Genomic DNA, 56,755 nt, shown 5'->3' on the forward strand with positions numbered 1-56,755 from the left:
CGCCGTCGTTTCTGTCACGATGCCGATTGGGCGGGGCATCAGGAGCGCGCCGCCGGATCGTCACACCTCTGATCAGTGGGAGAGAGTCAGGTGTACTTCGCCGCACTGCTCGCGCGCACCGAAGACGGGTGGGAAGCGAGCGACACGGAGCTCGACGACGTGGAGACCCTGTCGGATCTGACCGAGCTGGCCCGTGAGGCCTCGGACGACGACACGGTGATCGTCTTCATCGAGCAGGAGGACGCGTGGTTCGGGATCGTACGGATCGAGGGTGAGGAAGACCCTCGCGTCTACGTCTCGGACGGCGCCGCCGCCGCCCGTTCCTCGTACGGGGAGATCCTCACCCGGGAGATCCTGGGCGACGAACTGGACGACATCGACGACGAACTGGAAGCCCTGGACCTGGACGGCACGGAGGACGGCGAACCGCTCGCCGAGTCCGACGACGACGGTCCGGCCGGCCCCGCCGAGATCGTGCCGGCCGCCCCGGTCGGCGACCGGCTGATCCTCGCGGACCTCGGAGTGTCGGCGGCCGATCTGCTGGCCCTCGACAGCGACGCCCTCGCGGAGATCGCGGAGGCGCTGGGGGCCGCCGAGGTCCTGGAGGCCGTCCGCTAGTGGCACGTGCGCGACCCCTCCCCGACACGACGGACGGCCCCGGGCCCCTGGGCGACGCCCCGGAGACCCCTTCGGGCGATCCCGTACGGGACCCCTGGCGGGCGTCCATGCGGCTCGCCCTCGCCGAGGCCGACGCGGCGGTGCCGGCCGGTGACGTACCGGTCGGCGCGGTCGTGCTCGGCCCCGACGGCGCGGTCCTCGCCCGCGCCCACAACGAGCGGGAGGCCACGGGCGACCCCACGGCGCACGCCGAGGTGCTCGCCCTGCGCCGGGCGGCCGAGGCGACCGGCGCGTGGCGGCTGACGGGCTGCACGCTGGTGGTGACCCTGGAACCGTGCGTGATGTGCGCCGGGGCGCTGGTCCAGTCCCGGGTCGAGCGGGTGGTGTTCGGCGCCGCCGACGAGAAGGCGGGCGCGGCGGGCTCGCTCTGGGACCTGGTGCGCGACCGGCGGCTCAACCATCGCCCCGAGGTGGTCCACGGGGTGCTCGGCGAGGAGTGCGCGGAGCAGCTGACGGCCTTCTTCCGGGACCGCTGACCCCGCCCCGCCCGGCACCGCGATACGGATTTCATCGCAGCCGGAAGTTCCGCTAAGCTCTCTCTCGGTAGCGTGTCCGAGCGGCCGAAGGAGCTCGCCTCGAAAGCGAGTGTGGCGCAAGTCACCGAGGGTTCAAATCCCTCCGCTACCGCTTCGACCGAAGGGCCCGGCGCATCAGCGCCGGGCCCTTCGGCGTACTCCGGGACCGGATGCGCGCCCGGACACCCGTAGGGGCTCGGACACCCGTAGGGGAAGGCACCGGCCGCCCGTACGGGAGGGGCATCGGGGGACCCGTACGGGGAAGGCCCCGGAGTCACCCCCTACGGGAGCACCCGACACCCGGGATACGGACACGGCACGGACAGGGAAGAGGCCCCGGCCGTGCGCTCAGGGGAGCACGGACGGGGCCTCGTTCTGGGGCATCCGGCGGTTCCGGGACGTCCGGGGAGCTCACGGTGTCCGGGGATCCGGAGGACTAGGACGGGGGGAGCGGCATCGGGGGGACAAGCCGCTCCCCCCGATGAGAACCGGTCCTGCAAGTCCTGCGCCGCAGTCAGGGGGGAAGCTCGCGGCGCGGACCCCGCAGTGAGGGCCGGTTCCAGGAGCCTGGAGGATTCCTGCCAGATCCGCCGGGCTCGAGATCCATCCTGCTCGCCCCCGCCCCTTCCGGGGGACGGCAAAAGACCCCGATCTCCGGGCCCTTGGTCCATAAACCCTCGGTTAGAGTGGCGCGGTCGCACGGCGGGACGCAGGCGGGGAACCAGGGGAGGGCCGGCCATGGCGCAGGTGAAGAAGGTCGCGTTGTACGCGGTGGTGGTCTTCGTGCTGTACACGATCGTCACCTCCCCTTCCAGGGCCGCCGATCTCGTGCAGGTAGGGTTCGAGGGCATTTCCAGCGCCGCCCAGGGTGTCGGCGAGTTCATGACCGAACTCATCAACTAGGAGCTCTCCGTGATCCGCCATCTGGTCCTGTTCAAGCTGAACGAGGGCGTCTCGCGCGACGAGCCGCGCGTCGCCGCCGGCGCGGAGGCGTTCCGCGCGCTCGGCGACCAGATCCCCGAGCTGCGCTTCTGGGAGTGCGCCTGGAACGTCTCGGACCGGCCGATCGCCTACGACTTCGCGATCAACTCGGCCGTCGAGGACCCGGAAGCGCTCCAGCGCTACCTGGACCACCCCGCGCACCAGGCGGGCGTCGCCCAGTGGCGCGCGTTCTCCACCTGGGTGATCGCCGACTACCCGTTCTAGAGCGGGCCCCGGAAAGCGACGCCCCGGCGGGCTTTCCGCACCCCCTCCCAGGTCATGGGCGTCCCTGACGCCGACCGGGCCCCCCGTCCGCGCGCGGGGGGCCTTTTCCGTGCGCGACCTCTATCTTTTCCGCCACTATGCCCTCAACACGTAGTAATGCGGTGCTTGCACACAGTGGACATGTCTTGTGATGCTATGACCGCTTTTGATGGATGAATCGACCGCAGTCGAGCAGTGGACCCGCAAGACCAGCCAGAGGGGTGGCGTGAACGTGCCGGCCAGTACAGCGCCTCAAGTCCCGCCCCAGCACGAGGCGGGCGGCGTGGAGACCTCCCGTCCCCGCCCCCAGAGCACCCGTGGCGCCGACACCCGCGCCCTCACCCAGGTCCTCTTCGGGCAGCTCAAGGACCTGGAACCGGGCAGCGCCGAGCACCACCGGGTGCGCGGCGCCCTCATCGAGGCCAACCTGCCGCTGGTGCGGTACGCGGCGGCCCGCTTCCGCTCCCGGAACGAGCCGATGGAGGACGTCGTCCAGGTCGGCACCATCGGTCTGATCAACGCCATCGACCGCTTCGACCCGGACCGGGGCGTGCAGTTCCCGACCTTCGCCATGCCGACCGTCGTCGGGGAGATCAAGCGGTACTTCCGCGACAACGTCCGCACCGTGCACGTACCGCGCCGTCTGCACGAGCTGTGGGTCCAGGTGAACGGCGCCACCGAGGACCTGACCACCGCCCACGGCCGCTCCCCCACGACCGCCGAGATCGCCGAACTGCTGCGGATCGGCGAGGACGAGGTGCTCGCCTGCATCGAGGCGGGACGCTCGTACCACGCCACCTCCCTGGAAGCCGCGCAGGAGGGCGACGGACTGCCCGGACTGCTCGACCGGCTCGGCTACGAGGACCCCGCGCTCGCCGGGGTGGAGCACCGCGACCTCGTCCGGCACCTGCTCGTCCAGCTGCCCGAGCGGGAGCAGCGCATCCTGATGCTGCGCTACTACAGCAATCTGACCCAGTCCCAGATCAGCCAGGAGCTCGGGGTCTCCCAGATGCACGTGTCAAGGCTCCTCGCCCGGAGCTTCGCCCGGTTGAGATCCGCAAACAGGATCGAGGCGTAACCGGAACGGGTAGACCGGTTCGGAGCAGTTCTCCCGCGCCCCAAATGCCGCACACCCCTTGTTTCCTGCGGATATACGCCCTCGGCTTGTCGACAAGTCACTACAGCGCGTTGCCGACATGTGACATTCTGCTGGAACCGAGTTTGCCGCAGCTCCGCCGCCGGTATTCAGGTGGAAGCTGCGTTCCTCAGATGGTCGCGGCCACCGCGACCGTCCGCGACCTCAAGGGGGTGGCATGTCCACAGAACTGGGCAGCTCGAAGGTGCTCACGCTCACGCCCGTCACCGTGCCCGCGCAGCCGACGGCGCCCGACGGCACGACCACCGGCGGCGCGGAGACCTCGCCGCCGCCGGTGGTCGTGCCGTCGGGCGCCCTCGACACCCGCACCCTCTCGCGCTCCCTGTTCCTGCGGCTGCACGCCCTCGACATCGCGGGGATCGCCAAGGACAGCCCCGAGCGGACCTACGTCCGCGACACCCTCATCGAGCTGAACCTGCCGCTCGTGCGGTACGCGGCGGCCCGCTTCCGCTCCCGGAACGAGCCGATGGAGGACATCGTCCAGGTCGGCACCATCGGCCTGATCAAGGCGATCGACCGCTTCGACTGCGAACGGGGCGTGGAGTTCCCGACGTTCGCGATGCCGACCGTCGTCGGGGAGATCAAGCGCTTCTTCCGCGACACCTCGTGGTCGGTGCGCGTCCCGCGCCGCCTCCAGGAGCTGCGCCTGGCCCTCACCAAGGCCAGCGACGAGCTGGCGCAGAAGCTCGACCGCTCCCCCACCGTGCCCGAACTCGCCGCCGTGCTGGGGGTGTCGGAGGAGGACGTCGTCGACGGTCTCGCCGTGGGCAACGCGTACACCGCCTCCTCACTCGACTCCCCCTCGCCCGAGGACGACGGCGGCGAGGGTTCGCTCGCCGACCGCCTGGGCTACGAGGACACCGCCCTCGAAGGCGTCGAGTACCGCGAGTCGCTCAAGCCGCTGCTGGCCAAACTCCCGCCCAGGGAACGGCAGATCATCATGCTCCGCTTCTTCGCGAACATGACGCAGTCGCAGATCGGCGAGGAGGTCGGCATCTCCCAGATGCACGTCTCCCGGCTGCTCACCCGCACGCTCGCCCAACTGCGCGACGGACTCATCGCGGACTGAGATCGGACCGAGTCCCGGACTGAGTTCCGGGCCGAGTCCCGGGTCGAGTTCCGGGCCGAGTTCCGCGAAGGACTCCCTTCCTGACGGAGCGTCAGTCAGACTGGCGGTCATGGGGCGAAGGAAGCCGGTACTCGTGACGGTGGCGCTCTGCCTCGGCGGAGCGCTGACCGCCTGCGGCGGCGGAGACGGCGAGGGGTACGCGGCGGTGGGCGCGGGCCCCTCCCCCCGAGGAGCGGTCACCCCGTCCGGCGCGGTCACCCTGGTGCCCCTGGACGGCCCCGCGCCGAGCGGGGACACCTCCAGCACCTCGTCCCCCTCACCGTCCCCACACGCCCCGGGCGACCCTTCGGGTACGGGAGTGAGTATGGGCCCGGCCACCGCCCCGGGCGCGGGACCGGGCACGCGTACGGAAGCCGGTACGGGCGCCCCCACGGGCCCCGGCGGTGGTACGCGGCCGGGCGCGGGCCCCGGCACCTCCCCGGCGTCCGTGCCCGGCGGCCCCGGCACGGCACCCGGCCACGGGACCGGCGCCCCTCCTCCCCGCACCCCCTCCGCGCCGCCCCCGAGGCCCACGCCCGGCACCGGGGCGCCCACGGCACCGACGCCCGCTCCCGGGCCCGCCCTGCTGACCGTCTCCGCGCCCGTTCTCGCCGACGGGGACCGGCGCTGGTGCGAGCGGGTGACCGTCACCTTCCGGAACGGCGGGGGCACGGCGGCCCGTTCGGGCACGGTCACCTTCGCCACCCATGTCATCGGCGTCCTCGGGACCGACTGGGCCACGCTCACCTCCACCCGGCCGCTGCCCGCCCCGATCGCCGCCGGGACCGCCCGGACGGAGACGTACGACGTGTGCGTGGACGCCTGGCGGGTGCCGCTCGGGATGCGGATCGACACCCGGGAGGTCACCGCCGTCTGGCGGTGAGCGACGCCACCGCGAGGAGCCCGGGGCCGGGGACCTGGGCGCCGGGGCCCGGCCCGACCTGACCCGACCCGGCCCGACCTGACCCGGCCCGGCCCCCGGACTGGCCCTCCCGGACCATCGGGGCGAGCCCCGGGAGGCTCCCCTCCACAGGAGCACGCCCTCCCCTATAGAGGGGAGCGGCTCCACGAGACACCGGGAGCGGACGTGAGAGGTGGGCCGGGCCGCTCCGCGCGGCACCGGCCCACCTCGGGGTTCGGAAGGGACGGGCGGGTCAGCCCAGGGCCAGCCAGGCGACGGCCGCCAGGACGACGATCACCGCGACCACGCCCACGATCAGACCGACCTTCGGGCCGCTCGACGCGGCGGCCACGGCCTGCGGCTGCTGTCGCTGCGGGGTGCCCTCGTCGACGAAGGCGCGGAACATCTGGGTGCTGCCGGCGGGGTCGTAGGAGCCCTCGGGGCCCTGACCCTGGCCCTGGCCGTACGGTGCTTGGGGGTTGTGTGCCATGGCCAGGACCCTAGCGAAGGACCGGTGGCGGGCCCAAGCCCCATCCCCCCGCACCGGCCGGGCGGGGGGACGGGAGCACCCGCCCGACCCCGGTCCCCCGGGTGCGCGAGGCGCCCGGACCCCGCCTTTGCCCATTCTTTAGCGCCGTTTGACCGATTTAGTTTGCCTGAAGCAACCATCGATCTCTATCGTTGCCCTAAGCAACAACATCACGATGGGGTGCCCGATGGACAGAGGCAATCTGTACGAGAACCTCGCCCGCCAGGTGAGCGCCATCGGTGCCGTGAAACGCGGACTCGCGCGGACCCTGCCCGCCGAGTGCCCCGGCGGATCCGCGATCGTCCTCGCCCTGCTGCACCACCACGGCGACATGCGGATCAGCCGGGTGTCCGAACTGATGGCCGTCGACATGTCGGTCAGCAGCAGGCACGTGGCCCACACCGTGGACCGGGGCTGGGTGGAGCGCCTGCCCGATCCTGCCGACAAGCGCTCCCGCATCCTCCATCTGACCCCCGAGGGCACCGAGACGCTCGCCACCCTCGACCGACGGCTGACCGACATGCTCGCCCGCACCCTCGCGGAGTGGTCCGACGAAGACGTCGAGCTGCTCACCGTCCTGCTCGCCCGCCTCCGCGACGCCTTCGGAGACTGTCGGGCCCACCACGCTTGAGAACGAAGGAAGTTGATGGCTACCACCACACCTGACACCGGTGTGCGCGGCGGGAGCGCCCAGGAAGGGGGCTCCGTCACCGGCGGCGCCCCGATGACGCACAAGCAGATCATGGAGGCGCTGTCCGGGCTGCTGCTCGGCATGTTCGTCGCCATCCTGTCCTCGACGATCGTCTCCAACGCCCTTCCGCAGATCATCACCGATCTGGGTGGTGGCCAGTCCGCCTACACCTGGGTCGTCACCGCGGCCCTCCTGGCGATGACCGCGACCACCCCGCTCTGGGGCAAGCTCTCGGACCTCTTCTCCAAGAAGCTGCTCGTCCAGATAGCCCTGCTCATCTACGTCGCAGGCTCGGTCGTCGCGGGTCTCTCGCAGAGCACCGGGATGCTCATCGCCTGCCGTGTCGTCCAGGGCATCGGCGTCGGCGGTCTGACCGCCCTCTCCCAGATCATCCTGGCCGCGATGATCGCCCCGCGCGAGCGCGGCCGGTACAGCGGCTACCTCGGCGCGACCTTCGCCGTGGCGACCGTCGGCGGTCCGCTGCTCGGCGGCGTGATCACCGACACCGACTGGCTCGGCTGGCGCTGGTGCTTCTACGTCGGCGTGCCCTTCGCGCTCATCGCCCTGTTCGTCCTGCAGAAGACCCTGAAGCTGCCGGTCGTGAAGCGTCAGGTCAAGGTCGACTGGGCCGGTGCGTTCTTCATCAGCGCCGCCGTGTCGCTCCTCCTCGTCTGGGTCACCTTCGCCGGTGACAAGTACGACTGGATGTCCTGGCAGACGGCCGTCATGGTGCTCGGCGCGGTCGCGCTCGGCGCGGTCTTCGTGTTCGTCGAGTCCCGGGCGAGCGAGCCGATCATCCCGCTGCGCCTCTTCCGCAACCGCACCATCACCCTCGCCTCGCTGGCCTCGCTCTTCGTGGGCGTCGCGATGTTCGCGGGCACGGTCTTCTTCAGCCAGTACTTCCAGCTCGCCCGGAACGAGTCGCCGACGATGTCCGGCGTCCTCACCATCCCGATGATCGCGGGCCTGTTCGTCTCCTCCACGGTCTCCGGTCTGGTCATCACCAGGACCGGCCGGTGGAAGGCGTGGCTGGTCAGCGGCGGCGCCCTCGCGACCGGCGGTCTGGGCCTGCTCGGCACGATCCGCTACGACACGGCGTACTGGCACATCGCGGTCTTCATGGCGGTGCTCGGCCTGGGCATCGGCATGATGATGCAGAACCTGGTGCTCTGCACCCAGAACCAGGTGGCCCCCGCCGACCTCGGCGTCGCCTCCTCCGTCGTCACCTTCTTCCGCTCCCTCGGCGGTGCGGTCGGCGTCTCGGCGCTGGGCGCGGTCATGGCCCACCGGGTCACGGACTACGTCAAGGAGGGCCTGGCCGAGCTGGGTCCGAAGGCGGCCGGAGCGATGGGCCAGGGCGGCGGCGGCATCCCCGACATGGACAAGCTGCCGCCCCCGGTCCGCACGGTCATGGAGAGCGCGTACGGGCACGGCGTCGCGGACGTCTTCCTCTACTCCGCGCCGTTCGCGCTGCTGGCCTTCGTGGTGACGCTGTTCATCAAGGAGGTCGCGCTGAAGAGCAACAGCACGGTGAAGGCCGCCGAGGAGGCCTGACAGAAGCTCCCGGCCGCGCTCCGAGCGGAGGCACGGCCGGGTCGGGTACGGAGCGGCGGGCAGGGGACGGCCCGCCGCTCCGTCACGTTCTCCGGGGTCTCCCGGAGGGGGCCCGGCCGGTCACCCCGCCGGTCACCCCGCCGGTCGCCCGGCCGGTCGCCCGGCCGATCGCCCCGTCGGTCGCCCTCCGGGGACTCCCGTACGGGAACTCCCGTAGGGGCCGGTCCCGCCACCCGTACGGGGTCCCCGTACGGCTCCGGCCCGCCCGTCCGGGCGCCCGCCCGTCACTCCCCCGAGGCGTCCTCGGTCCCGAGCCCCTCGGAGGCGTCCTCCGTACGGCTCCGCTCGACCATGACCTCGATGCCCGCGATCAGCACGTCCAGGGCGTAGTCGAAGTCGCGGTCCCAGATGGCGGTCACGCTCCCGTGCGAGGCGCGCTCGTCGAGGATGTCCGCCATCGGGGCGAGCGCCTCGACGAACGACGGGTCGTCCCGGAACGCCCGGACCGACTCCCCGTAGAAGTCGTCCTGGGACATCCCCGCCTCCGCCGCCCGGCGCTCGAACTGGGACTCGATGGTCCCGTAGCCGTAGACGAACTGGAAGACCGCCGACATCGCGCTCGGCTGGCGGCCCAGCGGCAGCCCCGTGTCCCCGACCGTCTCCTGGATCTTGGAGCCGACGTCGATCGCGCGGGGGCCGATGTTCAGGTACTGGCCCGCGCACGGGGACATCCACGGGTGGCGGACCAGCATCCTCCGGTACTCCATGGCCAGGACCTGGAGCCGCTCGCGCCAGCCCCCGGCCGCGTCGACCGCGGCCAGGTCGATCTCCCCGTAGGCCGTGTCGACCGCGAACTCGATGATGTCGTCCTTGGTGTCCACGTACCAGTAGAGCGACATCGCGGTGACGCCCAGCTCGGCCGCGAGCCTGCGCATCGACAGCTTGGCCAGGCCCTCCTCGTCGAGCATCCGCACCGCCGCACCGACGATCCGGTCGCGGTCGAGCCCGGCCGGGCCCCCGCCGGTGCGGGGTGCCCGGTTCTCCAGCCAGACGCTGGAACGCGCCGGGTTCCTGGCCCGGTCCGCTGCCTTGACCATCGCGTTCCTCCGTCTGTCAACGATCGGTCACCATGCTATGCAGCGACCGCCGGGCGCTCCGCCCTCGCCTCGTTCCGTTCGGCGCGCCGGAGCAGCGCCGCCGAGACCAGACCGCCCGCGAGGACGGCGACGGCGCCGACCAGTTGGCTGGTCTGGAGACCGGAGGCGAAGGCGTCGGAGATCTGCCGCCGCTCGGCCTCGGACCCGGCGGCGGCCAGCGCGGCCGGGAGGGAGGCGGCGGTGACCGCGACGAGGGCGGCGAAGCGGGCGTTCAGGACCGCGCCGAGGACGGCGACGCCGAGACCGTTGCCGAACTCGGCCAGCGTGCCGTTGATCCCGGCGCCCACGCCCGCCTTCTCCGGCGGGATCGAGCTCATGATCGCGTTGGCCATGGCCGGGGACGAGACGGCGATGCCGCCGCCCATCAGGACCAGACCGAGCAGCATCCCCGCGTAACCGCCGTCGGTGCCGCCGCCGAGCAGGGCGATCGAGGCGAGACCACCGGCCACCAGGGTCATGCCGAGGACCACGGTGGGCGGGGTGCCCAGCTTCATGACGATCCTCGGGCCGATGCCGGTCAGGTTGAGGCCGACGATGGTCAGCGCGAGCGGCGCCATCCGCAGACCCGCCTCCAGGGGCTCGTAGCCGAGCACGAACTGGAGGTGCTGGGTGAGCAGGAAGAGCGAGCCGCCCATGCCGAAGACGACCAGGAGCGAGCCGCCGATGGCGCCGATGAACTTCTGGTTCCGGAAGAAGTGCATGTCGAGCATCGGGTACGGGGTGCGCAGCTCCCACAGCGTGAAGGCGGTGAGGGTGCCGAGCCCGACGACGGCGGGGACCAGCACCTCGACGGAGGTCCAGCCGTGCTCGGGGCCGGTGATGATCGCGTAGACGACACCGGTCATGCCGAGGGTGGAGAGCAGCGCGCCGGGCACGTCGGGCCGCTCGCCCTGCGGGTTCTTCGACTCCGGTACGAGCCTGAGGACGGCGACCAGGGCCAGCACCGCGATCGGGATGTTGATCAGGAAGATCATTCCCCACCAGAAGTGGTTGAGGATCACTCCGCCGATCAGCGGCCCGCCCGCGAAACCGAGCGAGGAGACCGTGGACCAGAGCGCGATGGCCTTGACCCGCTCGGAGTCGGCGAAGATCTGCATGATCACGGCGAGGGTGGTGGTCATCAGGATCGCGCCGCCGACGCCCATGCCCGCGCGGGCGGCGATCAGCTGGCCCGTGGAGTCGGCGAGTCCGGCGGCGAGCGAGCCGAGGCCGAAGAGCGCGAGGCCGATCGCGAGCAGCTTCTTGCGTCCGTAGCGGTCGGCCGCGTTGCCCGCCGTCAGCAGCAGTCCCGACTGGACGAGCGAGTACGCGTTGATCATCCACTGGATGTCGGTGGTGGTCGCGTGGAGTTCCGAGGTCAGCGAGGGGATGGCGACGCTGAGCACGGTGTTGTCGAGCAGCACGGTGAGCTGGGCGAGGCAGATGACGCCGAGGATCAACCAGCGCTGCGGATGGCCGCCGCCGGTGGACGGCTGTGAGGTCGCGGCGGTGGTCGCCGTCATGGGCAGGACTCCTTGTACGGTGTACGAGATCAGGGCTCGTACACCGTACAAGAATCTCTCGTACACCGTACAGCGATTACTCCGGCCGGGTCAGGTCGTAGGCCGGGTCAGGTCGTAGGCCGGGTCAGGTCGTAGGCCGGGTCAGGTCGTAGGCCGGGTCAGGTCGTAGAAGGCGGCGCCGCCGACCGTGGCCTCCGGGAAGTTCTCCGCGACCCACGAGGAGATCTCCGAGCCGCCGCCGGGACCTCCGCCGATGAAGTAGTGGATCTCGCCCCGGGCCACGTACTCCTTGAACCGGGCGAGCGTCGGGGACGGATCGCTGCCGTTGAAGCCGCCGATCGCCATCACCGGCCGCTCGGTGGCGAGCTGATAGCCGGCCGCGTTCTGCGCGCCGACCGTGGCCGCGACCCAGGTATAGGAACCGGCGTCCGCGAGGAGGGCGGACTTCGCCTCCGCGCCGACGCTCACACCGTTGAGGAGACCGCCCATGCCTCCGCCCCCGCCGAGCCCCTCGCCCCCGGTCGTCCCCCGGACCATGCCCGGGGGCGTGCCCGGGGACATGCCGGGAGGCATCCCCCGCGGCCCACCGCCACCGCCCGGCGCCTGCCCCCGCGCGCCCTGGTCCTGGCCCTGCCCCGGCATCCCCGGGAACCGCGCGCCCCCCTGGCTCCCGCCGCCGCCCGGGAACCCGTACGGCATCGCCGCGCCCCGGCCGCCCGGCCCCCGCGGCCCGCCGAACCCGGCCCCCGCCGGACCCGCCGTCACGATCGAACCCTGGTGCCCGGTGCCCACCGTCGCCAGGGTGTACGCGAACGGCCCCGCGAGCCCCGCCGCGAGACCGAGTCCCGCCGCGCCCAGCCCGATCCGCCGGTCCACGCGCCCGGAGAGCAGCAGCCCGAGCGCCGCCACCGCACCCACCACCAGGACCGCCCAGCGCAGCCACGGCAGCCACTCCGGCGTACGGCCCAGGAGCACCCAGCCCCAGTACGCGGTCGCCCCCGCCGTCAGCGCGAGGGTCACCAGGGCGAACAGCCCGGTGCGCTCCTCCCAGAGCACCGACGCGCCCATGCCGACGAGCGCCGCGAGGTACGGGGCCAGGGCCACCGTGTAGTACTCGTGGAAGATGCCCGCCATGAAGCTGAACACGGCCAGCGTGATCAGCAGACAGCCGCCCCACACCAGGAACGCGGACCGGGCCGTGTCCGTCCGGGACGCCCGCCGGGTCACGACGAGCCCCGCGACGAGCAGCACGAGCGCGGCGGGCAGGAGCCAGGAGATCTGACCGCCGACCGCGTCGCCGAACATCCGGCCGATCCCGGTCCCGCCCCAGCGGCCACCACCCGCGCCCCCCGGACCGCCACCGCCGACGCTGCCGGTCTCCTCGCCGTTGATGCGGCCGAGACCGTTGTAGCCGAAGGTCAGCTCCAGGAAGCTGTTGTTCTGCGAGCCCCCGACATACGGCCGGGAGGACGCGGGCCACAGCTCGACCAGCGCCACCCACCAGCCCGCCGACACCAGCAGCGCGAGCCCGCCGAGCGCCAGCCGCCCCAGCCTGCGCCCGAACCCGCCCGGCGCGCACACCAGAAGGACCAGGACGAGCGGCGGCAGGACCAGAAAGGCCTGGAGGGTCTTCGCCAGGAACGCGAACCCCAGCGCGACCCCCGCCGCCACGAACCACTTCGCCGCTCCCCCGTCCTCTTCGAGGGCGCGCAGCACCGCGTACACCGCCACCGTCGTCAGGAGGGCGAGCAGCGCGTCCGGGTTGTTGAAGCGGAACATCAGCGCGGCCACCGGGGTGAGCCCCAGGACCGTGCCCGCGAGCAGGCCCGCCCCCGCGCCGAACCGGCGCCGTACCGCCGCGTAGAGCACGCCCACGGTGGCGACGCCCATGAGGACCTCGGGCACCAGGATCTGCCAGGACCCCAGACCGAAGAGGCGGACCGAGAGGGCCATCGGCCAGAGCGCGGCCGGCGGCTTGTCGACGGTGATGGCGTTGGCCGCGTCGAGCGAGCCGAAGAAGAAGGCCTTCCAGCTCTCGCCGCCCGCCTGGACCGCCGCGGAGTAGAAGGAGTTGGCGTAACCGGAGGCGCTCAGGTTCCACAGATAGAGGACCGCGGTCGCGGCGAGCAGCCCGAGGAAGGCGGGCCGGACCCAGGGCGCGTCCTCGGCCCGCCCCCGCCGGAGCCGGGCGGCCCGTCCGGGGGCGGAAGCCGCGACGGGCGGCGGGGTCACGGGCGGGACGTCGGCGCCCGGCGCCGGAAGGGGTGTCGTCGTCATCGGTCGTTCCCCGGGGTGGACCGCTCGGGGAAGACCCAGAGCCGGAAGAGGAGGAAGCGCAGCACCGTCGCCGCCAGATTGGCGACGACCAGCACGGCGAGTTCGGTCGAGTGCCCGGGATCGCCGGTCGCCGTGTCGAGGGCGGCCAGCGAGCCGCTGGTCAGGGCGAGGCCGATGGCGAAGACCACGAGGCCCTGCGCCTGATGGCGGACCGCCCGGCCCCGGCCCCGCACCCCGAAGGTGAGCCGCCGGTTGGCCGCCGTGTTGGCGACGGCGGAGACCAGGAGGGCGGCGGCGTTGGCGAATTGCGGGCCGAGCCCCAGCCGGAACGCCGAGTACAGGGCTAGATAGAAGAGCGTGGACAGCGCCCCGACCACGCAGAAGCCCACCAGTTGCCGGGCGAGACCGCCGGGCACACCGCTCAGCTCGCGGTCCCGGGGGTCGTCCCCGAAGGGTCGGGCGAGCCGGTCGAGCGGCAGCGAACCCGTGGCGAGCGCCCGCCCCACCCGCCACACGCCCTTCAGGTCGTCGGTGGCCGTCCGCACGATGCGCACGGTCGACTCGGGGTCGTCGACCCAGTCGACCGGCACCTCGTGGATGCGCAGCCCGGCCCGCTCGGCGAGGACGAGCAGCTCGGTGTCGAAGAACCAGCCGGTGTCCTCGACCATCGGGAGCAGCCGCTCGGCGACGTCCCGCCGCATCGCCTTGAACCCGCACTGCGCGTCGGAGAACCGGGCGGCCAGCGAGCCGCGCAGGATCAGGTTGTAGGCGCGGGAGATCAGCTCCCGCTTCGGCCCGCGCACCACCCGCGAGGAGCGGGCCAGCCGGGAGCCGATCGCCAGGTCGGAGTGGCCGGAGATGAGCGGCGCGACCAGCGGCAGCAGGGCGTTGAGGTCGGTGGACAGATCGACGTCCATGTACGCCAGGACCGGCGCGTCGGAGTCCGACCACACCGTCCGCAGCGCCCGCCCGCGTCCCTTCTGTTCGAGGCGTACGGAGCGCACCTCGGGCACCTCCGCGGCGAGGGCGGCGGCGAGGACCGGGGTGGAGTCGATGGAGGCGTTGTCGGCGACGGTGATACGGAAGCCGTACGGGAAGGTCCGCGAGAGGTGTTCGTGGAGCCTGCGGACGCAGGGCTCCAGGTCCTTCTCCTCGTTGTGGACGGGGATCACCACGTCCAGGACGGGCCGTCCGGCCGGATGCACCGGCAGGTGCTCCCGGGCGGGAAGCGTCCCGGACAGGGGCCCCGCGATCGTTGGGGTACGCATACGGGGACCCTCGCCGGGCCCGCTGTCACGGCTGTGTGATCAGCCTGTGGCCCGCCTGTGAGCGGGTGGCGCCCGGGAGCAGAACGGTGAACACGGTCCGGCTCGGGGCGCTCTCGACGCTCACCTCCCCGTCGTGCGCGACGACCACCGCGCGGACGATGGCGAGCCCGAGTCCGGTGGACCCGGCGGTGCGGGAGCGGGAGGCGTCACCGCGCGCGAACCGCTCGAAGACGGTGGGCAGCAGGGCGGGCGGGATGCCGGGGCCGTCGTCCTCGATCTCGACGGCGACGGCATCGGGCCCGGGGCGGATCCGTGCGGTGACCCGGGTCCCGGCCGGAGTGTGGGTACGGGCGTTGGCGAGCAGGTTCACGAGGACCTGGTGGAGCCGGGCCGCGTCGGCGGGGACGGACGGCCCGCCGTCCCGGGGCAGTTCGAGGCGCCAGTGGTGTCCGGGACCGGCGGCACGGGCGTCGCTCACCGCGTCCACCACCAGCGGGACGAGGTCGGTCGGCGCGTACGCGAGGGGACGTCCGGCGTCCAGCCGGGCCAGCAGCAGCAGATCCTCCACCAGGCCCGTCATCCGGGTCGCCTCCGACTCGATCCGGCCGAGCGCGTGCCGGGTGTCGGGCCCGCACTCCTCCCGGCCGCGCCGGGTCAGCTCCGCGTAGCCCCGGATCGAGGCGAGCGGGGTCCGCAGTTCATGGCTGGCGTCCGCGACGAACCGCCGCACCCGGGTCTCGCTCCGCTGGCGTGCGTCGAGCGCCGAGTGGACGTGGTCCAGCATCCGGTTGAGTGCCGCGCCGACCTGACCGACCTCGGTCCTCGGGTCGGCCTCCGCCTCCGGGACCCGCTGGTGCAGCGCCACCTCACCGCTGTGCAGCGGCAGCCGGGCGACCTGACGGGCGGTGACGGCGACCCGCCGCAGCGGGCGCAGGGCCACCCCGACGAGGACGCTCCCGGCGAGCGAGGCCGCGACGAGTCCCGCGCCGGTGACGCTCAACTCGACGACGACCAGGGTGGAGAGGGCGTCCTCGACCCCGGCGAGCGGAATACCGGCGAGGAAGGCACCGCGACCGCCCTGCGCGAAGACGACCCGGTACGAGCCGAGCCCGCCGGGCAGATCCACGGTGTGCGGCTCGCCGTCGCGCGGAACGGCGTCGAGCGCGGCCCGCTGGGCCCCGTCGAGTCCCTTGATCGGGAAGCGCGGACCCTCCGCCCCGCCGTTCCCCGCGACCTCCGTCGAATACCCGGCGGAGGAGACGCCGTCGTCGCTCAGCACGGCGCCGATGCTCCCGATCGGGACACCCGGCCCGCCGAGGAAGGCGAGCGGCTCCCGCCCCGGGGCGGGACCGGACACCAGGGCGGGGCCGGACGTCGGCATGACCATCGGCGGTCCCGCCGCCCGCTGGGCCAGACCGTCGGTCTGCGCGTCGGCCTGGGCGTAGAGGTACGAGCGGAACGCGATCGCCGTGACCGTGCCGATGACGGCCGCGACGACGGCGATCAGGGCCACGGCGGCGACGACGAGCCGGGTCCGCAGCGACCACGGCCGCCGCCCCGCCCTGGCGGACACCTCCGACTACTCGCCCGGCTTGATGAGGTATCCGGCCCCGCGCCGGGTGTGGATCATCGGCGCCCGGCCCGCGTCGATCTTCCGCCGCAGATAGGAGATGTACAGCTCGACGACATTGGCCTGGCCGCCGAAGTCGTACGACCAGACGCGGTCGAGGATCTGCGCCTTGCTCAGCACCCGGCGCGGATTGCGCATGAGGTAGCGCAGCAACTCGAACTCGGTCGCGGTGAGATGGAGGGAGACGCCGCCCCGGGTGACCTCGTGGCTGTCCTCGTCCAGCGTGAGGTCCCCGACGACGAGCACCGACTCGCTGCGCGCGAGCACCGCCCCCGACCTGCGGATGAGTCCCCGCAGCCGGGCCACGACCTCCTCCAGGCTGAAGGGCTTGGTGACATAGTCGTCGCCGCCCGCCGTGAGCCCGGCGATCCGGTCCTCCACGGCGTCCTTCGCGGTCAGGAACAGCACCGGCACATCGGGCAGTTCCCGCCGGATGCGCCCGAGCAGGCTCAGCCCGTCGACATCGGGCAGCATGACGTCGAGGATCACGGCGTCCGGCCGGAACTCACGCGCGGTGCGCAGGGCGGCGGTACCGTCCCCGGCACTGCGCACCTGCCAGCCCTCGTACCGCAGGGCCATCGAGAGCAGCTCGGCCAGCGACGCCTCGTCGTCGACGACGAGCACCCGGACGGCGGTTCCGTCGGCGCGGAGCAGATCGGCACGGGTGCCGCTTCGGGTGCTCGTGCGGGAAGTGGTGACGGTCATGGGCCCACGCTCTCGGCCGCCGCTGAGAGGCCCCTTGCCCTTTCCTGTGAATTCCCTGAGAAACGACCCTGAGGTTTCACGTGGAACGACGGCCGCCCTGTTTCACGTGAAACAGCGGACCCGTGGCTTCAAGGGGCGGCGAGGCCCTGGTGCGAGGGAGGACGGTGGGCCTGCGGCGCGAGCTGGAACAGCGCGGCCCCGTTCTCGTACAGGACGCCCCGGAGCCAGTCGTCGCCGAGCCCGAGGCGCTCCAGGGCCCGGATCTGATGCGCGTACGGATACGGGATGTTCGGGAAGTCTGAGCCGAGGAGAACGCGGTCGCCGAGGTCCACGAGCCGCTTCAGCTCACCCTCGGGGAAGGGCGCGAGCCGCTCGCTGAAGTCGGTGAAGGCCATGGTGGTGTCCAGGAGCACGCCCTCGTACCGCTGCGCGAGATCGAGGAAGTCCCCGTACTCCGGCATCCCCATGTGGGCGACGACCACCCGCAGCCGGGGGTGCCGGGCGAGCAGTCGCGCCATGGGGCCGGGGCCGGTGAAGGGGCCCGCCAGGGGGCCGGAGCCGCAGTGGACGACGGCCGGGGTGCCGTTGTCGGAGAGAGTTCCCCAGACGGCGTCCAGCCGACTGTCCGTCGGGTCGAACCCGCCGACCTGGAGGTGCACCTTGAACACCCGGGCACCGGCGTCGAGCGCCCGGCGGACGTACCGGTGGACGCCCGGCTCGGGGAAGAAGGTCGCGGTGTGCAGACAGTCGGGGGTGCGGGCGGCGAAGTCCGCGCCCCAGGCGTTCAGCCACTCCGCCATGCCGGGCTTGTGCGGGTAGAGCATCGCGGTGAAGGCGACCGTGCCGAAGCCGCGCAGGAGCGCGAGCCTGCGGTCCTCCTCCTCGCGGTAGGTGATGGGCCACTCGACACCGGTGAGCGGGCCGACGCCGTCGAAGTAGGCCCAGACCTTGTCGAGGACGTTCTGCGGCATGAAGTGCGTGTGCACATCGACGAGCCCGGGAATCCCGAGCCGCTCGACGAGGGCGGGGATGTCGGTGAGAGCGGGGGCGGGGGCGGCGGCCGGGTCCTCGGCCGGAGCCGGAGCCGGAGCCGGGTCCTCGGCCCGGGCGAGAGGGCGGTCCGTGCCCGGAGCGCCGGTGCGGGTCCGGGGGCTGTCGGAGGTCCTGGGGCTGTCCGGGGTCCGGTGGCCGTCGCCCCCGGCGCGGCTACTCGCGCTCAAAGCCGTAGCTCCGCTCGACCCTGCCGATGTGGACGCTGTAGCTCTCGTACCAGTGCTCCCGCCCGTGCTCCTTGGCCGCCCGGTGCTCCGCGTCGAGGCGCCAGGCGTCCAGCGACTCCAGATCGCGGAAGTAGGCGACGGTGATGCCGATGCCCCCGGGCGTACGGGCGGACTCGTAGCCGAGGAAGCCGGGGACCGCGCTGACGACCTCCTGGAGCCGGGAGGCGGTCTCGGCGTACCCCTCGGGGGCGTCGGGCCGGACGGAAGTGAACACGGCGGTGTAGTAGGGCGGTTCGAGGCCCGCCACCAGCTGGGGAGTCATGCGATCACCCTCGCCGGGACGGGACGGGAATGTCCACGCCACCCCGGGAAAGGGATCCAAGACTTTACGAAGGAGGCCACGGCGGCGGAGCCGGTCGCCGGACCTCCGGCACGCGCGGGGAGCACGGGCCGGGGCCCGCGTCGGCAGGCCCCCGGCAGACCCGGGCAGGGTCGGCGGACCCGGGCAGGGCCCGTCAGAACAGCTCTCCCTGCGCGCCCGGGTCGGTGGCCGGGACCGCCACCGGAGACACCGGGACCGAGAGGCCCTCGTCGTCCCCGGCGCTCCGCAGCGCCCACCCGCCCATCAGCCGGGTGTCCAGGGCGAGACAGCGCCCGTCGGGGGCGAGCAGATGCAGATCGGGCCCGGCGGCGGCCAGCAGCCGCCCGGTGACGACACCCCCGTCGGCCAGCTCGGTGACCGTGCCCGCGAGCGGCGGGAGACCGTCGAGCCCGAAGGCCCCCGCGTGGTCGTGCGGCACGCACTCCAGGGGCTCCAGGGTCTCCGACCAGCCGCCGACCTCCCGCGCCCGCCGGTACAGCTCCAGGACCTCCGCCGCACGCTCGGGAGCGGGCGGCACCGCGTGTCTGACCGCCCGCTTCCGCTCGTACGCGACCCGGTCGGGCACGCCCAGGGCCTGCCGCAGCACCTCCTCGGTGCGCCGGGCGGCCATCAGCGGCCCCCGCCCCAGCCAGCCGAACGTGACGGCGCCCTGTTCGAGGAGCCGGGTCGCGCCCCGCGCCTCGGCGGTGATCCCCACCTTGGTCATGCCGGGCCCGAACCAGGCCAGGTAGACGCGGTACGGCCGCGGGTCGTCGAGGAAGGTGTCGGCAGCGACGGAGCGGGCCCGGTCGAGCCGGGCGCACTCGGGGCACCGGCCGCCGGTGGACCGCCCCGGCACGACCGCCCCCATGGGGCACGGGTTCTCCCGGGCGCCCGGACAGCGCCGCACCCCCACGGCCCGGAAGGCGAGCCGACGCCCCTGGACGAGGGGGCTGACCCGCCCGCCCCGCCACCGGAGGCCGGGTGTCCCCCCGGCCCAGCCGATCCCCCGGCACCACCACTCCACGACGCCCGCGCCTCCTAAGCTCCCCGGATGTCCAGTCTCCGGCACATCCGTTTCCAGTCCCCGACGAGGAGCCCCCGGGGCCACCGGCCCGGCGTCTTCGGCCTGGCCAACGCGCTGGCCCGCGAGGGCCTGCTCTCCGCCGACGAGTACGCGGTCTGGCGGGCCTCGAACGACTGGTACGACACGCACGTCCCGAACCCGTCGACGGTGGACCCGACGGTCTACGACCCGGCGGTGAACCCCGGCGCCGCCGCCTGGTTCCTCCCGACGGCGACCGAGGCGCTGGCCCGGGTCGCCCCGTACCTGCGCATCCTGCGGGACCACGGGGTGCCCTGCGTACGTCTGGAGTCGGCGGACCCGGGCCGGATCGTGTACGCGGACACGTACCAGGTGGTGGCGGTGGCCCCGCGCGGCGGAGACGGGACGTAGCGCGGCCGACCGGCCGGTCAGGGCAGGACGTAGATCCGGGCCCCGTCCGGGTCCGGTCCGCCGACCTCCCTCATGCAGCCCCGCTCGATCAGCAGCCGTACGCAGTCCCGCACGCGCTCGCAGGAGAGCCCGGTGCGGCTCGTGACGTCCTGCGGCCGGTAGCGGACCCCGCCCCTGACGAGCGCGGGCGCCAGGCAGCTGGCGACCGTCCGCATGTCGCCGGTGATCGCCCAGGACTCGACGAGTTCCTGGGGGTCGAGCATGACGACGGCACCGGTGCGCTGGCGGGGCACGGCAGGCCGCCCAAGGGAGTCGGCGACCCTTGAGAGGCTGTGCCGCGTCTCGCGCAGCAGCTCCGCGTACTCGGCGTGCTCGACATGGGCGACGGCCCGCTCGTCGAAACGGCCCTCCAGCCGGACGAGGACGTCGAGCAGTTCCCCCGGCAGGACGAACCCGGCGGACACCGGCGAGGGCCGGAGCCCGTAACCGCCGGTCCGCTGCACCGAGGCCACCACCTCCGCCGTCCACGCCCGGAACGCCGCCGCCTCGGGCCTCCGGCACACCCCGACCAGCTGCACGAGTCCCCGGAGGCTCACCATCCGCGTCGACGCCCTGATCCCCGGACGGCCCAGGAAGTCCACGCCGTCGGTCAGCTCCCGCGCCGACGCCAGGCACTCCGGAGGGAGCGCCACGGTCCGCAGCACCTCCCGGCTCCCCCCGTAGCCGAGCCTCCTCGCCACGTCCACCACCGGGAACCAATGGCCACCGTCGGGCGCGGTCAGCCGCCGCAGGGGCCCGCCGGTGGCGACGTGCGCCAAGTCGTCGATGTCGATCGCGTCCATCGCTCATCACCTCCGCCACGCAAGGTAGGCCGAGGGCATATTCAACTGACATGCAAATCAGACAGGTTCACCCAAAAGGGGAGGCCTCCCGAGGGTTCCCGGGAGACCTCCCCACCGCCGAGGCCCTACTTGGCGACGAACTGCGTGAGGATCGCCTGCACCTCGTAGATGTCGACGCCCTTGGTGAAGGTCTTCTGCACCGGCAGCTGGCTGCCCGAGATCCAGATCTTCAGCTCGGCGTCCAGGTCGAAGGTGCCCGCGGTCTCGACCGCGAAGTGCGTGATGCTCCGGTACGGGATCGAGTGGTACTCGACCTTCTTGCCGGTGATGCCCTGCTTGTCGACCAGCACGAGCCGCCGGTCGGTGAAGAAGATGGTGTCGCGGATCAGCAGGTACGCGGCGTGCACCTGCTCCCCCGGCCCGAGCAGCCGCGCGTAGTCCTGCTGCGCCTGCGCCGGGTCGATCGCGTGCGCGTTCCCGAAGAGTGCCATGCCCCTACCCCCATATGAATGAGAAAGAACGATCATCCGATCCGGACCGGTATGAGGGCAAGCGATCGGCCGGACCGCGTGTCGACATGACGGCCTCACCCCCGAACGCCCCGGAACGCCCCGGAACGCCGAGCGACCCCGGCCTCCTGAGGGAGGACGGGGTCCCGGGACGTGCCCTGGCGTGCGCTTGCGGTCGGGTCGGGTCGGTTGGAGTCAGGTCGGGTCGGAGCGTCGTTTCAGATCGGGTCGGATCAGAAGGTCACGGTGCCGCCGTTGCGGTTGAACCAGCCCTTGAAGCCCCAGTTGATCCAGCCGCCGTCACCGGTGTTCTTGAAGGTGCCGCCCCCGCTGAAGATCCAGACGCCGTAGTAGACGCTGCCGAACTTGACGTTGGCGTAGAGCTTGATGTTGCTGAGCCCGTTCTCGTACCCCTGGCTCAGGTTGAAGACCATCACGTTGTACTGCCCGCCCGCCGCGTCGAAGACCTTGTCGACCGCCTGCTGGACGAAGGTGCCGCGGTCGCCGGTGTCGATGCTCTTGATCGCGCTCTCGACGGCCGCCTTGTACGGGGCCTCGCCATGCATCGTGACGATCGGGACGGTGAGGGCGTTCATCTCGCCGGGCTGGGCCGCCTGCGCCGCGGCGGGGGCGGAGGTCGAGGTGCGGGCCTTCTCGGGCCCCTTGTCGGCGGCCTGGGCCGGCAGCGCGGCGACGGCGGTCATGGCGAGGGAGGCGAGGGTGACACCGGCGAGAGAGGTCATACGGCGCATGATGCGAACTCCTGTTCGAGTGAAAGGGAAGGGTGAGGCGCGGAGGAGGAACGGAGCGGGGAGGGGCTCGGGGTGGTGCCGGGTCACCAGGACCGGTGGAAGGTCACGTTGCCGCCGTTGCGGTCGAACCAGCCCTTGAAGGCCCAGTTGATCCAGCCGCCGTCGCCGTGGTTGGTGAAGGTGCCGGACTCGAAGACGATGACCCGGTAGGTGCCGTAGTCGCTCTTGATCCGGGCGTCGAACTGCACACCGTGGAGGTTCGTCGAGATGGAGTTGGCGTTGTTGATGACCATGATGTTGTAGCGCTGACCGGCATCGTAGAAGGCGCCCTCCATCAGGGACTTCACGTAGCCCTCCCGGTTCTGCTTCTTCTCCAGGGATGCCACGGTGATGTTGTAGACCTTCTCCGCGAGACCGACGACCGCGACGATGACCTCGACGGCGACCGCGAAGCCCTGCGTCTTCGGCGGGGCGAGCTGACCCTTGAGCGCCGCCGTGTTCACGACCGGACCGGGAGCGGCGTACGAGGCCGGGGCGGGGGCGGCGGACACGGAGGCGGCGTACGAGGCGGTCGAGGGCAGCAGGACACCGGCGGCGACGACGGCGCTGATGACGGTGAGGGCGGCGCGCTTACGGTTCTTCATCTCGGATTCTCTTTCTCTCGGTGTTCTCATGGAGTGGATTCGAACGAATTTCTGACGAACTTCGGACAGATCCCGGCCGAATTTCAGACGGACGGGATTCTCCGGATGGAAAATGTTCTTTCGGGCAGCGAGGAGTGCCCTTTCGGTCATGCCGATCGGTGCGGCAGACCCCGATGATGGGAAGCGAATATCGAGCTTCGGGCAATTCGCGGAACCATGGTGCTGTCCGGGAAACCGGGATGCCACGTCACCAGGAGGTGGTGAGGTGATCGAGTACGTCGTCGGGGGACGAGCGACGGGGACGGCCGGGCCGGGGGGCCTCGGAAGTCCTGCGGTCCGTCAGCCGCCCGACCGCGAGGGCCAGGGCGAATCCGGCCCCGATCCCCAGGAGCGCCGCCAGCCGCAGGGACCGTCCTGTGGCTGCCGTACCGCTGCCGCACGAGGCGACGAGACGGCTCCCGCCCGGGGTGCGCGGGGGGTGTGAGATCCGGCGCGAGCGGTGGACCCCGGTTGTTCCATTGGTCACGTGAGGACTTTCGCGCAGATGGTGGCGGGGCTGCTCCACTCGGTGTCGCCGGGCTTCTTGCATTTCTCGGCGTCCTGGGCGGAGATCCGACCGGATTCTCCGGCGGAACCCAGAGCGGAGGACACTGCGCCGGCACCGGCGCCGACCATGCTCACCGTCAGAGCGGCGGCGCACATGAATCGCATGAGCTTCATGGTGTTCTCCTTCGTCTGGTTCCGGTTTCCCGGGGTTTCCCTCTTCGGTGATTCAAGAATCGCCCGGAAAGAATGGCGGGACCAGAGCATCGAGGCGTCATCAACGTGCCTGGCACCAAAGAGAGGGGGGTAAACATGACCAAACCGATGGAAACCGATGCCCTGGACGGCCCGGACAGCGGGCCCCCGACCCCGGAATCCCCGAATCCACCCGGGCAACGGCCGAGCCGACAGCAAAAGGACACGGAGCGGACGGGGCCCGGGGAGAGGAACAGGGCGAGGAGCACGGCGACGGACCCGGCTCCGGACCTGACCACGGAGACGGGCATGGACACGGCCCCGGTCACGGACGCGAGCACGGGCACGGACGCGAGTACGGCCCCGGGCACGGACGCGAGCACAGGTACGGGCACGGACGCGAGCACGAGCACAGCCCCAGGCGCAGCCACAGGCACACCCCCGTCCCTACCCCTGTCCCCGTCCCCACCCTTATCCCCGTCCGGGTATCCGCCCCAGCCCTCCTCCCTCTCCCCGTCCCTCTCCCCCTCCCCGTCCCCCTCTCCGGAATCGCAGTCCGAGGACTTCACCCTCACGGACGGCTTCGACACCACGACGGTGGGGCTCTACTCCCACCTGCTGCGCCACGGCCCCGCGCCGCTGACCGCCCTGGCGGGCGCCCTCGGCCTGTCGCCGGAGCGGACGGGGGAGGCGGCGGCGGTACTGGCCCGCCACCGCCTCCTCACCCACGCGAAGGAGGAGCCGGAGGGCCCCTGGCACGCCATCAGCCCGTACGCCGCCGCCGCCGAACTCGTCGGCCCGGAGGAGAGCAGGCTGCGCCGCCGACTGGAGGCCCTGGAGCGCGCGCGGGCGCGGCTCGACTCCCTCGCGCCGCTGTACGAGGACGCCCGGCGGGGCGGCGGGGACTCGGCGGCGGTCGAGACGGTGTCGTCACGGGACCGGGTGATGCTCCTGATCGCCGACGCGGCGGCCCGCTGCACGAAGGAGGTGCTCACCGTCCAGCCCGGCGGCGGGCGCCCGGTGGGACATCTGGAGCGGGCACTGCCCAGGGACCTGGAGATGCTGCGCCGGGGGGTGCGGCTGCACACGCTCTACCAGCACACGGCCCGCTACAGCCCCGGGACGCAGGAGTACGTGGCGGCGGTGATCGAGGCGGGCGCGGAGGTGCGGACACTGGGCGAACTCTTCGGCAAGATGGTCGTGTTCGACCGGGCGCTGGCGTTCCTGCCGGTCTGGGACGACCCGGACGCGGCCGTCGTCCTGCGCGAGCCGTCGGCGGTCGCGTTCCTCTGCTCGGTCTTCACCCACGCCTGGAACCTGGCGGAGCCGTTCTCGACCTCGTACACGACGACGACGTCGATCCAGCTGCGGGACACGATCGCGGCCCGTCTGGTCACCGGCGCGAAGGACGAACAGATCGCCCGCAGGCTGGGCATGTCCCTGCGCACCTGCCGCCGCCACATCGCCCAGCTGATGGAGGAACTGGGCGCCGAGAGCCGCTTCCAGGCCGGCTACCTCCTGGCCCTCCGCTCCAGGGACCCCGCCCACACACCCCCGGAGACATCGACGGGCCCCTGAGAACAGCCGACCACAAGCCCCGGTCCGACCGCCGAACAGGTACGGACCACCAGGTAAAGCGAGGGCCGATGGCGCACCGCCGCCATCGGCCCCCGGCCCACCACACCACCTGACCGACGGACAGCGGCCCCGGCCCCGGACACAACGCAAGAGGCCCGGACTCTCGTCCGGGCCTCTTACCTGTGTGCACTCGGCAGGATTCGAACCTGCAACCTTCTGATCCGTAGTCAGATGCTCTATCCGTTAAGCTACGAGTGCTTGTTCTGTTTTCTTGTCTTCGCTCTCCGGCCTTTCGGCCCGTTCGCGGCGACAGGAAGAACATTACATGACTGCCGCCGTCATGTGAAATCCATTGGGTACACCCCTTGTGAGCTGCGAAAACGTCGCGGTTCGCCGAGGGGCGAGACGGCGTGGCGCGGGGGTCCCGGGGGCCGGAACCGGACGGGAAACGGCTGGGAACGGGCGAAGCCCCGGCCTGGTGGGGCCGGGGCTTCGGGTGGGGCGGAGGCGGAGGGATTTGAACCCTCGATGGGCTTTAAGACCCAAACCGCATTAGCAGTGCGGCGCCATAGACCGGACTAGGCGACGCCTCCATGCATCGCGCGCTGACGCGTGCGGTGCGTGCAGATGATGACACAGGCGAACCGTGCGCCACCAATCGATTCTCACCGTACTAGTCCTCCGGGGTCGAGGGCAAAGCCCCGGGAGCCCGTCGTGGCGCCCGCCCGGCGCGCCCCGGTTGCGCAACGCCCCGGCCCCCGGAGCGTTAGACGGGGCGGGCACGCCGTGCTCCCCGCACCCGTCGTCCACGCCGCACCCCTCGTCCCTGGAGACCTCCATGCTGCGCAGCCTCGCCACCCTCGCCACTCTCGCCACCGCCGCCACCGGGACCTCCGTGCTCGGTCCGCTGCCGCTGCCGCTGTTCTCCGCGCCGGACTCGCTGACCGTGACCGTCTCCCAGAGCGGGAACCCGAGCGCCGACGGCACCTTCGACCTGACGTGCGACGACCGGGCCGGTGGGAACCACCCGGCCCGCGAGGACGCCTGTGCGCGCCTCGGAAGCCTCGCCGAAGAGGGCGCGAACCCGTTCAAGGCGGTGCCCGCGGACCAGATCTGCACCCAGGTGTACGGCGGTCCCGCCGTCGCGCACATCACCGGCACCTGGCAGGGCCGCGACGTCGACGCCCGGTTCTCCCGCGCCAACGGCTGCGAGATCGACCGCTGGGAGAACCTGGAGCCGGTCCTTCCGCTCGTGCGGGGGTGAGCCGGGGGCGCACGGGGGGCGAGCGAGGGGACGAGCGGGGATCAGGGGGCCGCGTCAGGAAGCCCGCCCCCGGGCTCCCTTAGACTCCCCTCAGTGACAGGCCGCGGCCCGAGGGGCAAGATGGGGCCGGCCGGTCGATCGGCAAGCACGTAGCAGTGCGTCAGGGAGGAAGCGTCGTCGTGAGCAGCAGGCCATCCCGAGGCGCTGCTCGCCTCGCAGCCATACTCGACGCCCTCCCCGACGGCCTGGTGCTCGTCAACTGCAACGGCACGGTCGTCAACGCCAACACCATCGCCCTCGGCATGTTCGAGACGCCGGGCACCGCGCTCGTCGGGCGCGGACTGCTCGACCTGCTGCCCTCCTTCGACTCGCGGCTCATCCCCGGTTCGATGCGGCTGCCCGAGGTCGCCGACGAGCGGGGCCGCACCAGGCCCGCCCGGATGGTCGCCCGGCGCACCGACGGCGGCGAGTTCCCCGTCGAGGTGACCAGCGCCAGCCTGGAGGACGGCCGGGAGGCCTACGACTCGTACGGCGGCTACACCGGCGACGAGCTGCTCATGCTGGTCGTCCGCGATCTCACCGGGACCCTCGACACCGAGGCCGAACTGGCCCGTTCGCAGCGGCAGACCGAGATGATCCTGCGGGCCGCCTCCGAGGGTGTCGTCGGCACCGACACCGACGGCCGGGTCGTGCTGGTCAACCCCGCCGCCGCGCAGATCCTCGGCTACCGCGCGGGCGAGCTGGGCGGCCAGGAGCTGCACCCGCTGATCCTGGCCAAGCGCTCGGACGGCGATCCCTTCCCGTACGAGGAGTCGCCGCTGGCGGACACCCTCAAGTCGGGGCGCAAGCACCGGGTGCGGGGGCAGGTCCTGTGGGCGAAGAAGGGCGACCGGGTGCCGGTCGACCTGACGACCGCCCCGGTGCGCGACGGCGACCAGCTCGTCGGCGCCGTCATGACCTTCACCGACCGCAGGCCGTACGAGCAGCTCGTCGAGGAGCACACCGCCGAACTCGCCGACCGGGCCGAGCGCGCCGCCGCCGAGCGGGAGGCGCAGCAGGAGCGGTACGCGTCCCTCGCGGCCCGGCACGAGCAGCTGACGGCCGTCCTCGCGCATTCGCTGCGCGGGCCCCTGGAGGAGCTGCGCACCCAGCTCGGGACCCTCGCCGCCGACGACGCCGGGCAGCTCTGGCCCGAGGCCAACCAGGTCCTGCACCATCTGGCCGCCGGGTACGCGCGGATGACCTCGCTGGTCGACAACGTCCTCGGCTACCAGCGGCTCGACGCGGGCGCGGAGAAGCTGGACAAGCACGTCGTGCTCCTCGACGGGGTCGTGACGGCGGGCATCGACCGGGCCGTGGAGCTGATCGGACCCGGCCGGGCCCAGTTCGCCGTGCACGCGCCGCCGATCGAGGCCGAGGTGGACGCCGTCCGGCTCGCGACGGCGCTCGCGCACCTCGTCGCGGATGTCGCCGGGGTCGACGCGACCGGCCGGAGCCGGGCCGCGGCGGGGGGTGCCGCCCCCGCCGACTCCACCATCGTCGTCGCGGCGGCGCAGCGCGGTGACGTGGTCCGCATCGAGGTCCGCGGTCCGTACGCGGGCGGCGATCCGGTCCACGGGCCGGTCGTCCGGGGCATCGTGGCTCTGCACGGCGGTGTCGTGCAGACCCACGAGGTGCCGGGGACCAGCGGCGGCGCGTACGTCCTGGAGGTGCCGCTCGGCTCGGGCCGGGGCACGGTCACTCCGCCGCCGGGACCGCCGGAGCCGTCAGGGCCGCCGGGGGCCGGGCCGCGGCCGGGGCGGCGCGAGGCCCTCGCCCTGCCCGCGCAGGCTTCCCCGCCGGTCCCACGGGACACGGCCCGCGGCTCCGCCCCCGGCGGACCGGGGATCTCCGCCGGGACCACCGCCCCTGACGCGCTGTCGGGTACGGGCACGGGCCCGGGGACGGCCACCGTGCCGGGCACGGACCCGGCGCCCGGCGCCGTCGCGCTCGCCGTCGATCCGTCCGGTCCATCCAGTTCATCCGATCCGTCCGATCCGTCCGGGTCGTCGGAGGTCGTCGACGCCTCCGAGACCTCCGGCGGGGGGCGGCGGCGGGCCCGGCGCGGCTCCACCGACGCCTTCCTGGAGAGCCCGGTCGTGCCCGAGGGCGCCGCCGGGCCCAGTGGCCGTCGCCGGGGCCGTACGGGCGACGCCGCCGAGCTGATCCCGGCCCAGCAGAACACCGCTCCCCCCGGTCCGGGCACCGAGCCCACCGGGCGGCGGCGCGGGCGGCCCGCCGAGGGCGCCGTGGTGACCGCCGCCGAGGGCGCGCAGGGCCGGGCCGCGCTCGGTGCCGCCGTGCCGCCGCAGGGCGTCCCGGTCGAGCCGCAGGGCATGGCCCCGGGGCCGTCGGGCCTCGCCCTGGAACCTCCGGCCGCGCCCGGCCACGCACCCGCCTCCGCGCTCGCGCTGCCCGCCACGGCCTCCGCGTCCGAGGCGCAGCCGAGCGGGCGCCGTCGCCGGGCCCTCGCCGCCGCGCAGGAGCGGGCGGCGGCGGCCGACGCGGGGCCCCGGACGCCGTTCGCGCTCCCGCCCGCCGACACCGAACGTCCGGCCGACGCCGACGCTCCCTCCGGCACCGGCCTTCCCGCCGGAGCCGAGCGGACCGCCCCCGCCGAGCGGGGCGCAGGGCCCCGTCCCATGCCCGCTCCCGGCCCCGGGGACGCGTTCGCCGGTCCGCAGCCGGTCTCCGACGAGGCGCGGCACGAAGCCGTACGAGGGGTCCCCGGCGCGGACCACACGCCTCCGCAGCCGCATCCGCACGTCCAGCCTCAGGGGCCGCTCCCGGGCCGGGCGCAGGAGAGCGGGCCGGGCGGTCACCGCCGGGCCGTGGCGCCGCCGCTGCCGGAGCCGTATCCGCAGCCGGAGCCGTACCCCCGGCCCGGGGCGGGCCAGGCGCCGGGGAACGGTGCCGGGTCCGGGGCGGGCACCGGTTCCGTACCGCTGCCTCCCGAGCTGCCGATGCCGCAGGACTCCACGCAGGGGCGGGCGTTCAGCGTCCGCGCCCTCGGGCAGGGCGGGCCCGCCGCCCACCCGGCCGGGCCCGTGGCACCCCCGTCCTCCCCGTCCGCGTCGCCGTCCGGGGCCGTTCCGGCGGCCGTCGGCTCCCCCGCGGCGCCCTCCAACGGTTCGGGGCGGCGGCGCAGGCTCGCCACTCCGCCGGAGGTCGATCCGCCGGTTCCGGCGGCGGCCCTCCCGGCCGTCGGCGGGGCCCGGCCGCAGTCCTCGGCGCTCGCGCCCGCCGCCCCGGTCTCCGAGGGGCGTTCCTACGCCATAGGGGCGCCCGCCGAGGGTTCCGCCGAGGGGCCCGAGCCGCTGGACGGGCCCGGTGGCGCCGTCGAGGTCGCCAACCGGCCCGCGCCGCGCCCGGTCGACGACGAACTCCCGCCGGAGCCGCTGGACAACCCCCGGCGGCTGCTCGTCTGGCCCGCGCCCGACGTCTCCACCCAGCAGGCGCTGAGCGACCGGGGCTACCGGCCGGTGATCGTGCACTCCCGCGAGGAGGTCGACGCGCAGATCGCCGCCTTCCCCGCCGCGCTCTTCGTGGACCCGCTGACCGGCCCCATCACCCGTACGGCGCTCCAGTCGCTGCGTCAGGCGGCCGTCGCCGCCGAGGTGCCGGTGCTGCTCGCCGCCGGGCTGGGGCAGGCGACCCGGGAGGCGGCGTACGGCGCCGATCCCGCCGTGCTCCTCAAGGCGCTCGCGCCCCGCGACAGCGAGCAGCACCCGTCCAGGGTCCTGCTGATCGAGGAGAACGAGGACATCGCGGAGGCGCTCGCGGCCACCCTGGAGCGGCGCGGGATGCAGGTGGCGCGGGCCTCCTCGGACACCGAGGCCGTCACCCTGGCCACCCGGACCCGGCCGAACCTGGTGGTGATGGACCTGATGCAGGTGCGCCGCCGCCGGGCCGGGATCATCGACTGGCTGCGGGCGAACGGGCAGCTCAACCGCACCCCGCTGGTCGTCTACACCTCGGCCGACCTCGCCGCGCAGGAGCTGCCGGGGCTGTCCTCGGGCGAGACGGTGCTGTTCCTCGCGGAGCGCTCGAACAGCGCCGAGGTGCAGGCCCGGATCGTGGATCTGCTGGCGAAGATAGGCACCAACTGACCTTCCCCGCCGACGCGGACGCGGACGCCCTGACGGGCATCGATGCCGACGCGGACGCGGTTGCCGAGGTGGACGCGGGCGCGGGGAGGGCTTCGTCACTACGAAGCCCTCCCCGCGCCCGTCCGCCCACGGCCGGTCCCGTTGCCAGTCCGGGTCCTGGTCCTGACGTAAGCCCAGGCCCCGGTCCGGTCCGGTCCAAGCACAGGCCCCGGTTCCGGTCCGGGTCCTGACATAAGCCCAGGTCCAAGACCCGGCCCCGGCCCAGGTCCCGGCCCCGGTCCCGGTCCCGCCGCCTGGCCTACAGCTCCGTCACGTCCAGTTCCCCGTCCGCGTACTGCTTGCGGACGACCTTCTTGTCGAACTTGCCGACGCTCGTCTTCGGCACCGCCGGGACGGTCGCCCAGCGCTCCGGGAGCTGCCACTTCGCTATGCCGCCCTCGTCGGCGAGGAAGGCCCGCAGCGTCGCGTAGTCGGCGCTCGCGCCCTCCTTGAGGACCACGGTCGCCAGCGGGCGCTCGCCCCACTTCTCGTCCGGGACGGCGACGACGGCCGCCTCGGCCACCGCCGGGTGGGCCATCAGGGCGTTCTCCAGCGAAACGCTGGATATCCATTCGCCGCCGGACTTGATGACGTCCTTGGCGCGGTCGGTGAGGGTGAGGAAGCCGTCCGGACCGATCACGCCCACGTCACCGGTCTTGAGCCAGCCGTCCGCGCTGAACTTGTCCTCGGGGCGGAGCGGTTCGCCGTCGACGCCGTCGTAGTACGCGCCCGCTATCCAGGCCCCGCGCACCTCCAGCTCACCGGCCGACTCGCCGTCCCAGGGCAGGTGGTCGCCGCCGGGGCCGACGAGCCGGGCCTCGACACCGGTGGGGAAGCGGCCCTGGGTGACCCGGTAGGGCCACTCCTCCTCGGGGGTGAGCCCGGCGGGCGGGTGCGCCATCGTGCCCAGCGGGGAGGTCTCCGTCATGCCCCAGGCGTGGCAGAGCCGGACGCCGAGCCGGTCGTACGCCTCCATCAGGGACGGCGGACAGGCCGCGCCGCCGATGGTGACCTGGGCCATCGAGGACAGGTCGCGGGGGCGGGCGGTGACCTCGGCGAGCAGGCCCTGCCAGATGGTGGGAACGGCCGCCGCGTGGGTCGGGCGCTCCCGCTCGATCATGTCGGCGAGCGGGGCGGGCTGGAGGAAACGATCCGGCATGAGCATGTTGATGCCGGTCATGAAGGTGGCGTGCGGCAGGCCCCAGGCGTTCACATGGAACTGGGGCACGACCACGAGGGTGGTGTCCCGGTCGGTCAGGCCCATCGACTCGGCCATGTTGACCTGCATGGAGTGCAGATAGATCGACCGGTGGGAGTAGACCACGCCCTTGGGGTCGCCGGTGGTGCCGGAGGTGTAGCACATGGCGGCGGCGGTCCGCTCGTCCAGCTCGGGCCAGTCGTAGGTGGTGGCGCGGCCCGCGATCAGCTCCTCGTAGTCGTGGACGCGCGGCGCGGCGCCGTCCAGGACCGACCGGTCGCCGGGTCCGGCGACGACGACGTGCCGGACCGTCGGCAGGTGCGGCAGCAGCGGGGCCAGGAGGGGCAGCAGGGAACCGTTGACGAGGACGACCCGGTCGGCGGCGTGGTTGACGATCCACACCAGCTGCTCGGGGGGCAGACGCAGGTTCAGGGTGTGCAGGACCGCGCCCATGGAGGGGACCGCGAAGTACGCCTCGACGTGCTCGGCGTTGTTCCACATCAGGGTGGCGACCCGCTGGTCGCCGGTGACGCCGAGTTCGTCGCGCAGGGCGTTGGCCAGTTGGGCGGCGCGGTCGCCGACCTCGGCGAACGTGCGTCGCTGGGGCTCCGGCTCGCCGGTCCACGTGGTGACCGTCGAGCGGCCGTGGACCCGTCGGCCGTGTTCCAGGATGCGGCTCACGGTCAGCGGTACGTCCTGCATGGTGCTGTACACGGGGCGTCCTCCCGGTGGGCGCTACGTGGCGGTAGGGGTGTGCAGATTCTGCGCACGTACCGCGCGGTATGTCACTACCCGGGAGTACGGAAATTGCCAGTGATCACTGGCAGCGGCGGGAGGACTACCGTACGGGAGCCAGCTCGGGGTCCTCGCGGAGCTTGCCGAGCGCCCGCGACACCGCGCTCTTCACCGTCCCGACCGACACCCCGAGCACCTCGGCCGTCTGCGCCTCGCTCAGGTCCTCGTAATACCTGAGGACGACCATCTGCCGCTGGCGCTCCGGGAGCTTCAGGACCGCGCGCCACATCGCGTCGTGCAGTGCCTGCCGCTCGGCCGGGTCCGGTTCGGGCAGCCCGGTGGGCTCGGGCAGCTCCTCGCAGGAGAACTCGTCGACCTTGCGCTTGCGCCACTGGGAGGTGCGGGTGTTCAGGAGCGCCCGGCGCACGTAGCCGTCCAGGGCGCGGTGGTCCTCGATGCGCTCCCAGGCGACGAAGGTCTTGGCGAGCGCCGTCTGGAGCAGGTCCTCGGCGTCGCACGGGTTCGCCGTCAGGGAGCGCGCGGTGCGCAGCAGCACGGGCCCGCGCGCCCTGACGTACGAGGAGAAGGTCGGGTACGACGCGTACTGCGAGGCACCGGCGCAGACGGGGCCAGGAGGTGGCGGAGTCATGGCTCCACGCTAGGAGGGGAGGGGCCTCCGGCGGATCGGCCCCAGGTCCCGACCCGTCGTCCGCCTCAGGTTGTAGGGGTGGGGAAGGCTCCACCTCCTCTGGGTGGAGGACTGTCGGGGCCGCGTCAGGGTCGGAGCCCGGCGGGACGGGGGCGTCGGGGGGCCGGGGAGGACCGTTCCCGGGCCGGGAAGGGTCGTTCCCGGGCCGGGAAGGGTCGTTCCCGGGCCGGGTCCGGGTCGGGTCGGGTCGGAGACGGGACGGGTCGGGTCGGGACGGGTCCAGGTCCGGGCCGGGTCCGGGCTCCCGGTGCTCCCCGGCCCGGCCGGGGTCGGTCCGCTCGGGGGTGGGGACGGCCGGGACCGGGACCTCGCGGGGAGGGCCGGGGGCGGCTGGCGACAGCCCCTCGCATGGAGGGCCGGAGAGGGCCGAGGGCGGCCCCTTACGGGGACGGCCGGGATCCGGCTCCCCCCGGTCCACGGTCCGGGCCGGGGTCGGCCAGGTGCTCACGGGCCGCCAGGCGCGCGGCCGGGGCGATCCAGGCGACGGGCGCGTCCACCGCGTCCCGGTCGATGACGAGCCGGTGTCCGCCGTACGTCTCCGCCGTCTCGCCCTCGTACTGGTGGATCCGCGCGTGCGGCCACGCGTGCGGGTCGAGGACGCTCTCCGTGTACAGCGCGGGCCCGCCGCGCCAGCGCGCGAACCAGATCACGTCCGGCAGGTCGGCCGTGCCCGCCCGCCGCTGCGCCTCGATGTCCCGTACGCCCGAGTCGGCGCTGCTGTAGAACCCGGCCAGGTGGCCGAGCCGCCGCACCTCCCGGTTCCAGGCCCGTACGAAGGAGAGGGTGGTCGCGGCGCAGGGGGCGTCGCCGGAACGGTACGCCTCGATGTCGAGGTACAGCGGGCTGCCCGCGCCCAGGCCCAGGGCCCGCGCGGCCCGCACCGCGTCGCCCGCCTCCCGGGTGCCCTGGCCCCAGGGGTCGGAGCCGAGGGCGAAGGGCCTCTTGGCGGCCGAGATCACGCACGGCGCCTGGGAGCCCACGAAGATCGGCAGCAGCCGCCAGCCCATGGTGTGGACCTCGGCGACCCACGTCGGGTTCAGCTCCCGCTGGCCGGGACAGCCCCGGCCCCGGCCCCCGAAGTAGATGCCGACGGCCCCGTAGGGGGAGTCCTGCCAGGCCCTCATCGTGGCGAGGGACGGCGCCTCGCAGGTGTCGAAGGCGCGCCCGGTGTAGTAGTCGGCGGCGACCGCGCCCCGGGCGGGGGAGGCGGGTACGCCGCGCCCCGGGGAGCCGAGCGGGGCCCGCGCCGGGGCGGCCCCCGCCTCTTCCCGTACGGCCGAGGCCGGGACCGGTCCGGAGAGCAGCGCCGCCCCCGCCAGGACGGTCACGAGCGCGGCGGCGAGGGCCCGCACGCGGGAGGACGCCGGACGGCCGGGCGGCGGGCGCGTGGGCACCGGGCCTGCCGGGGGCGCCAGGGATGTCGGGGGCCGGGCGCGATCGGGCGGTGGCGCGCCGGGGTCCGGGACGCCGGTCGGGGCGGGATCCGGGAGGCGGGCCGGGCCGGGGTTCCCCGTACGGGACACGTCGGCGCCCCCGGCACGGGCCGGGTCAGGGTTCCCCGTACGAGACACGTCGGCACTCCCGGCACGGGCTGGGTCGGGGTTCCCCGTACGGGGAGTCTCGGCGCCCCGGGCCCGGCGGGGCTCGTCGGGGTCCGGGGCGCGGGTCGGGTCGGGGTTCCCCGTACGGGGCGGCTCGTTGTCCATGGCGCGAGTTAAAGGACCGCCGCGCCCGCCCGGCCACTCCGGAGGCCCTCGCCTCAGCCGTCCGTGCCCAGGATCAACCCGGACGTAGGAACGCCCGTACCGGCCGTCACCAGGCTCCGCGCCGCCCCCGGCACCTGGTTCACCGAGGTCCCGCGCAGTTGCCGCACCGCCTCCGCGATGCCGTTCATGCCGTGCAGGTACGCCTCGCCGAGCTGCCCCCCGTGGGTGTTCAGGGGCAGGGCGTCCGCCGCGACGAACCCGGCCGCCTCGCCGGGCCCGCAGAAGCCGAACTCCTCCAGTTGCATCAGCACGAACGGGGTGAAGTGGTCGTAGAGGATGCCCACGTCGATGTCGGAGGGGGCGAGCCCGGACGTCCGCCAGAGCTGCCGGGCGACCACGCCCATCTCCGGCAGCCCGGTGAGGCCGTCCCGGTAGAAGCTGGTCATCGCCTCCTGCTTCCGTCCGGCGCCCTGTGCCGCCGCGAGGACCACGGCGGGCGGGTTCGGCAGGTCGCGGGCGCGCTCCACGGAGGTGACGACGACCGCCTGCCCGCCGTCGGTCTCCTGGCAGCAGTCCAGGAGCCGCAGCGGTTCGGCGATCCAGCGGGAGGCCGCGTGGTCGGCGAGGGTGATCGGCTTGCCGTGGAAGTACGCGGCCGGGTTGCGGGCCGCGTGCCGCCGGTCCGTGACGGCGACGTGCCCGAACACCTCCGGGGTCAACCCGTAGGCGTACAAGTACCGTTGGGCGGCCATGGCGACCCAGGAGGCCGGGGTGAGCAGCCCGAACGGCAGCTGCCAGCCCAGCGCGGCGCCCTCGGCGGAGGGCTCCCGCCGCTGGACGCCGGAGCCGAAGCGGCGCCCGGAGCGCTCGTTGAACGCCCGGTAGCAGACGACGACCTCGGCGATCCCGGTGGCGACGGCGAGCGCGGCCTGCTGGACGGTGGCGCAGGCGGCCCCGCCGCCGTAGTGGACGCGGGAGAAGAAGGACAGCTCGCCGATGCCGGACGCCTGCGCGACGGTGATCTCGGGGTTGGTGTCCATGGTGAAGGTGACCAGGCCGTCGACGTCGGAGGGGGCGAGCCCGGCGTCGGCGAGGGCCGCGCCGACCGCCTCGACGGCGAGGGACAGTTCGCTGCGGCCCGAGTCCTTGGAGAACTCGGTGGCCCCGATGCCGACGACGGCCGCCCGCCCGCCGAGCCCGTCCCGGTGGCGGACGCTCATTCCGGCACCTCCACGGTGACGGTGCCGGTGACGTGGTGCCCGAGCCCGTTGGTCCCGGCGATCCTGACCCGGGCGGTGTCCCCGTCGACCTCCACCACGGTGCCGCTGAGGACCATGGTGTCGCCGGGGTGGTTGGGGGCGCCGAGGCGGATGGAGACCTTGCGGAGGACCGCGCGGGGGCCGAGGCGGTCGGTGACGTACCGCCCGACGAGGCCGTTGGTCGTGAGGATGTTCATGAAGATGTCCGGGGAGCCCTTCTCCCGGGCCAGTTCGGCGTCGTGGTGCACGTCCTGGTAGTCGCGGGAGGCCACGGCCCCGGCGACGATCAGGGTGCGGGTGATCGGCACCGTCAGCGGCTCCAGTTCGTCCCCGGGTTTCACGACGGATCTCCTTCCGCTTCCGCGAGCAGGTCGCCGAGTTCGGCGAGGAGTTCGGTGCCGCAGCCCAGGTACGCGTCGAGCTGCCGGCCCCACAGGAAGTGCCGGTGGACGGGGTGGTCGAGGTCCGCGCCGGTGCCGCCGTGCAGGTGCTGCCCGGCGTGCACGACCCTCTTGCCCGCCTCGGAGGCCCACCAGGCGGCGGTGAGGGCCGCCCCGGACGCGGCCAGGCCCTCGTCGAAGCGCCAGGCGGCCTCATAGGCGGTGACCCGGATGGCCTCGGTGTCCATGTACGCGTCGGCCGCCCGCAGTTGGACGGCCTGGTGGGTGGAGAGCGGGCGGCCGAACTGCTCCCGTACGGAGGTGTGCTCGACGGCCCTGGCCAGCGATCCGGCGCAGACGCCCGCCTGGAGCCCGGCGAACGCGGTCCGGGCGGCGGCGAGCACGTCCGCGTACGCGCCGGGGCCGCCGAGCCGCTCCCCCGGGGTCCCTTCGAGCACGAGCCGCCCCGCCGACCAGGGCGCGGTCAGCTCGACGGGTTCGGTCCCGGCCGCGTCCTCCACGCGGACCAGCCACAGCGCGTGCTCCCGGTCCGGTACGAGGACATGGGTGGCGTCCCCGAGCCAGGGGACCCACGGCACGGCCCCGTCGAGCAGCGCGTACGCGGGCGGACCGTCCGGCTCTCCACCGGGAGGACCGCCAGGCTCCGCACCGGGCGGTCCGTCCGGGGCGCCGTCGCGTGCCGTGACCGTGCCGGGTGCCGGGAACGCGCCCGTCACCACCGTCGTACCGTCGCGCAGTCCGGGCAGCAGCCGGGCGCGCTGTGCCCCGGTGCCGTGCCGGGCGACCGCGAGGATCCCGTACGCGCAGGTCACGGCGAGCGGCACCTGGGCCGTCACCCGCCCCTGCTCCTCCAGGAGCAGGACCAGGCCCAGCAGTCCGGTCTCCTCGACGGCGGCCGGGAGCCCGGCGGCGCACAGCGCCTTCCACAGCCCGGCGTCCGTGCCGGTGCCCGCCGCCCTGAGCCGTTCGTGGGTGGCGAGGTCGGTGAAGATCCGGGCGGCCAGCTCCCGTACGGCCGACTGCTCCTCGCCGGGGGTGAAGTCCATGTCAGCGCTCCCCTTCCGCTTCGGCGCCCGCGTCCGCGCCCGCGCTCGTGCCCGCGTCCGGCACCGCGTCCGGCCCTGTCTCCGGTTCTGTCTCCGTCTCCGTCTCCGGCTCCGGCTCCGCGCGGAAGACGGGCAGTTCCAGGTCCTCGTCGACCCGCAGGAACTCCAGCCGCACCGGCATCCCGATCCGCACCTCGTCGTGGGGCACCCCCACCACGTTGCTGATGATCCGTACCCCTTCGGCGAGTTCGATCAGACCGACCGCGTACGGCGGATCGAAGGCGGGGAACGGCGGGTGGTGCATCACCACGTACGAGAAGACCGTCCCCGCGCCGCTCGCCTCGACCGTGTCCCACTCCCGCGAGCCGCAGTCGGCGCAGCCGGGCAGCCAGGGCAGCCGGAGGGCCGCGCAGCCGCCGCAGCGCTGGACGAGGAGCCGGTGCTCGGCGACGCCCGCCCAGAAACCGGCGTTGTCCCGGTTGATCACGGGGCGGGGCCGCCGGGGCTTCGGTTCCGGCCCGGGGGGCCGGGCGGCGGGCGCGTACTTGAGGATGCGGAAGCGGTGGGTGCCCGCGAGTTCCCCGGCGGCGCGCACATCGGTCCGGGTGGTGACGAAGTACCCGGTCCCGAGCTTCGTCGTCTTGCGCCCGGACACCGACTCGATGACCGTGTCGAAGGTGATGTCGTCGCCGGGCCGCAGCGGGCGCAGGTACTCCTGCTCGCAGTCGGTCGCGACGACCGAGGTGCACCCGGCGCCGTCGAGGAGCGCGAACAGCTCGTCGTGGGCGGACGCCCGGCCGGTGTGCCCGGAGAGCCCGCCCATCGTCCAGGCCTGGAGCATGGTCGGCGGCGCGACGGCCCCGGGCCCCCGGTAGGCGGGGTGCTCGTCCCCCACGGCCTCGCACCAGTGCCTGATCATCGGCAGGTTGACGGGGTCCTTCCCGGTCCCGCCGACGGCGGCGGCCCGCCCCTCGAACGCCAGGAGGAGGGGGTGGAGGGGGTCGGGGTCCCGTGCCGTCTCCCGGGTCACCGGCGGCCCCTGCCCTTCATGCCGAGCCGCATCATCGCGACGATCTCGCGCTGCACCTCGCTCACGCCTCCTCCGAAGGTGTTGATCTGCGCGGCCCGGTTCATCCGCTCCAGTTCGCCGCCGTCGAGCGCGCCCGGCGAGCCCGTCCGGACCGTCCCCGCGCCGCCCGCGATCTCCTGGCAGATCCGGTAGACCTCGACCGCCGACTCCGTCCCCGCGAACTTCACTCCGCTCGCGTCCCCGGGGGCGAGACGGCCCGCGCCGACGTCCCCCACCAGACGCCAGTTGAGCAGCCGGGTCGCGGCCAGCCGGGCGTGCGCCTCGGCGGCGCGCAGCCGGACCCACGGTTCGTCGATCCGGCGGCGGCCGGTCACCGGGTCGGGGACGCGGGCGCGGTCGAGCGCGGCGGCGAAGAAGTCCTCGGCCTGCATCCCGATCGCGGCGAGCGCGACCCGCTCGTGGTTGAGCTGGTTGGTGATCAGCCCCCAGCCGCCGTGCTCGGGCCCTACGAGGTTCCCGGCGGGGACGCGTATCCCGTCGTAGTAGGTGGCGGTGGTGGTCAGTCCGCCCACGGTCGTGATCGGGGTCCAGGAGAAGCCGGGCGCGTCGGTGGGGACGAGGACGATGGAGATGCCCCGGTGCGGGGGCGCGTCGGGGTCCGTACGGCAGGCGAGCCAGATCCAGTCCGCGTTCTGGGCGTTGGAGGTGAAGATCTTCTGGCCGTCGATCCGCCAGGAGTCCCCGTCGCGGACCGCCCGGGTCCGGAGGGAGGCGAGGTCGGTACCGGCCTCTGGCTCGCTGTAGCCGATGGCGAAGACGGTCTCGCCGCGCAGGATGCGGGGCAGGAAGTGGCTCTTCTGCGCCTCGGTCCCGTAGGCCATCAGGGTGGGGCCGACGGTGTTCAGGGTGACCATGGAGACGGGTGCGCCCGCGCGGTAGGCCTCGTCGAAGAAGACGAACTGCTCGTCGGGACCCCGGCCGTGGCCCCCGTACTCCTCGGGCCAGCCGAGCCCGAGACGGCCGTCGGCGCCGATCCGGCGGAGCAGTCGGCGCTGGGCGGCGATGTCGGTGGCGGGGGGCGGCCCTTCGGGCATCAGGTCCCGGAAGTACGCGCGGAGTTCGGCGCGCAGCCGCAGCTGCCGCCCGGTCGGGGCGAGGTGCACGGAGACGGCCTCCCGTGGGACGACTGGGGTTTCTGACTGTCCGTCAGATTCCCTTGTCGTGTCAAGGTCGGGGACCGGGAGGGCGAGTGCCGGGTGGCGGGCGGGGCCGCGCGGACGGGGGCGGGGCTGCCCGGACGGGTGGAAGGCCCGGACGGGCGGGAGGCGCTCGGACGGGCGGAAGGCGCTCGGGGGCGGGTCGCGGCGGGGCGGGGCGTGACGGCGAGGTGTGGCGAGGGCGGCGAGGGACGGCGAGGGACGGGGCGCCGCCGGGGCGCGAAGGGCGGGCGCGAAGGCCCTCGCGGCGCCGGACCCGGCGGCGCGGCCGACCGGGCTCCCCGAGGCGGTACGGAGACAGCGCGGCGGCCCGCACTCCGGTACCTGAGTACCTTCGTGCGGGCCGCCGTTCACACCACGGTCACGCCCCCCGTCGGGCCGGATCCCGTGCTGCCGGTCACCACCACGGGTGGAAGTTGACCACCGCGTTGGTCTGGGAGATGTGGGTGAGGGCGGAGCCGTTCACGCTGGCCGTGTTGTTCTGGTTGGAGGCGCCTGCACCGGTCGCCACCTGCTGCGTCGTGGTGGAGTTGCCGTGGTTGTTCCCGCCCACGCCGCTGCCGATGACGCTGGCGACGCTCGTGTTCGATCCGTCGTTCGCGAACCCGCCGTTGTCGGCCTGGGCCACCCCGGTGAAGAGCGCGGCGGCGAGGGGCAGGGCGGCGGTGGCGGCGAGAACGCGGACGGTACGGATGCTTGCCATGTCTGTTCCTCCGGGAACTGAAAGCGGGTGCTGATGCACGGAACTGCGCGGAACTGCTGTGAAGCTGTGAAGTGCGGCCATTCCCAAGGCAGTTGGCCGACCGCCCCGGTGTTTTCTGCTCGACGTCGCGAATCCAGAGTTGCCCACCGAATCCCTGGCGAACCACCCCGGAGCGCCCCATTCCCCCGCAAGCGTGAGGACAAGTCGATAAACCAGGTCAGCACAAGAAAAGCCCGGCTCACCGGAACGGCGGAGTCCGGTGACCGGCACGGCCGTTGCGCCGCAAGAGGGGAAGCGTTTCGGCAGATTTCCCGCCAACCGCCGATTCGGCGAAATGTGACAGCGAGTCCCGGGCTCAGAAAAATCAAACGGGACTACGAATCCCGAAAGGATTCCCCATTCTGGCCCGCCCGGAGGACGGCAGCCTCGAAAACGGCGTACGCCGGAGCGTCGAAGAGCACGAACCGGACCTCTTCCACGTCGGTACGGGCCGCCAGGACCGTCTCGACCGCGATCCGGGCGCCGTCGTCCAGGGGCCAGCCGTAGATCCCGGTGGAGACGGCGGGGAACGCGACGGTCCGGGCGCCCACCGCGTCCGCGACCCGGAGGGAGGCGCGGTAGCAGGAGGCCAGCAGCTCGGAACGGTCCTCGTCCCGCGACCAGACGGGACCGACGGTGTGGATCACGTACCGGGCCGGGAGCCGGCCCGCCGTGGTCGCCACCGCCTGCCCTGTCCTCAGGCCCTTCCCGTAGTGGGAGCGGCGCAGCGCACGGCAGGCGTCGAGGATCTCGGGCCCGCCCGCGCGGTGGATGGCACCGTCGACTCCGCCCCCGCCGAGCAGGGAGGAGTTGGCCGCGTTGACGACGGCGTCGACGGTCTCGCGGGTGATGTCCCCGCACACGAGCACGATCCGCACCACGCCGAAACCCTCGCCCTCGTCTTCCGCCCCCGAACCACCCGAGAGGGAGCCCTGATTGAACCCGGAAAACCCTCAGGGGCGCCCCCGAATTTCACCTCGGGAACGCCCCTGAGAACACACCACGCGACGACGGACCCCAAGCAAGGGAACCGACCGACGACAACCACGAGACGGACCCGACCCACCGACACGAGGACGGCACCCGCACTGCGGCTAGGACTACGGCTAACGGGGAGGGGACAGCTACGGCTGCGGGGACGCCGGGGGAGGCGGAGGCGGGGGAGAAGGCGGGGGGTCCTGCTGCGGGGTGCCCGTTCCGCCGAGCTGCTCCTTGAGCTTCTCCTGCGCGGTGTCGACCTGACTGCTGTACTTGCCCTGCGTCTTCTGGTCGACGAAGTCACCGGCCTTGTCGATGCCCTGGGAGGCCTTGTCCTCGTGGCCCTTCAGCAACCCCTTGAGCTTGTCCAGCACAGACATCCTCCGGCCCTCCTGCTTCAGCGGCTCGAACCCTCCCAGCATCGCCTTCCCCCACGGATACCGCATCCGCAGAAGCCACGCGCCCGACTCCCCCACCGGGACCGAAACCCCCCGACGACGGCATCCCCGCAGGGGCACAGTCAGAGCTGAAGCTCGGCCACCAGACGCTCGGCCTCCTTGCGGGCCGGCACCAGCAGCGGATCCTCCTCGTACGCGTGGGGGCCGACGGTCTTCGACAGGAAGAACAGCGACATCAGCTTGCCGTCCCGGCTCTCCAGGTCCGCGCGCCGCTCCCGGTGGACGCGGTCCGCGAGCGCCGGGACGGCCAGCGCGTTGCCCCACAGCGTCGCGGCGTCCAGGCCCCGGGGCGCCGTGCCCCAGTCCTCCCAGTCGATGAGGGAGAACTCCGGTCCCATCACGTTGGCCCAGGTCAGATCCACATGAGCTGGCGTCCACCGCTCGATCCGCGTATCGGCCACCCCGGGGAAGACCTCCCCGAGGGTCTGGGTCACCTGCTCCCGCGTGATCGTCACGGTGTCCGGCGTTGCGATCCGCGGCGTCTGCTGTGAGGCAAGCGCGTCCAGCGAAGCATTCAGCGCTTCCCACCACTCGTCCGGCAGGCCCGGGTCTTCGAGTACCGGGGCGCCCCTGCCGACAGACGGTGACGGGATCAGCTCCAGCTCATCCGCGCGCCACATCACCGGCTCGCCCGGCTCGCGCCACGCCACGCCCTGGTATCACTCGGGCATCGCGACCCCTTGCAGCACAGCAGCGGCCTCGGTCCCGTTCCAGCCCTGCGGGCCGATCCGCTCGAATCCCCGGCGCTCGATACGCACCCACGTACCCCGCTCCGTACGGCCCCCCAAGGACCGGCGCTTGCGTACCAGCGCCTCCCGGTCCAACCGCACGTGCAGGGCCGCTTCCACCCGTTCCAGCACGTCTTCGACCGGCCGACGGCGTAGGTCCACTCGGGCAGCGACAGGCGGGGAAACAGCCATCATGACCTCCTCGGCGAACGGATGACCGTAGCAGCGGCGGGCCCCGACACGACCTAATCGTCGACGTCCAGCGCGGCAACTCCTGCCCCTTCTGAGAGGGTTGCCCGTCCATGCGCACCGGTTCAACAACGCGGCAGAGGCGATCCGGAGTGAGACAGCTCCCACGCGGAAGGGGTACCCCTCGCTGAGGAGCACCCCTTCTGACCTGCGCACATTCTGACCTACTGCGGTGGGTGTGGGATTTGAACCCACGGTGACATCGCTGCCACGACGGTTTTCAAGACCGTTCCCTTAGGCCGCTCGGGCAACCCACCTTCGCTTCCGGCCGTTTGGGGCGGAGCGGGCTACAGCGTACCGGGTGGGGGGACGGGGCGGGGGCGGGCGGGGCGGTCTTGCGGTGGTTCCGGTGGTCGCGTCCCGCATGTCCCGGGTGCGTGAAGATCAACTGAAACGCCAGGTTAGAGTCCCGTTCGCGGCGTCTCCGCGTTTCTTGAGAAGAAGTGAGGTCCCCAGGGTGCAGGGCACGATCGACGGGTTCAGCTATGGCATGGTCACGCCCCTCGTGGGCTATGTGATGGCCTGTCTGGGCAGCGCGCTGGGACTGCGCTGCACCGTGCGGTCGCTGGCGCACGGGCGGACCCGGAAGCCCGGGTGGCTCGCGCTCGGAGCCGCGTCCATCGGGTGCGGGATCTGGACCATGCACTTCATCGCCATGCTGGGCTTCCAGGTGCGCGAGACGCGCATCACGTACGACGGGACGCTGACCTTCCTCAGCCTGCTCGTCGCCGTGCTCGTCGTCGGCGCGGGTGTCTTCACCGTCGGCTACCGGGGAGCCCGTCCGCTGCCGCTGGGGGCCGCCGGTCTCTTCACCGGGCTCGGCGTGGCGGGGATGCACTACCTGGGCATGGCCGCCATGCGGATGAACGGCGCCGTGTCGTACGCCCCGGGCGTCGTCGCCCTGTCGATCCTCATCGCCGTCGTCGCCGCGACCGCCGCCCTCTGGGCCGCCGTCTCCGTACGGGGCTTCGCCGCCAGCCTCGGCGCCAGCGTCATCATGGGCGTCGCCGTCACCGGGATGCACTACACCGGCATGGCCGCCATGGACGTCCGGGTCGACCACGGCGCCCACGCCACCATCGCCCCCACCGGCACCACCGCCTTCGACGTGCTGCCGCTGCTCGTCGGCCCGCTGATCTTCCTGGTCTTCGCCGCGGCCGTCGTCATGCTGGACCCGATGCTCATCATGGGGGACGACGAGCCCGGCACCCGGCCCGTCCAGCGCCTCGACATCGGCGACCTCCAGTCCACCCTGAACGCCGACAACAACTGGGGCGCCACCACCAGCACGTACTCCTCCACGGAACAGCAGCAGCAGCCCCGCTGGTAGCACGTATCCGAACGAAGGAACGAAGGAAAGGGAAGGCGCCGGGACCCGTCCGGCGCCTTCCCTTTCCCGTACCGCTCCCGTACCCGCTCCGCACGCGCCCGCACGCGCCCGCGTGCGCCCCGCTCAGCTGTCGCCGGTGCGCTCGCCCAGGACCACCGTCGTCGTGGACGTCTTGCCGCCCCGCTCGTAGGTGACCTTCACCGGGTCGCCCGGCTTGTGCGTCCAGATCTCGCTGATCAGCGTCGGACCGCTGTCGATCTGGTGCCCGCCGAAGCCGGTGATCACATCGCCCGCCTTCAGGCCCGCCTTCGCCGCCGGGCCGTCGGCGGTGACCGAGGGGGTGCCGCCGGAGCCCTGGGGCGCGATCGTGGCGCCCTCGCCCTTCTCGTTCATCGTCACCGTCGCGCCGATCACCGGGTAGACCGGCTTGCCCGTCCTGATCAGCTGCTGGGCCACGTTCCGCGCCTGGTTGACCGGGATCGCGAAGCCGAGGCCGATCGAGCCCGCCTGTGACTGGCCGAAACCGCTGCCGGTGGACTGGATCGCCGAGTTGATCCCGATCACCGCGCCGCTCGCGTCGAGCAGCGGGCCGCCCGAGTTGCCCGGGTTGATCGACGCGTCCGTCTGCAGCGCGCTCATGTACGAGCTGCCGCCGCCGTTCCCGTCGCCCGAGGCCACCGGACGGTTCTTGGCGCTGACGATGCCCGTCGTCACCGTGTTGGACAGACCGAACGGCGCGCCGATCGCGATCGTCGAGTCGCCGACCGCGACCTTGTCCGAGTCGCCCAGCGGCAGCGGCTTCAGCCCCTTCGGCGCGTTCGTCAGCTTCAGTACGGCCACGTCGTAGCCCTGGGCCCGGCCCACGACCTCGGCGTCGTACCGCTTGCCGTCCGGGAAGGTCACGGAGAGCGTGCCGCCCTCCGCCGCCGACGCCACCACGTGGTTGTTGGTGACGATGTGGCCCTCCTGGTCGTACACGAAGCCGGTGCCCGTACCGCCCTCGCCCTGCGCGCCGCCGGACTTCGCCTGGATGGTGACCACGCTCGGCAGCGCCTGCGCCGCGACCGCCGCGACCGTGCCCGGGTCGCGCTTGAAGGCCGCCGGGGCGTCGCCGGAGGAGACCGTCGTCGAGCTGGGGCCGTTGTCGCCGCGCTCCGCCGCCCAGTAGCCGATGCCGCCGCCGACCCCGCCCGCGACCAGCGCCGCGACGAGGACCGCCGCCACGAGACCGCCGGTCCGTCCGCGCCGTCCCGAGGGGGCCGGGGGGCCGGGCGGGACCGGGGCGCCCCAGGCCGGTACGGCCGGCGGAGGCGGGGGCCAGCCACCGGCCGCCGCTCCGGCCACCGCGCCCGTCGCCCCCACAGCGACCGGTTCGGGGGCCGGGGCGGCCGGGGCGGAAGCGGGAGCGGGTGCCCCTGCCGGGGGGACCGGGGCCGAGGAGGAGGCCGGGGTCGTCGGCAGGGCTCGGGTCCGCTCCTGCTCACCCGCCGACGGCGTCGGCGGGGGCTGGACGGGCTGCGGAGGCGTCGGCAGCGACCGCGTCGGCTCCGGGTCCGACGGAACCGGCACGTCCGACCGGCTCGCCGGGAAGGTCTCCGTCGCCGGGAAGGTCTCCGTGGCCGGGTCGGGGTTCGTCGGGAGGGGCTCGGTCCGGTCCGGGGTCGCCGCCGAGGGGGGCGGCGGAGGGGCGGACGGGGCAGCCTGGTCCGCCGGAACCGCCGTGCCCTCGTTCTCGGTGCTCACAGCTCGCTCTCCTCGTTGACTGCGCGGGGTGGGGTGGGGTGGTACCTGCGGGGCCATCTGCTGGCTCCAGGGTGCTGCACCAGCTTTTCCCACAGGACGTCAGGCCACCGTAAGCCGTAGCTGTGCGTACGCACCCCTACTTTTACATACGGACAGAACGGACAGCCTGCGGTGTGCCCCTCCCACCCCGCCAATGGCACCATGTCGCCGTGACTCACGCACGGCAGCACCCGCCCCGCGTCCCCCTCCAGGTCGTCGCCCACCGTGGAGCATCCGAGGACGCACCGGAACACACCCTGGCCGCCTATGTGAAGGCCATCGAGGACGGCGCCGACGCCCTGGAGTGCGACGTACGCCTCACCGCCGACGGGCACCTCGTCTGCGTCCACGACCGGCGCGTGGACCGCACCTCGAACGGCCGCGGGGCCGTCTCCGCCCTCGAACTCGCCGATCTCGCCACGCTCGACTTCGGCACCTGGAAGGGCCGCGAGGACTCCGGCGAGAGCCCCGACCGGCGCGACCCCGGCTCCACCTCCGTGCTCACCCTGGAGCGCCTCCTGGAGCTGGTCTCCGACGCGGGGCGCCGGGTCGAGCTGGCCGTCGAGACCAAGCACCCCACCCGCTGGGCGGGCCAGGTCGAGGAGAAGCTGCTGCAGCTCCTCGGCCGGTTCGGGCTCGACGCGCCCGCGTCCCCCGAGGAGTCCCCGGTACGGGTCATGAGCTTCTCGGCCCGCTCCCTGCACCGGATCGCCGCCGCCGCGCCGACGCTGCCGACCGTCTCCCTCGCCCAGTTCGTCTCGCCGCGCATGAGGGACGGGAGGCTCCCGGCGGGCGCGCGCATCGCGGGCCCCTCGATCCGGATCGTGCGGCACCACCCCGCCGTGATCCTGCGGCTCCGGAAGGCGGGGCACCAGGTGCACGTGTGGACGGTGGACGAGGAGGAGGACGTGGAGCTCTGCGAGCGCCTCGGGGTGGACGCGATCATCACCAACCGTCCCAAGCAGGTGCTGGCACAGCTGGGCCGCGGCTGACTCCCGCCCCCTTCGCCGCCGTCCCCGAGCGCCCCCTCCCGAGACGCCTCCGCACCTCCTTCCCCTTGTGCCACAAGGGGTGGAGCCCGTACGGGGGTGTGCACCGGCGCGTTCCGTACGTACGCGATCGTCACGAGTGCCTCATCCCACGCGGATTGGCCGGTTTCCGGTCCAGTCCAATGGGGCATCCACACGGTGGCGTGGGGCAAAGGAGGTCTCGGGGGTGGCGTTGGTGGTGGCACAAGAGGTGCCCACGTCGTCGAGCATGGCCGTACCCCATGGCCCTGCGGGCGTGGGAGAAGCGCGGCACCGGATGCGGGACGAGCTGTACCGCAACGGGGTGTCCGACGCGGTCGTGGACGACGCGGTCCTGATCCTTTCCGAACTGCTCAGCAACGCGTGCCGGTACGGCAGACCGCTGGGGCGTGCGGACCGGGGCGAAGGGGACGTACGGGCGGCCTGGCGGGTCGACCGCTCGGGCGGTCTCAGAGTCGAGGTGACCGACGGGGGCGGTCCGACACGACCCGTCCCGTCGACCCCCTCGGTCACCGCACGGGGCGGACGCGGGCTGAACATCATCAGCGCGCTGGCACAGGACTGGGGCGTACGGGACAGCGCCACCGGCGAGGTCACGGTGTGGGTGGTCGTCACCGAAGGACACCGCCGCGAGGACTTCGCTACGCGCGTCGGCGGCGGCTCGGGCTTCGACTTCCTGGACGCGTACGACGATCTGGACTGAAGCTCCGGATCGGGCGGTCGGATCGGGCGGTCGGGGCGAACAGTCGGGGCGAACGGTCCGGGCCGAGCGGCCGGGGGCTCGCGACCGGCACCCCGCGACGGGCGACGGCGGCGCGGACCGTACGACCACGTGCCGTACGGGATCACGTGCCGTACGGGATCACGCTCCGGGCAGGCCAGACACCGCACGGGATCAGGCGCCGGGCGAGGTCAGGCGCCGTACGAGTTCCGGCACCGTACGGGCCCGTGGTCACCGGCCCGTACGGGACCGCCCGTCGGCGCCGTCCCCGTGGCGCGGGCGGCGGCCCGCCTGAGAGGTGGCGGTGTCCCGTGCGGCTAGGCTCGCGGCCGGAACAGCCACCGCACCGCCGCGATCGGGAGAAAGCCACACCATGGCCAAGAAGCGCCCCCAGACGAAGGCCGGCAAGACCGGCCAGGCCCAGGTCACGAGCGGGGAGATCCCGGTCGTCGGCGCGCGGGAGCCGTGCCCGTGCGGTTCGGGCCGCCGGTACAAGGCGTGTCACGGCCGGACCGCCTCGCACGCCGTGACCGAGCTCGTCCAGCGCCCCTTCGAGGGCCTGCCCGGCGAGTGCGACTGGGTCGCGCTGCGCGAGCTGGTGCCCGCCGCGACCGTCCCGCTCACCCTGAAGGACGGCCTGCCGGAGGGCGTCCCCTCCGTGACGCTCGCGACCGTGCTGCCGATGGCGTGGCCCGCGCTGCGCCGCGACGACGGCTCGGTGCTGCTCGCCCTCCAGAACGACTCCACCTCCGGCGACCTCGCCCGCGACCTCGCCGACACCCTCCAGCGCGCCCTGGCCGCCGAGCCGGGCACCCCGGTCCCCGGCCGCCGCGTGCCCGCCGAGGGCCCCCGCCTCCAGGACCTGCTCGACACGGACGCCGAGTTCGCCCCCGAGGTCCACTCCGGGTTCGAGTTCTGGATCCCGCAGTCCGCCGACGGCGCCGACCCGGAGGTCGCCGCCTCCCTGGAGCGGGCCAACGCCGCCGCGATCCCGACCGTCAAGCTGACCGGCGTCGACTCGGCGTACTGGTGCGAGACCCCGGACAAGAACCACCTGCGCTGGGTTATGCCGTACCCGGAGGAGAAGCTCCTCGACGCGCTGGCCCGCCTCCAGGCGGCCGACGGGACCTCGATCGGCGAGGACACCCGGCTCGTCGGCTCGTTCCGCGCCCACGGCCTGATGGTGCCGGTGTGGGACCTGCCGACGTCGATGACGGCGGAGGACTGCGAGAAGCCCGCCGCCGAGTTCGCCGAGCGGCTCGCCGGGGCGCTCGCCTCGGACGCCCCGCTGACCGCCGAGGAGCGGCGCGCCCGGGGCGGCCTCACGAACCGTCAGGTCACTCTCAGCTGATACCCCGGGTGGTATCGGTCACTGACAGACCGGCCAGTCGGTGACTTCCGCCACAACACGGCGGTGGCACGGGTAAATCCCTGTCCGAATAACCGAGATCGAATTTGCGAACAGCAGATCTCTTGTTACCGTTCTGGAAGCCCGGTCGCTGGTGCATCCCCCGTCGCCAGCGATCGGGCGTTTCCATGCCCTCTTCCAGCCGCTCCGGCCGGGGACGGACTCAACTCCCTTGGGCGTCCGCCGCGTTGCTGCCCGCCCGCAACAGCAGCGGGGTGCTGCCCCCCTCGCCCGCACCGGCGAATTCCGCGACCGCCGTATGGGCCGTCGCCGCACCGCGCCCCCGCTCCCTCGGCGTCTCGCAGCTCCCGGGTTCGTCCTGCGCCGGAACCGCGCAGTGGACCTGCACGGTCCGCCCGCCGGGGGCCATGAGGGTCAGAAACGCGTCGAGATCCTGTCCCGAGGCGTTCCGGTAGTACGTACGCGCCCAGAGGTCGGGCCCCTCGGACAGCACGCAGGTCTGCGCCTCGACCCCGTCCGGGGAGGCGAGTTCCGGTCCGCAGCGGGTGACCCGCTCCGGCACCTCCGCGACGGAGGTCCCCGAGGACGCGGCCCCTCCCGGAGCGGAGGCCCCGAGAGCCCCGGCGGAACCGGAAGCCCCGGAAGCCCCGGCGGAGTCGGAGACCTTGGAGGAGCCGGTCGTACGGGGGACCAGGCCGAGTCCCGTCAGCAGTCCCCCGGGCTTCGCGTCGGCCCCACCGGTCTTGCTGGCCCCACTGGCCCCACTGGTCTCACCGGTCTTGCTGGCCCCACCAGACCCGACAGGCCCACCGATCTCACCGGTCTCACCGATCCCACCGGATTCGGTGACTCCACCGCCCCCGCCGACCGCTCCCCTCGCGCCCGCCCGGACGCTCGGTTCGCCCGTCTGGCCCGCCATCGCGACGAGCGGCAGCAGGACGGCGGCCGTGACGGCGGCACCCAGTCCGACCACACGAAGGTTCACCGGGCTCATGCGCTCCACCTGCCCTGCTCGGCCGGAGACCGCGGCCGGAGATCCTGAACGGTGGGGCGAACATAGCGGCGCCCGGCGGCCGTCCCGCCGGGCGCACGCCCGTTTCCCCGGGAAGTCGGCCCCGGACGCACCCGTTCGGGTGAACGCCCCGGGCCCCTCCGGAGCCCCGCCCGATCAGTACGTCAGTCGGCTCCCGCCGCCCGGAGCGCTGGTGCTCGCCTCCACCAGGGCGTCGACCACCGCCTCCACGTCCGGCAGCCACGGCCGGGCCGAGCCCGCGAGCGGGGCGCGCTCCCACCGGACCTGACCGGTCCCGGTGACCGAGGGCGGCAGCACCAGATAGCCGCCCTCGCCGTGGAACCGCAGCGAACTGGGCACGCTGTCCTTCGCGTACAGCAGCTCCCCGAGCCGTTCGAGCCCGTACGGGGCGACGAGGATCGACCACCGGGTCGGGGTCGCCACGACCGGGCCCAGGCGCATCCCCGCCGCGTCGAGCGCGGCGAGCGCCCGCGCGCCCGCCACCGCGGGCAGGCTGACCGCGCAGGGCGCGCCGCCGCCGGTGGCCAGGAGCACCGGGGCGTCCGGGCGCCTGGTCCACCACCAGCGGATCATCCGCTCGTCGGTGGTGGCCGCGAGGAGGACCGGTTCGTGGGGATGGGCGCCCGGCACCACGCAGTCGGGGTCGGGGCAGGCGCAGGACCGGACCGGGGGCACGGGAGCCGCCACCGCCGGACCGCCCGCCGGGCCCGGGCCCGGGGTCTCGGCGGGGCCGCCGACCGTTCCGGAAGGACCGTCCGCGATGCCCGGCGAGCCGGGGGCGCCGTCCGCGTGCTTCGACGGGCCGGAGACACCGCTCGCGGCGCCCGACGGGCCGGGGGCGTCACCCGTGGTGCTCGACGAGCGGGAGGCACCGCCCTCGGTGGTCGACGGGCCGGGGACACCGGCCGTCGCCGGGACCGCGGCCCCGCGCGTGGCCGTGCGGGAGGCCGCTCCCAGACCCGCTCCCGGCAGGACGGGCCAGCCCCATTCGACGGCGAAGGCGACCGCCGCGTCGAGCCGGGCGGTCCTCACCTTGCGCCGGGACCGGAGCCTGCGTCGCATTCCGAGGATCTCGCGCATGAGCGCTCGTTCCTTTCCGTTGAACGCCGAATCCACATGACACCATGTGCAGGACACTTCACTGTGCGTATCAGCGCGTACCGGGTCGGCGGGGCACCGGCCCCGTCGAGCGGGGCCGTCCGGGCCGTGTCCAGGTGGACCACGTGGAACCGGGTGGAGCAGGGGTCGGATCCAGGTGGCGCCAGGTCAGAACGAGGTGGAGCCGGGTCAGCACCAGGGGCGGGTCGGAACAGGTTCCCCGCCACTCGGTGACGGGCTGCGGCCTGCGGCATGAAAGACGCCGGGGTCCCGCTTCGCGTTCCGGGACAGCGTCAACTGCCCCTGCCTGTCATCGACTACGTACCCAGCACGCTCGGAATGACGCGCTTTCAAACGACGCCAGTCGACCGCAAAAGGTGCACACTGGGGGCAATTTTCAGCCAAGTTCCCATGGACTTCAACCCCTGTGCGCGACCTCACGGACACCACAAGTCCCGGGGGGACAATGCTGGACATCGTTCGTCTTGTGCGTGTACATGTGGATGCATCGAGCGGCTCATGATGACATGGGGGTTTGCGATGCTATGGCGCCAAACGGACCGGTCGGAAAGCCGACTGCCATGAGTGCCCCGCACTCACCGAAAGTGGCCGGAATCAATTCCACTGTTCCCGGCCCCCCGCACACTGCTTCGCCCCTTCCCGGGGTCCCCCCGGCCACGGCACCCTCCGATCCGGTCCCGCCGCCCGGCGCGCTGATCCAGGACCGGCTGGCCGCCTGGGTCTCCGACCTCACCACCCTGCACGAACTCACCGAGCGCCTCATCAGGACCTCCTCCCTCGACGAGGCCCTCCGCGAGGTGCTCGACGCGGGCGCCGCCCTCGTCGGGGCCCGCCGTGGCATGGGCGTCCTCGAACCGGCCGACGGACTCGGCCCCACCGCCACCCTCGGCCTCGGCCTCGCCCACGCCGACCTCGGGATCATCGAGACCGTCCCCCGCGCCACCAGCAGTTACGGGCGCCTCCTCGACTGCCTCCCCGACCCCGCCCGCCCCGAACGGGTCCCCGACCCCATCACCATCCGCGACCTGCGCACCGAGGAGGGCCTCGACCCGCGCCACCGCGAGGTCGCCGCCCGGCTCGGCTTCGCCGCCAGCTACGCGCTGCCCCTCGCCACCGAGGAGACCGGGCGGCTCGGCGCGGCCGTCTGGTTCTACGACGAGCCCGCCGAACCCGACGCCCGGCGCCGCCACCTCGTCGGGCTCTACGGACGCTTCGCCACCGAGCACCTCGCCCGGCTCCTCCAGGTCGAGCGCGCCCGCGCCCGGCTCAGCACCGTCGCCGAGGAACTGCTCCCCAGCCGGCTGCCCCGCGTCCCCGGTGTCCGGCTCGCCGTCCGCCACCGCACCGGCCCCCGGGGCGGCGGCGACTGGTACGACGCGCTGCCGCTGCCCGAAGGCGCCCTCGGGCTCTCCGTCGGCTCCGTCACCGGGACCGGCCCCAGCGCGCTCGTCGCCATGGGACGGCTGCGCGCCTCCCTGCGGGCGTACGCGGTGATGGAGGGCGAGGACCCCGTCGCCGTCCTCTCCGACCTGGAACTCCTGCTCAGGCTCACCGAACCCGCGCGCTCCGCGACCGCCCTCTTCGCCTACGCCGAACCGGACCGGCGCCGGATCGTCCTCGCCGGGGCCGGGCACGCCCCGCCGCTGATCGTGGGTGAGCGGCGCACCGAGTTCGTCGAGACCTCGCTGTCGGCCCCGCTCGGGATGCTCTCCTGCTGGGAGGCGCCCAGCGTGGAGCTGTCCCCGGCACCCGGAGAAACGGTGCTTCTCTACACCGACGGGCTGCTGCGCCGTACCGGCGAGCCCATGGACCGCGCCTTCGCCCGGCTGCGCTCGGCCGCCGCGAGCGTGCCGAAGACGGACCGGGACGACCCGGGGGCGCTCGCCGACCACGTCCTGAGGACCCTCCTCCCGGGCGGCCTCGACACCGGCGCGGACGGGGAGGACGTGGTCCTGCTCGCCGCCCGCTTCGCGTGACGCGCCTTCGGTCCGGGCGGGGTCGCGGCGCGGTCCGGGCACGGTCCGGACAGCCCGCCGTCCCCGTGGCCGAGGGTCGCGGGCCCGTGAGCGACCAGGACCGGAGCGTGACATTCCGGTAATGGGCCTTCCGGCCCTGGGACCCCTTCCGTACGACCGTACGATGGTGGAGGTTCAGTGTCGTACCAGAGGAGGCAGACCCGTGGCCGAGGAGCTCACGCCGGAGACCCCGGAAGAGACCGAAGAGCAGGCGATCAAGCAGCGGAAGAACGGCCTGTACCCGGGCGTCTCCGACGAGCTGGCCGAGAACATGAAGTCCGGCTGGGCCGACACCGAGCTGCGCGGTCTGGAGCCGATCGCCCAGGCCGACCGCACCGCCGAGCGCCGCGCCGCGCTCTCCGCCCGCTTCCCCGGCGAGCGCCTGGTGGTCCCCGCGGGCAATCTGCGGACCCGGTCGAACGACACCGAGTACGCCTTCCGCGCCTCCACCGAGTACGCGTACCTCACCGGCGACCAGACCGCGGACGGCGTCCTCGTCCTGGAGCCGGCCGCCGAAGGCCACGAGGCCACCCTCTACCTGCTGCCGCGCTCCGACCGGGAGAACGGCGAGTTCTGGCTCGACGGCCAGGGCGAGCTGTGGGTCGGCCGCCGCCACTCCCTCACCGAGGCCGAGCAGCTCCTCGGCGTCCCCGCGAAGGACGTCCGCGAGCTGGCCGGTGCGCTGCGCGAGGCCACCGGACCCGTCCGCGCGGTGCGCGGCCACGACGCGGGCATCGAGGCGGCCCTGACCGACAAGGTCACCGCCGAGCGCGACGAGGAGCTCCGCGTCTTCCTCTCCGAGGCCCGGATCGTCAAGGACGCCTTCGAGATCTCCGAGCTGGAGAAGGCCTGCGCCGCCACCGCCCGGGGCTTCGAGGACGTCGTGAAGGTCCTCGACAAGGCCGAGGCCACCAGCGAGCGCTACATCGAGGGAACGTTCTTCCTGCGCGCCCGCGTCGACGGCAACGACATCGGCTACGGCTCCATCTGCGCCGCCGGTCCCCACGCCACCACCCTGCACTGGGTCCGCAACGACGGCGACGTGCGCTCCGGCGACCTGCTGCTGCTCGACGCGGGCGTGGAGACCACCGAGCTGTACACCGCCGACATCACCCGCACCCTGCCGATCAACGGCCGGTACACCGAGCTCCAGCGGAAGATCTACGACGCCGTGTACGAGGCGCAGGAGGCGGGCATCGCCGCGGTGAAGCCCGGCGCCGCCTACCGCGACTTCCACGACGCCGCCCAGCGCGTCCTCGCCGAGAAGCTCGTCGAGTGGGGCCTCGTCGAGGGCCCGGTCGAGCGCGTCCTGGAGCTCGGTCTCCAGCGCCGCTGGACCCTGCACGGCACCGGCCACATGCTCGGCATGGACGTCCACGACTGCGCCGCCGCGCGCACCGAGGCGTACGTCGAGACCACCCTCGCGCCGGGCATGTGCCTGACCGTGGAGCCGGGCCTGTACTTCCAGGCCGACGACCTGACCGTGCCGGAGGAGTACCGGGGCATCGGCGTCCGGATCGAGGACGACATCCTCGTCACCGAGGACGGCAACCGGAACCTCTCGGACGCGCTGCCGCGCCGCTCCGACGAGGTCGAGGCGTGGATGGCCGCGCTGAAGGGCTGATCTCCGCGTACGTTGGATCCGAGGGGCCCCGTCGACCGACCGGCGGGGCCCCTCGCCGTGGTTCCGGGCCCGGCGGGGCCCGTCGGATCGGGGCCCCTCGCCGTGGGCCCGCGCGCTTCGTGGCACGCCTTCGCCGCGATCCCGCGCGGCGGGTCCCGTCGTCCCGTGCCGACCGCCCCGCACGCCCGGCCGGTCCGATATGTCCGGTCCGACATCTCCGGTCCGGCTGGCTGGCTGGCTGGCTGGCTGGCTGGCTGGCCCAGTACACCCGGTCCCGTACGTCCGGTCCCGGCCCGCTGCCGCGCCGTCAGGCCAGCAGCAGGGAAGGGCTGTCCTTCCACTTCAGGATCTTGTCGAAGCTGACCACCGCGCCGCCCCGGCCCGACCGGTTGCCGAAGTGCACGTGGTCCGCCAGCTCCGCGATCAGCCGCAGCCCCCGGCCGTGCTCGGCGTCCGCCGGGGCCGGAGGGACCCCGGCCGGTCCCGGCTCCCCGCCCTGACCGGGGAAACCGGGGCCCGAGTCCGCCACCTCGATGCGGCAGGTCTCGCCGTCCAGGTACGCCGTCACCCGGTAGGCCCTGCCCCCGGCGCCGCTCCCGTCCGTGCCGCCCCCGCCGTGCTCCACCGCGTTCGCGCACGCCTCGGTCAGCGCGACCGACAGTTCGTAGGACACGTCGGGATCGACCCCCGCCGTCTCCATCGTGCCCAGCAGCAGCCGCCTGGCCAGCGGCACGCTGGCGGCCTCCCGCCGCAGATGGAGTGACCACCAGATGCTCATGCTCCAGCCTCCCGGCAGCGGCTCGACATACCGATACCTATTGCCGGGCGGGACCCTTCGTAAGCGCCGAAAGGCGTCAAGAGCGCTCGTTCGGCGGATGCACCGCACCGGTGAGCCGGTGTATGTCGCCCCGAAGACCTCCAAGCGCCCCAAGAACGACCTTACGGACCTGCCTCCTGACGGTGGGGGCCGTGGTGCGATGATGGGCCCGCCATGACTGCCCCCGCGCTCGCTCCACGGCTGCTGAGGGCCGCGGTGTTCACCGCGGTCTGTGTCGTGCTGTCCGCGCTCGGGCACGCCCTCGCCGCCTGTGCGGGCATCGCCCCGTGGGCGCTCGTGGCGGGCTTCCTCGGGGTCTTCGGGGTCACGGTCCTCTTCACCGGGCGCGAGCGCTCGCTCGGTTTCGTCGTCGCCGCCCTCACCTGCGGGCAGCTCGGTCTGCACGTCCTCTTCGGTCTCGGACAGCGCCGGCTCACGCTCGGCCCCGAGGCCGACGACGCCCTCGTCCGGATGGCCGCCCGGTTCGTCTGCGGGGCGGGCGCCGCGGCCCTCGACCCGGCCGACGCCACCCGGATCGTCCGCGACGCGGGGATCGACCCCGCCACCGCGGCGACGGGCGCCGGAGCCCATCTCGGACACCCGGCCGTCGCCGCCTCCCCCGCCGGGGAACTGGTGCCCGGTCTGCCGATGCTCCTCGGACACCTGCTCGCCGCCCTCGCCACGGGCTGGCTGCTGCGGCGCGGCGACCGCGCCCTCGTCCGGCTCGTGGAACTCTCCGAGCAGGGCGCCACGGAACTCGCCGAATGCGCCACGGTCCGCTCGCTGCGGGCCGCGCTCCGGCTCGTACGGACCCTGCTCCGGGGGCTGTCGGCCGCTCCGGGCGCGGGTCCGGCGCGGGTGGTCCGGACCGCCTCCGACTCCTCGCCGCCGCCGGTGGCCGAGGCTCTCCAGCACACGGTGATCAGACGCGGCCCCCCGGCCGCCGACTGCGTCCTCGCAGCCTGACGGCTGCGTCCCGGCAGTCCGACACCGC

General features: G+C 73.3%; 51 protein-coding genes, 4 tRNA genes and 1 pseudogene. 21 read left to right on the forward strand and 35 right to left on the reverse strand.

Annotated features, from left to right (window positions below; translation table 11 throughout):
• The first annotated feature begins 90 nt into the window (after positions 1-90).
• The 8 genes from ACFXGN_RS04420 (at position 91) to ACFXGN_RS04455 (ending at position 5,585) form a co-directional block, all read left to right on the forward strand.
• Positions 91-618 (forward strand): hypothetical protein, encoded by a 528-nt coding sequence (locus tag ACFXGN_RS04420; protein WP_384853336.1) that lies wholly within the window; start codon positions 91-93, stop codon positions 616-618.
• A 107-nt stretch (positions 619-725) separates the two neighbouring features.
• Positions 726-1,154, forward strand: coding sequence for a tRNA adenosine(34) deaminase TadA (gene tadA / locus ACFXGN_RS04425; protein WP_384854477.1), 429 nt, complete (start codon positions 726-728; stop codon positions 1,152-1,154).
• A 66-nt stretch (positions 1,155-1,220) separates the two neighbouring features.
• Positions 1,221-1,305: transfer RNA gene (locus tag ACFXGN_RS04430), tRNA-Ser, on the forward strand.
• Positions 1,306-1,931: 626 nt separating this feature from the next.
• Positions 1,932-2,096 (forward strand): hypothetical protein, encoded by a 165-nt coding sequence (locus tag ACFXGN_RS04435; RefSeq protein ID WP_366445390.1) that lies wholly within the window; start codon positions 1,932-1,934, stop codon positions 2,094-2,096.
• 9 nt (positions 2,097-2,105) lie between these two features.
• The gene (locus tag ACFXGN_RS04440; RefSeq protein ID WP_384853339.1) at positions 2,106-2,399 is read left to right on the forward strand and encodes a Dabb family protein; all 294 of its coding nucleotides are present in this window, start codon (positions 2,106-2,108) and stop codon (positions 2,397-2,399) included.
• A 271-nt stretch (positions 2,400-2,670) separates the two neighbouring features.
• Positions 2,671-3,516, forward strand: coding sequence for an RNA polymerase sigma factor SigF (locus tag ACFXGN_RS04445; protein WP_384853341.1), 846 nt, complete (start codon positions 2,671-2,673; stop codon positions 3,514-3,516).
• Between the two features lie 235 nt (positions 3,517-3,751).
• Complete coding sequence (locus ACFXGN_RS04450; RefSeq protein WP_384853343.1) at positions 3,752-4,663, forward strand: RNA polymerase sigma factor SigF; 912 nt, start codon at positions 3,752-3,754, stop codon at positions 4,661-4,663.
• 109 nt (positions 4,664-4,772) lie between these two features.
• On the forward strand, positions 4,773-5,585 hold the full coding sequence (locus tag ACFXGN_RS04455; RefSeq protein ID WP_384853346.1) for a hypothetical protein: 813 nt from the start codon (positions 4,773-4,775) through the stop codon (positions 5,583-5,585).
• Positions 5,586-5,856: 271 nt separating this feature from the next.
• On the opposite strand, the gene ACFXGN_RS04460 is transcribed toward ACFXGN_RS04455, so the two are convergent.
• Positions 5,857-6,093, reverse strand: coding sequence for a hypothetical protein (locus ACFXGN_RS04460; protein ID WP_384853349.1), 237 nt, complete (start codon positions 6,091-6,093; stop codon positions 5,857-5,859).
• A 226-nt stretch (positions 6,094-6,319) separates the two neighbouring features.
• Between ACFXGN_RS04460 and ACFXGN_RS04465 the strand changes: the two genes are divergently transcribed.
• Positions 6,320-6,763 (forward strand): MarR family winged helix-turn-helix transcriptional regulator, encoded by a 444-nt coding sequence (locus ACFXGN_RS04465; RefSeq protein ID WP_384853351.1) that lies wholly within the window; start codon positions 6,320-6,322, stop codon positions 6,761-6,763.
• A gap of 15 nt (positions 6,764-6,778) precedes the next feature.
• On the forward strand, positions 6,779-8,377 hold the full coding sequence (locus ACFXGN_RS04470; RefSeq protein ID WP_384853354.1) for an MDR family MFS transporter: 1,599 nt from the start codon (positions 6,779-6,781) through the stop codon (positions 8,375-8,377).
• Positions 8,378-8,661: 284 nt separating this feature from the next.
• Here the strand turns inward: ACFXGN_RS04470 and ACFXGN_RS04475 are convergent, their stop codons facing one another.
• The 9 genes from ACFXGN_RS04475 to ACFXGN_RS04515 all read right to left on the reverse strand — a co-directional run bounded on the left by ACFXGN_RS04475 (position 8,662) and on the right by ACFXGN_RS04515 (position 19,524).
• Positions 8,662-9,474, reverse strand: a complete 813-nt coding sequence (locus ACFXGN_RS04475) for a TetR/AcrR family transcriptional regulator (RefSeq protein ID WP_384853358.1) — start codon at positions 9,472-9,474, stop codon at positions 8,662-8,664.
• Between the two features lie 35 nt (positions 9,475-9,509).
• Positions 9,510-11,036 carry an MFS transporter gene (locus ACFXGN_RS04480; RefSeq protein ID WP_384853361.1) on the reverse strand — a complete coding sequence of 509 codons (1,527 nt, stop codon included), beginning with the start codon at positions 11,034-11,036 and terminating at the stop codon, positions 9,510-9,512.
• Positions 11,037-11,177: 141 nt separating this feature from the next.
• A complete protein-coding gene (locus tag ACFXGN_RS04485) occupies positions 11,178-13,313 on the reverse strand; it encodes an ArnT family glycosyltransferase (protein ID WP_384853364.1) in 2,136 nt (711 codons plus the stop codon).
• A complete protein-coding gene (locus tag ACFXGN_RS04490; RefSeq protein WP_384853366.1) occupies positions 13,310-14,581 on the reverse strand; it encodes a glycosyltransferase in 1,272 nt (423 codons plus the stop codon). The genes ACFXGN_RS04485 and ACFXGN_RS04490 overlap by 4 nt, the downstream gene beginning before the upstream one ends.
• 25 nt (positions 14,582-14,606) lie before the next feature.
• Entirely contained in the window at positions 14,607-16,154 is a 1,548-nt protein-coding gene (locus ACFXGN_RS04495; RefSeq protein WP_384853369.1) for a sensor histidine kinase, read from the reverse strand.
• 6 nt (positions 16,155-16,160) lie between these two features.
• On the reverse strand, positions 16,161-16,916 hold the full coding sequence (locus ACFXGN_RS04500) for a response regulator transcription factor (protein ID WP_384853372.1): 756 nt from the start codon (positions 16,914-16,916) through the stop codon (positions 16,161-16,163).
• Positions 16,917-17,044: 128 nt separating this feature from the next.
• Positions 17,045-17,947, reverse strand: a complete 903-nt coding sequence (locus tag ACFXGN_RS04505; protein ID WP_384854480.1) for an amidohydrolase family protein — start codon at positions 17,945-17,947, stop codon at positions 17,045-17,047.
• 175 nt (positions 17,948-18,122) lie between these two features.
• Complete coding sequence (locus ACFXGN_RS04510; RefSeq protein WP_384853374.1) at positions 18,123-18,458, reverse strand: antibiotic biosynthesis monooxygenase family protein; 336 nt, start codon at positions 18,456-18,458, stop codon at positions 18,123-18,125.
• Positions 18,459-18,651: 193 nt separating this feature from the next.
• The gene (locus ACFXGN_RS04515) at positions 18,652-19,524 is read right to left on the reverse strand and encodes a DUF2797 domain-containing protein (protein ID WP_384853377.1); all 873 of its coding nucleotides are present in this window, start codon (positions 19,522-19,524) and stop codon (positions 18,652-18,654) included.
• 27 nt (positions 19,525-19,551) lie between these two features.
• Between ACFXGN_RS04515 and ACFXGN_RS04520 the strand changes: the two genes are divergently transcribed.
• Positions 19,552-19,953 carry a hypothetical protein gene (locus ACFXGN_RS04520; protein ID WP_384853380.1) on the forward strand — a complete coding sequence of 134 codons (402 nt, stop codon included), beginning with the start codon at positions 19,552-19,554 and terminating at the stop codon, positions 19,951-19,953.
• A 17-nt stretch (positions 19,954-19,970) separates the two neighbouring features.
• On the opposite strand, the gene ACFXGN_RS04525 is transcribed toward ACFXGN_RS04520, so the two are convergent.
• The 6 genes from ACFXGN_RS04525 to ACFXGN_RS04550 form a co-directional block, all read right to left on the reverse strand.
• Positions 19,971-20,795, reverse strand: coding sequence for a BRO family protein (locus ACFXGN_RS04525; protein WP_384853382.1), 825 nt, complete (start codon positions 20,793-20,795; stop codon positions 19,971-19,973).
• A 125-nt stretch (positions 20,796-20,920) separates the two neighbouring features.
• Positions 20,921-21,286, reverse strand: coding sequence for a PH domain-containing protein (locus tag ACFXGN_RS04530; protein ID WP_327163245.1), 366 nt, complete (start codon positions 21,284-21,286; stop codon positions 20,921-20,923).
• A gap of 251 nt (positions 21,287-21,537) precedes the next feature.
• Positions 21,538-22,047: a stress protein gene (locus ACFXGN_RS04535; protein WP_384853385.1), complete on the reverse strand. Its 510-nt coding sequence runs from the start codon at positions 22,045-22,047 to the stop codon at positions 21,538-21,540.
• Positions 22,048-22,139: 92 nt separating this feature from the next.
• A complete protein-coding gene (locus ACFXGN_RS04540) occupies positions 22,140-22,700 on the reverse strand; it encodes a stress protein (protein ID WP_384853388.1) in 561 nt (186 codons plus the stop codon).
• A 247-nt stretch (positions 22,701-22,947) separates the two neighbouring features.
• Entirely contained in the window at positions 22,948-23,226 is a 279-nt protein-coding gene (locus tag ACFXGN_RS04545) for a hypothetical protein (protein ID WP_384853391.1), read from the reverse strand.
• Positions 23,223-23,420: a hypothetical protein gene (locus ACFXGN_RS04550; protein ID WP_384853394.1), complete on the reverse strand. Its 198-nt coding sequence runs from the start codon at positions 23,418-23,420 to the stop codon at positions 23,223-23,225. Before ACFXGN_RS04550 ends, ACFXGN_RS04545 begins: the two co-directional genes overlap by 4 nt.
• Before the next feature lie 615 nt (positions 23,421-24,035).
• Here ACFXGN_RS04550 and ACFXGN_RS04555 point away from each other — a divergent pair.
• Complete coding sequence (locus ACFXGN_RS04555) at positions 24,036-25,016, forward strand: LuxR C-terminal-related transcriptional regulator (RefSeq protein WP_384853397.1); 981 nt, start codon at positions 24,036-24,038, stop codon at positions 25,014-25,016.
• A 185-nt stretch (positions 25,017-25,201) separates the two neighbouring features.
• Here ACFXGN_RS04555 and ACFXGN_RS04560 read toward each other — a convergent pair.
• Positions 25,202-25,274: transfer RNA gene (locus tag ACFXGN_RS04560), tRNA-Arg, on the reverse strand.
• A gap of 244 nt (positions 25,275-25,518) precedes the next feature.
• Positions 25,519-25,609: transfer RNA gene (locus ACFXGN_RS04565), tRNA-Ser, on the reverse strand.
• A gap of 245 nt (positions 25,610-25,854) precedes the next feature.
• Between ACFXGN_RS04565 and ACFXGN_RS04570 the strand changes: the two genes are divergently transcribed.
• Both ACFXGN_RS04570 and ACFXGN_RS04575 read left to right on the forward strand, forming a co-directional pair.
• On the forward strand, positions 25,855-26,280 hold the full coding sequence (locus tag ACFXGN_RS04570) for an SSI family serine proteinase inhibitor (protein WP_384853399.1): 426 nt from the start codon (positions 25,855-25,857) through the stop codon (positions 26,278-26,280).
• A gap of 179 nt (positions 26,281-26,459) precedes the next feature.
• Complete coding sequence (locus ACFXGN_RS04575) at positions 26,460-30,428, forward strand: PAS domain-containing protein (protein ID WP_384853402.1); 3,969 nt, start codon at positions 26,460-26,462, stop codon at positions 30,426-30,428.
• A 298-nt stretch (positions 30,429-30,726) separates the two neighbouring features.
• Here ACFXGN_RS04575 and ACFXGN_RS04580 read toward each other — a convergent pair whose 3' ends face one another.
• From ACFXGN_RS04580 to ACFXGN_RS04640, 13 genes and pseudogenes are all read right to left on the reverse strand, one after another.
• Positions 30,727-32,379, reverse strand: a complete 1,653-nt coding sequence (locus tag ACFXGN_RS04580; RefSeq protein WP_384853405.1) for a long-chain fatty acid--CoA ligase — start codon at positions 32,377-32,379, stop codon at positions 30,727-30,729.
• A 124-nt stretch (positions 32,380-32,503) separates the two neighbouring features.
• Entirely contained in the window at positions 32,504-33,049 is a 546-nt protein-coding gene (locus ACFXGN_RS04585) for a SigE family RNA polymerase sigma factor (RefSeq protein ID WP_384853408.1), read from the reverse strand.
• A gap of 440 nt (positions 33,050-33,489) precedes the next feature.
• Complete coding sequence (locus tag ACFXGN_RS04590) at positions 33,490-34,503, reverse strand: DUF1906 domain-containing protein (RefSeq protein ID WP_384853411.1); 1,014 nt, start codon at positions 34,501-34,503, stop codon at positions 33,490-33,492.
• A 365-nt stretch (positions 34,504-34,868) separates the two neighbouring features.
• Positions 34,869-36,035 (reverse strand): lipid-transfer protein, encoded by a 1,167-nt coding sequence (locus ACFXGN_RS04595; RefSeq protein ID WP_384853413.1) that lies wholly within the window; start codon positions 36,033-36,035, stop codon positions 34,869-34,871.
• Complete coding sequence (locus tag ACFXGN_RS04600; RefSeq protein WP_384853416.1) at positions 36,032-36,415, reverse strand: MaoC family dehydratase; 384 nt, start codon at positions 36,413-36,415, stop codon at positions 36,032-36,034. The genes ACFXGN_RS04595 and ACFXGN_RS04600 overlap by 4 nt, the downstream gene beginning before the upstream one ends.
• Entirely contained in the window at positions 36,412-37,521 is a 1,110-nt protein-coding gene (locus ACFXGN_RS04605; protein ID WP_384853419.1) for an acyl-CoA dehydrogenase family protein, read from the reverse strand. The genes ACFXGN_RS04600 and ACFXGN_RS04605 overlap by 4 nt, the downstream gene beginning before the upstream one ends.
• A gap of 1 nt (position 37,522) precedes the next feature.
• Positions 37,523-38,551, reverse strand: a complete 1,029-nt coding sequence (locus ACFXGN_RS04610) for a bifunctional MaoC family dehydratase N-terminal/OB-fold nucleic acid binding domain-containing protein (protein ID WP_384853422.1) — start codon at positions 38,549-38,551, stop codon at positions 37,523-37,525.
• Positions 38,548-39,714, reverse strand: coding sequence for an acyl-CoA dehydrogenase family protein (locus ACFXGN_RS04615; protein WP_384853425.1), 1,167 nt, complete (start codon positions 39,712-39,714; stop codon positions 38,548-38,550). The genes ACFXGN_RS04610 and ACFXGN_RS04615 overlap by 4 nt, the downstream gene beginning before the upstream one ends.
• A gap of 451 nt (positions 39,715-40,165) precedes the next feature.
• Positions 40,166-40,471 (reverse strand): hypothetical protein, encoded by a 306-nt coding sequence (locus ACFXGN_RS04620; protein ID WP_384853427.1) that lies wholly within the window; start codon positions 40,469-40,471, stop codon positions 40,166-40,168.
• Between the two features lie 374 nt (positions 40,472-40,845).
• Complete coding sequence (locus ACFXGN_RS04625; protein WP_384853429.1) at positions 40,846-41,391, reverse strand: O-acetyl-ADP-ribose deacetylase; 546 nt, start codon at positions 41,389-41,391, stop codon at positions 40,846-40,848.
• A 243-nt stretch (positions 41,392-41,634) separates the two neighbouring features.
• The gene (locus ACFXGN_RS04630; protein WP_384853432.1) at positions 41,635-41,868 is read right to left on the reverse strand and encodes an antitoxin; all 234 of its coding nucleotides are present in this window, start codon (positions 41,866-41,868) and stop codon (positions 41,635-41,637) included.
• Between the two features lie 140 nt (positions 41,869-42,008).
• Positions 42,009-42,866 (reverse strand): annotated as a pseudogene (locus ACFXGN_RS04635) (hypothetical protein).
• A gap of 227 nt (positions 42,867-43,093) precedes the next feature.
• Positions 43,094-43,180 (reverse strand) — tRNA-Ser (locus ACFXGN_RS04640).
• A 200-nt stretch (positions 43,181-43,380) separates the two neighbouring features.
• Here ACFXGN_RS04640 and ACFXGN_RS04645 point away from each other — a divergent pair.
• Positions 43,381-44,253: an MHYT domain-containing protein gene (locus tag ACFXGN_RS04645; RefSeq protein WP_384853435.1), complete on the forward strand. Its 873-nt coding sequence runs from the start codon at positions 43,381-43,383 to the stop codon at positions 44,251-44,253.
• 123 nt (positions 44,254-44,376) lie between these two features.
• On the opposite strand, the gene ACFXGN_RS04650 is transcribed toward ACFXGN_RS04645, so the two are convergent.
• Complete coding sequence (locus ACFXGN_RS04650; protein ID WP_384853438.1) at positions 44,377-45,996, reverse strand: S1C family serine protease; 1,620 nt, start codon at positions 45,994-45,996, stop codon at positions 44,377-44,379.
• 209 nt (positions 45,997-46,205) lie between these two features.
• Here ACFXGN_RS04650 and ACFXGN_RS04655 point away from each other — a divergent pair, with 209 nt between their 5' ends.
• The 3 genes from ACFXGN_RS04655 to ACFXGN_RS04665 all read left to right on the forward strand — a co-directional run bounded on the left by ACFXGN_RS04655 (position 46,206) and on the right by ACFXGN_RS04665 (position 49,135).
• Complete coding sequence (locus ACFXGN_RS04655) at positions 46,206-47,027, forward strand: glycerophosphodiester phosphodiesterase (protein ID WP_366445333.1); 822 nt, start codon at positions 46,206-46,208, stop codon at positions 47,025-47,027.
• Between the two features lie 136 nt (positions 47,028-47,163).
• Complete coding sequence (locus ACFXGN_RS04660; protein WP_384853441.1) at positions 47,164-47,766, forward strand: ATP-binding protein; 603 nt, start codon at positions 47,164-47,166, stop codon at positions 47,764-47,766.
• Positions 47,767-48,157: 391 nt separating this feature from the next.
• Positions 48,158-49,135 (forward strand): DUF5926 family protein, encoded by a 978-nt coding sequence (locus ACFXGN_RS04665; protein ID WP_384853444.1) that lies wholly within the window; start codon positions 48,158-48,160, stop codon positions 49,133-49,135.
• A 220-nt stretch (positions 49,136-49,355) separates the two neighbouring features.
• Here the strand turns inward: ACFXGN_RS04665 and ACFXGN_RS04670 are convergent, their stop codons facing one another.
• Positions 49,356-50,147, reverse strand: a complete 792-nt coding sequence (locus tag ACFXGN_RS04670) for a hypothetical protein (RefSeq protein ID WP_384853446.1) — start codon at positions 50,145-50,147, stop codon at positions 49,356-49,358.
• A 174-nt stretch (positions 50,148-50,321) separates the two neighbouring features.
• The gene (locus ACFXGN_RS04675; RefSeq protein WP_384854483.1) at positions 50,322-50,948 is read right to left on the reverse strand and encodes a bifunctional DNA primase/polymerase; all 627 of its coding nucleotides are present in this window, start codon (positions 50,946-50,948) and stop codon (positions 50,322-50,324) included.
• A gap of 881 nt (positions 50,949-51,829) precedes the next feature.
• On the opposite strand from ACFXGN_RS04675, the gene ACFXGN_RS04680 reads away from it, so the two are divergent.
• The gene (locus ACFXGN_RS04680; RefSeq protein ID WP_384853447.1) at positions 51,830-53,281 is read left to right on the forward strand and encodes a PP2C family protein-serine/threonine phosphatase; all 1,452 of its coding nucleotides are present in this window, start codon (positions 51,830-51,832) and stop codon (positions 53,279-53,281) included.
• Positions 53,282-53,483: 202 nt separating this feature from the next.
• Positions 53,484-54,944 carry an aminopeptidase P family protein gene (locus ACFXGN_RS04685; protein WP_384853449.1) on the forward strand — a complete coding sequence of 487 codons (1,461 nt, stop codon included), beginning with the start codon at positions 53,484-53,486 and terminating at the stop codon, positions 54,942-54,944.
• Between the two features lie 307 nt (positions 54,945-55,251).
• Here the strand turns inward: ACFXGN_RS04685 and ACFXGN_RS04690 are convergent, their stop codons facing one another.
• Positions 55,252-55,722 carry an ATP-binding protein gene (locus ACFXGN_RS04690; protein WP_384853452.1) on the reverse strand — a complete coding sequence of 157 codons (471 nt, stop codon included), beginning with the start codon at positions 55,720-55,722 and terminating at the stop codon, positions 55,252-55,254.
• Positions 55,723-55,935: 213 nt separating this feature from the next.
• Here ACFXGN_RS04690 and ACFXGN_RS04695 point away from each other — a divergent pair, with 213 nt between their 5' ends.
• Positions 55,936-56,727: a hypothetical protein gene (locus ACFXGN_RS04695; protein WP_384853455.1), complete on the forward strand. Its 792-nt coding sequence runs from the start codon at positions 55,936-55,938 to the stop codon at positions 56,725-56,727.
• Positions 56,728-56,755: the final 28 nt, after the last annotated feature.

The sequence above is a fragment of the Streptomyces sp. NPDC059247 genome (assembly GCF_042754005.1).
Lineage (GTDB): Bacteria > Actinomycetota > Actinomycetes > Streptomycetales > Streptomycetaceae > Streptomyces.

Bases quoted from the DNA above. Each gene is read 5' to 3' on its own strand.
- ACFXGN_RS04490 (WP_384853366.1), bottom strand. From the start codon at position 14,581: ATGCGTACCCCAACGATCGCGGGGCCCCTGTCCGGGACGCTTCCCGCC.
- ACFXGN_RS04450 (WP_384853343.1), top strand. From the start codon at position 3,752: ATGTCCACAGAACTGGGCAGCTCGAAGGTGCTCACGCTCACGCCCGTC.
- ACFXGN_RS04680 (WP_384853447.1), top strand. From the start codon at position 51,830: ATGGCGCCAAACGGACCGGTCGGAAAGCCGACTGCCATGAGTGCCCCG.
- ACFXGN_RS04540 (WP_384853388.1), bottom strand. From the start codon at position 22,700: ATGAAGAACCGTAAGCGCGCCGCCCTCACCGTCATCAGCGCCGTCGTC.
- ACFXGN_RS04470 (WP_384853354.1), top strand. From the start codon at position 6,779: ATGGCTACCACCACACCTGACACCGGTGTGCGCGGCGGGAGCGCCCAG.
- ACFXGN_RS04480 (WP_384853361.1), bottom strand. From the start codon at position 11,036: ATGACGGCGACCACCGCCGCGACCTCACAGCCGTCCACCGGCGGCGGC.
- ACFXGN_RS04620 (WP_384853427.1), bottom strand. From the start codon at position 40,471: ATGGCAAGCATCCGTACCGTCCGCGTTCTCGCCGCCACCGCCGCCCTG.
- ACFXGN_RS04435 (WP_366445390.1), top strand. From the start codon at position 1,932: ATGGCGCAGGTGAAGAAGGTCGCGTTGTACGCGGTGGTGGTCTTCGTG.
- ACFXGN_RS04460 (WP_384853349.1), bottom strand. From the start codon at position 6,093: ATGGCACACAACCCCCAAGCACCGTACGGCCAGGGCCAGGGTCAGGGC.
- ACFXGN_RS04475 (WP_384853358.1), bottom strand. From the start codon at position 9,474: ATGGTCAAGGCAGCGGACCGGGCCAGGAACCCGGCGCGTTCCAGCGTC.
- ACFXGN_RS04630 (WP_384853432.1), bottom strand. From the start codon at position 41,868: ATGTCTGTGCTGGACAAGCTCAAGGGGTTGCTGAAGGGCCACGAGGAC.
- ACFXGN_RS04500 (WP_384853372.1), bottom strand. From the start codon at position 16,916: ATGACCGTCACCACTTCCCGCACGAGCACCCGAAGCGGCACCCGTGCC.
- ACFXGN_RS04550 (WP_384853394.1), bottom strand. From the start codon at position 23,420: ATGAAGCTCATGCGATTCATGTGCGCCGCCGCTCTGACGGTGAGCATG.
- ACFXGN_RS04665 (WP_384853444.1), top strand. From the start codon at position 48,158: ATGGCCAAGAAGCGCCCCCAGACGAAGGCCGGCAAGACCGGCCAGGCC.
- ACFXGN_RS04525 (WP_384853382.1), bottom strand. From the start codon at position 20,795: ATGGACGCGATCGACATCGACGACTTGGCGCACGTCGCCACCGGCGGG.
- ACFXGN_RS04510 (WP_384853374.1), bottom strand. From the start codon at position 18,458: ATGACTCCCCAGCTGGTGGCGGGCCTCGAACCGCCCTACTACACCGCC.
- ACFXGN_RS04585 (WP_384853408.1), bottom strand. From the start codon at position 33,049: ATGACTCCGCCACCTCCTGGCCCCGTCTGCGCCGGTGCCTCGCAGTAC.
- ACFXGN_RS04605 (WP_384853419.1), bottom strand. From the start codon at position 37,521: ATGGACTTCACCCCCGGCGAGGAGCAGTCGGCCGTACGGGAGCTGGCC.
- ACFXGN_RS04595 (WP_384853413.1), bottom strand. From the start codon at position 36,035: ATGAGCGTCCGCCACCGGGACGGGCTCGGCGGGCGGGCGGCCGTCGTC.
- ACFXGN_RS04690 (WP_384853452.1), bottom strand. From the start codon at position 55,722: ATGAGCATCTGGTGGTCACTCCATCTGCGGCGGGAGGCCGCCAGCGTG.
- tadA (WP_384854477.1), top strand. From the start codon at position 726: ATGCGGCTCGCCCTCGCCGAGGCCGACGCGGCGGTGCCGGCCGGTGAC.
- ACFXGN_RS04520 (WP_384853380.1), top strand. From the start codon at position 19,552: ATGTCCAGTCTCCGGCACATCCGTTTCCAGTCCCCGACGAGGAGCCCC.
- ACFXGN_RS04695 (WP_384853455.1), top strand. From the start codon at position 55,936: ATGACTGCCCCCGCGCTCGCTCCACGGCTGCTGAGGGCCGCGGTGTTC.
- ACFXGN_RS04535 (WP_384853385.1), bottom strand. From the start codon at position 22,047: ATGACCTCTCTCGCCGGTGTCACCCTCGCCTCCCTCGCCATGACCGCC.
- ACFXGN_RS04485 (WP_384853364.1), bottom strand. From the start codon at position 13,313: ATGACGACGACACCCCTTCCGGCGCCGGGCGCCGACGTCCCGCCCGTG.
- ACFXGN_RS04670 (WP_384853446.1), bottom strand. From the start codon at position 50,147: ATGAGCCCGGTGAACCTTCGTGTGGTCGGACTGGGTGCCGCCGTCACG.
- ACFXGN_RS04455 (WP_384853346.1), top strand. From the start codon at position 4,773: ATGGGGCGAAGGAAGCCGGTACTCGTGACGGTGGCGCTCTGCCTCGGC.
- ACFXGN_RS04570 (WP_384853399.1), top strand. From the start codon at position 25,855: ATGCTGCGCAGCCTCGCCACCCTCGCCACTCTCGCCACCGCCGCCACC.
- ACFXGN_RS04530 (WP_327163245.1), bottom strand. From the start codon at position 21,286: ATGGCACTCTTCGGGAACGCGCACGCGATCGACCCGGCGCAGGCGCAG.
- ACFXGN_RS04465 (WP_384853351.1), top strand. From the start codon at position 6,320: ATGGACAGAGGCAATCTGTACGAGAACCTCGCCCGCCAGGTGAGCGCC.